39 protein-coding genes, 4 tRNA genes and 1 riboswitch (1 of these 44 only partly in view) are annotated in these 48767 nt (G+C 54.9%); of the genes, 30 read left to right on the plus strand and 13 right to left on the minus strand.

What is annotated here, in order from left to right; genetic code table 11:
• A protein-coding gene (locus tag QF010_RS29175) for an AraC family transcriptional regulator (protein WP_429534473.1) crosses the window boundary here: on the minus strand, positions 1–187 show its beginning. The gene continues 581 nt to the left of window position 1, outside the view; only the first 187 of its 768 coding nucleotides appear in the window; its start codon is at positions 185–187; its stop codon lies off the left edge, out of view.
• 111 nt (positions 188–298) lie between these two features.
• Between QF010_RS29175 and QF010_RS29180 the strand changes: the two genes are divergently transcribed.
• Positions 299–1114, plus strand: coding sequence for a sulfite exporter TauE/SafE family protein (locus QF010_RS29180; RefSeq protein WP_429534474.1), 816 nt, complete (start codon positions 299–301; stop codon positions 1112–1114).
• Between the two features lie 6 nt (positions 1115–1120).
• Here the strand turns inward: QF010_RS29180 and QF010_RS29185 are convergent, their stop codons facing one another.
• The 3 genes from QF010_RS29185 to QF010_RS29195 form a co-directional block, all read right to left on the minus strand.
• Positions 1121–2110 carry a hypothetical protein gene (locus QF010_RS29185; protein WP_429534475.1) on the minus strand — a complete coding sequence of 330 codons (990 nt, stop codon included), beginning with the start codon at positions 2108–2110 and terminating at the stop codon, positions 1121–1123.
• A gap of 291 nt (positions 2111–2401) precedes the next feature.
• Positions 2402–2911 (minus strand): BRO-N domain-containing protein, encoded by a 510-nt coding sequence (locus QF010_RS29190; protein WP_429534476.1) that lies wholly within the window; start codon positions 2909–2911, stop codon positions 2402–2404.
• Positions 2912–3293: 382 nt separating this feature from the next.
• The gene (locus QF010_RS29195; protein ID WP_429534477.1) at positions 3294–3713 is read right to left on the minus strand and encodes a very short patch repair endonuclease; all 420 of its coding nucleotides are present in this window, start codon (positions 3711–3713) and stop codon (positions 3294–3296) included.
• A 27-nt stretch (positions 3714–3740) separates the two neighbouring features.
• Here QF010_RS29195 and QF010_RS29200 point away from each other — a divergent pair, with 27 nt between their 5' ends.
• The 5 genes from QF010_RS29200 to QF010_RS29220 all read left to right on the plus strand — a co-directional run bounded on the left by QF010_RS29200 (position 3741) and on the right by QF010_RS29220 (position 12872).
• Positions 3741–5321, plus strand: coding sequence for a DNA cytosine methyltransferase (locus QF010_RS29200; protein WP_429534478.1), 1581 nt, complete (start codon positions 3741–3743; stop codon positions 5319–5321).
• 361 nt (positions 5322–5682) lie between these two features.
• The gene (locus QF010_RS29205) at positions 5683–7101 is read left to right on the plus strand and encodes an ATP-binding protein (protein ID WP_429534479.1); all 1419 of its coding nucleotides are present in this window, start codon (positions 5683–5685) and stop codon (positions 7099–7101) included.
• Complete coding sequence (locus QF010_RS29210) at positions 7098–9827, plus strand: Z1 domain-containing protein (RefSeq protein WP_429534480.1); 2730 nt, start codon at positions 7098–7100, stop codon at positions 9825–9827. Before QF010_RS29205 ends, QF010_RS29210 begins: the two co-directional genes overlap by 4 nt.
• Positions 9817–10752, plus strand: a complete 936-nt coding sequence (locus QF010_RS29215) for a PD-(D/E)XK motif protein (protein WP_429534481.1) — start codon at positions 9817–9819, stop codon at positions 10750–10752. The genes QF010_RS29210 and QF010_RS29215 overlap by 11 nt, the downstream gene beginning before the upstream one ends.
• Before the next feature lie 35 nt (positions 10753–10787).
• Positions 10788–12872: an AIPR family protein gene (locus QF010_RS29220; protein ID WP_429534482.1), complete on the plus strand. Its 2085-nt coding sequence runs from the start codon at positions 10788–10790 to the stop codon at positions 12870–12872.
• A 134-nt stretch (positions 12873–13006) separates the two neighbouring features.
• On the opposite strand, the gene QF010_RS29225 is transcribed toward QF010_RS29220, so the two are convergent.
• The 3 genes from QF010_RS29225 to QF010_RS29235 form a co-directional block, all read right to left on the minus strand.
• Entirely contained in the window at positions 13007–14257 is a 1251-nt protein-coding gene (locus tag QF010_RS29225; protein ID WP_008034875.1) for a ribonucleotide-diphosphate reductase subunit beta, read from the minus strand.
• Positions 14258–14775: 518 nt separating this feature from the next.
• On the minus strand, positions 14776–15051 hold the full coding sequence (locus QF010_RS29230) for a hypothetical protein (protein WP_033056747.1): 276 nt from the start codon (positions 15049–15051) through the stop codon (positions 14776–14778).
• 188 nt (positions 15052–15239) lie between these two features.
• Positions 15240–15503 (minus strand): DUF2790 domain-containing protein, encoded by a 264-nt coding sequence (locus QF010_RS29235; RefSeq protein ID WP_008145979.1) that lies wholly within the window; start codon positions 15501–15503, stop codon positions 15240–15242.
• Positions 15504–15917: 414 nt separating this feature from the next.
• Here QF010_RS29235 and acs point away from each other — a divergent pair, with 414 nt between their 5' ends.
• The 7 genes from acs (at position 15918) to argR (ending at position 23822) form a co-directional block, all read left to right on the plus strand.
• Positions 15918–17873, plus strand: a complete 1956-nt coding sequence (gene acs / locus QF010_RS29240) for an acetate--CoA ligase (RefSeq protein WP_033056746.1) — start codon at positions 15918–15920, stop codon at positions 17871–17873.
• Between the two features lie 699 nt (positions 17874–18572).
• On the plus strand, positions 18573–19346 hold the full coding sequence (locus QF010_RS29245) for an ABC transporter substrate-binding protein (RefSeq protein ID WP_033056745.1): 774 nt from the start codon (positions 18573–18575) through the stop codon (positions 19344–19346).
• A gap of 91 nt (positions 19347–19437) precedes the next feature.
• Positions 19438–20127 carry an ABC transporter permease gene (locus tag QF010_RS29250; RefSeq protein ID WP_033056744.1) on the plus strand — a complete coding sequence of 230 codons (690 nt, stop codon included), beginning with the start codon at positions 19438–19440 and terminating at the stop codon, positions 20125–20127.
• Entirely contained in the window at positions 20124–20822 is a 699-nt protein-coding gene (locus QF010_RS29255) for an ABC transporter permease (RefSeq protein ID WP_008154328.1), read from the plus strand. The genes QF010_RS29250 and QF010_RS29255 overlap by 4 nt, the downstream gene beginning before the upstream one ends.
• Position 20823: 1 nt before the next feature.
• Positions 20824–21936: a M14 family metallopeptidase gene (locus QF010_RS29260; protein WP_429534483.1), complete on the plus strand. Its 1113-nt coding sequence runs from the start codon at positions 20824–20826 to the stop codon at positions 21934–21936.
• Between the two features lie 27 nt (positions 21937–21963).
• Positions 21964–22728, plus strand: coding sequence for an ABC transporter ATP-binding protein (locus QF010_RS29265; RefSeq protein ID WP_008154324.1), 765 nt, complete (start codon positions 21964–21966; stop codon positions 22726–22728).
• 113 nt (positions 22729–22841) lie between these two features.
• Entirely contained in the window at positions 22842–23822 is a 981-nt protein-coding gene (gene argR / locus QF010_RS29270; RefSeq protein WP_033056741.1) for a transcriptional regulator ArgR, read from the plus strand.
• 32 nt (positions 23823–23854) lie between these two features.
• Here argR and QF010_RS29275 read toward each other — a convergent pair whose 3' ends face one another.
• A complete protein-coding gene (locus QF010_RS29275) occupies positions 23855–28720 on the minus strand; it encodes a dermonecrotic toxin domain-containing protein (protein ID WP_429534484.1) in 4866 nt (1621 codons plus the stop codon).
• A gap of 287 nt (positions 28721–29007) precedes the next feature.
• Here QF010_RS29275 and QF010_RS29280 point away from each other — a divergent pair, with 287 nt between their 5' ends.
• The 7 genes from QF010_RS29280 (at position 29008) to astE (ending at position 36810) form a co-directional block, all read left to right on the plus strand.
• Positions 29008–30228 (plus strand): aspartate aminotransferase family protein, encoded by a 1221-nt coding sequence (locus QF010_RS29280; RefSeq protein ID WP_033056738.1) that lies wholly within the window; start codon positions 29008–29010, stop codon positions 30226–30228.
• 131 nt (positions 30229–30359) lie between these two features.
• Positions 30360–31379, plus strand: coding sequence for an arginine/ornithine succinyltransferase subunit alpha (gene aruF / locus QF010_RS29285; RefSeq protein ID WP_008154316.1), 1020 nt, complete (start codon positions 30360–30362; stop codon positions 31377–31379).
• 95 nt (positions 31380–31474) lie between these two features.
• Positions 31475–32500 carry an arginine N-succinyltransferase gene (astA, locus tag QF010_RS29290; RefSeq protein WP_008154313.1) on the plus strand — a complete coding sequence of 342 codons (1026 nt, stop codon included), beginning with the start codon at positions 31475–31477 and terminating at the stop codon, positions 32498–32500.
• Positions 32497–33966 (plus strand): succinylglutamate-semialdehyde dehydrogenase, encoded by a 1470-nt coding sequence (gene astD, locus QF010_RS29295; RefSeq protein WP_429513102.1) that lies wholly within the window; start codon positions 32497–32499, stop codon positions 33964–33966. The genes astA and astD overlap by 4 nt, the downstream gene beginning before the upstream one ends.
• 166 nt (positions 33967–34132) lie before the next feature.
• Positions 34133–35479: an N-succinylarginine dihydrolase gene (astB, locus tag QF010_RS29300; RefSeq protein WP_033056736.1), complete on the plus strand. Its 1347-nt coding sequence runs from the start codon at positions 34133–34135 to the stop codon at positions 35477–35479.
• Positions 35480–35499: 20 nt separating this feature from the next.
• Positions 35500–35787, plus strand: coding sequence for a hypothetical protein (locus QF010_RS29305; RefSeq protein ID WP_033056735.1), 288 nt, complete (start codon positions 35500–35502; stop codon positions 35785–35787).
• Positions 35788–35799: 12 nt separating this feature from the next.
• A complete protein-coding gene (gene astE / locus QF010_RS29310; protein WP_429534485.1) occupies positions 35800–36810 on the plus strand; it encodes a succinylglutamate desuccinylase in 1011 nt (336 codons plus the stop codon).
• Between the two features lie 123 nt (positions 36811–36933).
• Here astE and QF010_RS29315 read toward each other — a convergent pair whose 3' ends face one another.
• Positions 36934–37443, minus strand: a complete 510-nt coding sequence (locus QF010_RS29315; RefSeq protein ID WP_007943897.1) for a 6,7-dimethyl-8-ribityllumazine synthase — start codon at positions 37441–37443, stop codon at positions 36934–36936.
• A 101-nt stretch (positions 37444–37544) separates the two neighbouring features.
• Positions 37545–37715: riboswitch (FMN riboswitch) on the minus strand.
• Positions 37716–37910: 195 nt separating this feature from the next.
• On the opposite strand from QF010_RS29315, the gene ltaE reads away from it, so the two are divergent.
• From ltaE to QF010_RS29350, 7 genes are all read left to right on the plus strand, one after another.
• Positions 37911–38915: a low-specificity L-threonine aldolase gene (ltaE, locus tag QF010_RS29320; RefSeq protein ID WP_033056179.1), complete on the plus strand. Its 1005-nt coding sequence runs from the start codon at positions 37911–37913 to the stop codon at positions 38913–38915.
• A gap of 146 nt (positions 38916–39061) precedes the next feature.
• Positions 39062–41686, plus strand: a complete 2625-nt coding sequence (alaS, locus tag QF010_RS29325; RefSeq protein ID WP_033056180.1) for an alanine--tRNA ligase — start codon at positions 39062–39064, stop codon at positions 41684–41686.
• Between the two features lie 91 nt (positions 41687–41777).
• A complete protein-coding gene (locus QF010_RS29330) occupies positions 41778–43019 on the plus strand; it encodes an aspartate kinase (protein WP_008154299.1) in 1242 nt (413 codons plus the stop codon).
• A gap of 187 nt (positions 43020–43206) precedes the next feature.
• Positions 43207–43395 (plus strand): carbon storage regulator CsrA, encoded by a 189-nt coding sequence (csrA, locus tag QF010_RS29335; protein WP_002554426.1) that lies wholly within the window; start codon positions 43207–43209, stop codon positions 43393–43395.
• 62 nt (positions 43396–43457) lie between these two features.
• Positions 43458–43548, plus strand: a tRNA-Ser gene (locus QF010_RS29340).
• Positions 43549–43655: 107 nt separating this feature from the next.
• Positions 43656–43732, plus strand: a tRNA-Arg gene (locus QF010_RS29345).
• A 71-nt stretch (positions 43733–43803) separates the two neighbouring features.
• Positions 43804–43880, plus strand: a tRNA-Arg gene (locus QF010_RS29350).
• Positions 43881–43899: 19 nt separating this feature from the next.
• On the opposite strand, the gene QF010_RS29355 is transcribed toward QF010_RS29350, so the two are convergent.
• Positions 43900–44418, minus strand: coding sequence for a cell envelope protein SmpA (locus QF010_RS29355; protein WP_429534486.1), 519 nt, complete (start codon positions 44416–44418; stop codon positions 43900–43902).
• Positions 44419–44737: 319 nt separating this feature from the next.
• Here QF010_RS29355 and mgtE point away from each other — a divergent pair, with 319 nt between their 5' ends.
• Positions 44738–46180, plus strand: a complete 1443-nt coding sequence (gene mgtE / locus QF010_RS29360; RefSeq protein WP_033056182.1) for a magnesium transporter — start codon at positions 44738–44740, stop codon at positions 46178–46180.
• Between the two features lie 100 nt (positions 46181–46280).
• Here the strand turns inward: mgtE and QF010_RS29365 are convergent, their stop codons facing one another.
• Positions 46281–46607 (minus strand): Arc family DNA-binding protein, encoded by a 327-nt coding sequence (locus QF010_RS29365; RefSeq protein WP_003178899.1) that lies wholly within the window; start codon positions 46605–46607, stop codon positions 46281–46283.
• Positions 46608–46993: 386 nt separating this feature from the next.
• Here QF010_RS29365 and phnN point away from each other — a divergent pair, with 386 nt between their 5' ends.
• Positions 46994–47566 carry a phosphonate metabolism protein/1,5-bisphosphokinase (PRPP-forming) PhnN gene (phnN, locus tag QF010_RS29370; RefSeq protein ID WP_033056184.1) on the plus strand — a complete coding sequence of 191 codons (573 nt, stop codon included), beginning with the start codon at positions 46994–46996 and terminating at the stop codon, positions 47564–47566.
• On the opposite strand, the gene QF010_RS29375 is transcribed toward phnN, so the two are convergent.
• Together QF010_RS29375 and QF010_RS29380 are read right to left on the minus strand one after the other, a co-directional pair.
• A complete protein-coding gene (locus QF010_RS29375) occupies positions 47541–47720 on the minus strand; it encodes a PA3371 family protein (protein WP_033056185.1) in 180 nt (59 codons plus the stop codon). The two genes, phnN and QF010_RS29375, sit on opposite strands and share 26 nt — an antisense overlap.
• Positions 47721–47742: 22 nt before the next feature.
• On the minus strand, positions 47743–47976 hold the full coding sequence (locus QF010_RS29380; protein WP_033056186.1) for a hypothetical protein: 234 nt from the start codon (positions 47974–47976) through the stop codon (positions 47743–47745).
• A gap of 292 nt (positions 47977–48268) precedes the next feature.
• On the opposite strand from QF010_RS29380, the gene QF010_RS29385 reads away from it, so the two are divergent.
• A tRNA-Arg gene (locus QF010_RS29385) sits at positions 48269–48345 on the plus strand.
• Positions 48346–48767: the final 422 nt, after the last annotated feature.

Here is a 48767-nt window from a genome sequence, read left to right on the forward strand (position 1 = left end):
CCCGCTGCGGCGGCACCACCCAACTGCCGTCGAGCGTGCTGACCTGCATTACCCCGGTGGCGCCGTACAGCAATTGCGCCCGTCGATGTGTATGACGAGGCAACAAATGGCCGTGGGAATAATCCGTACCGATGGCCACCACCGACCGTGGCGTGTGGTCCAGCAGATCAATCGAAACATTGCGCATCGAGCAGTCCCAGGGGTTGGCGTAAACGCAAACATTATTGGCTGACTTGCTGAAGCAGGCCAAGGCGCATCGCTCTATCGTCGACCGCTCTCAACCAACGGACGACGCGCAATGTTCTATCTCCTGCTGGCACTCTTCGGCTGCATGACCGGCATCACCGCGGTGCTGTTCGGCTTCGGCGGCGGCTTCGTCGTCGTGCCATTGCTGTACCGCATGCTCATGACCAGCCACGGCACAGACGACCCCGTCAGCCAATCGGCGATGCACATTGCTGTGGCAACCTCGACCTGCGTAATGATCGTCAACGCCACGATCGCCACCGGAAAACACCGCCGCGCGGGAAATCTCATTCGTCATTACCTGTGGCCATTGGGCGGGTTTATCGGCGTGGGCGCGGTAGTCGGCGCCGTCGCGGCGATGTGGGCGAGTGGCGAGGTGATTCGCTATACCTTCATCGCCTACCTGGCCGTGACCATCGCGGATTGCCTGTTGCGACGCGGCTTTCTTACAGCATCCGACACCGCCATCCCACGGCGATTGGGAAGGGCAGAAGTGTCTGGCGGCGGTGTAGGAATCGGCACCATCGCCACGTTTCTCGGCGTAGGCGGCAGCGTCATGACCGTGCCGTTATTGCGGCGTTGTGGGTTGAGCATGTCCCAGGCGACGTCCATGGCCAATCCGCTGAGTTTGCCCGTAGCGTTGGCCGGGACGCTGACTTACATGGCCATGGCCGGTTTCACCGAGTTTGATCTGGGGCCGTGGTTTGTTGGTTATGTGGATGTGCTGGCGTTTGCGGTTTTGACGGTGGGGGCGCTGGTGGGGATTCGGTTGGCCACGCCTTGGATTGGGCGGATACCGGATCGAACCCATGCGCGGGTGTATATCGGTTTGCTGGTGCTGGTGATGATCAGCCTGTGCCTGAGTTAATCGCAGTTACTTCGCCTCCAACCCCGGCGCTTCCCGAACAATAAAGTGATCCAGGTTCTCAATATTCGCACTGAACACCCCGAACGTCTGCTCGGGTTTTTTTTTGCTCGGCACCTGCTTCAACTCCGGCGTCACACCGTAAAAGAAGCAATACAACTCTTTCCCGCTCTCACAGGCGTGCTTGATCTCTTCCAGAAACGCTTTGCGCTTGCGGTAGTTGTCGATCAGCTTTTTGCTCAGGTAAACATTGACCGAATAAGGCTTCTTCTTCGCCTCGTCCGCTTGCTTGAACCAGACCTTCTGTTCGAAATCGATACGAAAGCTCTGCGTGTAATCCTTGATCTCCTTGATCTTGCCCCAGTAAATCAGCCCCTTATTGTCTTGCAGATACTCGATCTTCTTGAAGAACGACCCATAAGGCGCCGTGTGCTCGCCAATCTTCAGCGGCATGCGCTTGAGCAGGTCCTTGTCCTCGAAGTTCGACACAAAACACTCCACCGGGTGGGCGAAGACACTGGTCTTGTCCGGCGCTGTTTCATGGCTCGGGTGTTCTGTGTTGCTAGCCGCAGTGGTTGGCTTCGGATCGTCCCGCATCACATCCGCCGCCACCGCAGGGTTCGACGGCTTACGCACATACTCACGCCGAGTCAGCAACAACTCCGACGGGAAATGCTCCTCGCGACTGTCATCCGTTTCCGCACCGTCCGCGTCCACACCTGACGCCGACGCCTTGAGGCTGACATAAGGACAATCCGCCACATGCCGGGTGCTGGGCGTGTTCTTGAAGTGCGGGGTGCGAACGTAATTCACGTTTTTGGCGTTGAACGTCGTCAACACATTCGCCGCATCGAAGGCCGCCCTGCAATTGTCATTGGGGCATTGGAAATGTTCTTTGGCGGAATCGAATTCCATGGTCTCGTCGAAATTCAAATCGCGCACGTCATAGATCGACAGCTTGTCGTCGAGGCTGAGGCAGTAGGCGAGGTCGAATTTCATGGTGGGCTCGGGTCCTTGAGGGGGGAAGGGTATTAATAGCGGGAGGTGGGGTGGGTTGCACTTACTGTTTTCATCACAGTGCAAAAACTGCGGCAATACACCAAACCTGTGGGAGCGAGCCTGCTCGCGATTCCCAACACCCGCTCGGTCTAAATGCCCCGCGCTGACCCAGTGGCAACACAACTCAATGTGGCGAGGGAGCTTGCTCCCGCTGGGCTGCGCAGCAGCCCCAGTTTATTCATCCAAGAAAAATCCGCTGCCTGAAAACTCAAACAGCGGATTTGTGAACAATCAATATCCTCGCAGCAACCGCGAAGTCCTGCGCCACCAGGATTCCTTGCGATTGAACGGATCATCCGATAGCAAGCAGGGCATATCTCGCAGCCGAATCCACGGCTCATCCTGCCAATGCAGCATGCTGAGCGACATCTGCGGCCAACTCAGCACACTCAACGTCGGACGCTCGACCAAACGCACCGGACGGGCATCACGCAACGCAGGCACAACCTGATGCGTCAGCCACTCACGAAGCTGGCGATACTCGGGACAGTAGTGATAGACCAAAAGCGCATACACACCGGACTCACTCACCATCAAGTGTTCGGCGGCCGTGTCATAGGTTTGCACGCACATCATCTGCCGCTGATCAGCATCGAGTTTGCGCAGCATGCGCTCATCAAGATATTTGCCCATCAACCGGCCTAGCTCATGAGCACAGAACCATGCCTGGTTCTCTACCAGAAGCGCATGCAGGTGCGATTTATGGCGGGTAAACAGAGTTGGCAAAAGTGGTTCAGACATGGCGTGCCTCCTGAAGTGGAAGCGCGGGAACGGATCTACAGGTACAGCGATTCACCTTCATCGTGAAGGTTTTGAAGTCAGGCATTTCCTTTACCTCTGGCTGCTTTCTTAGGGCATTCGTTATGGGTGTCGGGAGCTAAGAAACCCACCAGAGACGGGCCGGACATATTCCCCTTTCGGGTCTTGTATTCGCCCACTCCCGACATAACGGGGATTTTCTCGCAGGCGTAGAGAAACCGCAGACGAAAAAAAGCCGCATGACTGTCGGGTGCGGAGGACCGCTCTGGTTGAGGCGTTTCTTAGGCGCCGAATCGAAAGCTTATGGAGCCAAAGCGCTGCGGTCAACCCTCGAAAATTATTAACAAGTCGCTAATTGCAACGTTTACGCCTGAGAGTTTGCAGCGAACGCCTCGCTGATTTTGTGGCGTAATGAGTCGATTTTTTTTGTTTCACACTCCCAGATGATCACCACGTTCCACCCGAGTGCACGGAGCGCGCTCTGAGTTGCCAGATCTCTCTCAACGTTTTTAGCGAATTTGGGCAACCAAAAATCGAGCCTACTTTTCGGTGTATAGGCGTATTTGCAATCTGGATGACGGTGCCAAAAGCATCCATGGACAAATATACAGGTACGAAGCTTCGGCATTACAATGTCCGGTTTTCCAGGTAGGTCTTTTCGATGTATACGAAATCGATAGCCGTGGGCATGCAGATACCTCCGGACCACAATTTCGGGACCAGTATTTTTTCCACGAATGGCGGCCATCATCCTCGATCTGGTCGCGCTATCTACGATATCCACTCAGTTTACCTTTGGCAGAATTAGCATATGAATTTTGATCAACCTTTACAGGTCGTTGATCTCTTCGCTGGGCCAGGAGGGCTTGGTGAAGGTTTTTCCTCCCTAAATGAGGGGCAAAGCTTTGAAGTATTGGTCTCCGCAGAAATGGATCCGTTCGCTCGGTCGACTTTACGACTTCGAGCTTTCTACCGCGCTCTGAAAAAAAATAATCCTGCTGCATTGGACGACTATTACCATTTTTGCGAAACCCCCGGAGTCGAGCACCCATGGACGTCACGCAGTTTCAAAGAGTGGGAAATTGCTGACAAAGAGGCGAGGCAGATCAAGCTAGGGAGTCCCGAGGGGAATGCTGAGCTAGATCGGATACTTGAAGATCGACTAGATACACGTAAGCCTTGGGTTCTAATAGGCGGACCTCCTTGCCAGGCTTATTCAATTGTCGGAAGAGCAAGAAACAAAGGGAATCTGGAATACAAGGCCGAAGACGATCACCGGCACTTTCTATACAGAGAATACTTAAGAATAATTCAAAGAAAAAAACCAGCCATTTTTGTAATGGAAAATGTTAAGGGGATTTTATCGTCAAAAGTTGGGGGTGAACAAATTTTCCCGCAAATTCTTAAGGATCTTGCTGATCCCGATCTTGCGTTAGGAGGAACCGCCAAGTCTGAAAACAGATATAGAATATGTTCGTTGGTGACAGATGATGTATATGAAAGTGGAGATGATCCACTTAAGTTAGATCTCAATAATTTTGTAATACGGGCTGAAAATTACGGTGTGCCGCAAAGTAGGCATCGAGTGATATTGGTTGGAGTATCTGAGCGTTATCTTAAAGGGCTGCATGAGCATAAGTTGACGCCATCCAAAGGCCCTACTGTAGAGCAGATGATCGGTAAGCTACCGCCACTTCGGAGCACGTTGTCGAGAGGACAGGACAGCGCTGACGCCTGGTGCAGACAAGTTATCGATCATCTTGATGAGCTTCGATCTGATTTGGTCGCTTCAGGAAAGAATGATCCTAAGCTCGAAATGAAACTGAAGATTTTTCGAGAATCATTTTCCGGTGGCAGATTAAACAATGGCGGACTACGAGTAAGAAAAAATAACAGCTGGTCTGGTAGAGTCGGTGTCCCGGGGCTTGATAGTTGGTTATCAGACGAGCGGCTCGGTGTATGGCTTAATCACGAGGCTCGCGGACATATGAGTTCCGACCTTCGGCGATATGTTTACGCGGCCGTATTTGGTGAAGCGCATTTAACCTCCCCCAAGGGGCATCAAGAGTTCACTTTGGCGGGCTTGGCACCAGATCATAAAAATTGGGAGACAGGAAAATTTAGCGATAGATTTAGGGTTCAATTAAAAGGCCAAGTTGCCTCAACCATAACCAGTCATATATCCAAGGATGGTCATTATTTTATTCACTATGATCCGAATCAGTGTAGAAGTTTGACTGTACGTGAAGCTGCCCGTATCCAAACATTTCCGGATAATTATTTTTTTCTAGGTAACCGTACTCAACAGTATCATCAAGTCGGTAATGCTGTGCCGCCATTACTTGCTGGAAAAATCGCAAAAATCGTTGAATCGATCATAAAAGGTGCATAGAACGGCTGTAGCTAATCGTCCGACTGGTCTCGCGTTTTTGTCAAAATGCGAGGCCTTTTTTTTGTTTGATTTTCTGAGAATCCATGTGGACGTTTGTCTTTACTTGCGTTGGAAACATTTTTGTGAAAAGAATGATGGCGAAGGCATGGCATTGAAGGGGGCTATCTGCTTCTGAAGGTTCGGAGTATGGAGCTTTTCAGAAGAATTTTCGGACTAAATTTATCTTAAGTCTTTGATTTTTAAGAGCTAGGAGACAAGGAATGTTGGAAAGCGTAGTAGCGTTGCCCAAGTCGAAGGCGGCGGTAACAGTGTTATGAGGGAGATTCAGCATCCCCCACATGCCGCTTCGCTCATGGAGTCGATGCGTTCAATCGGATACACGCTAGAATCTGCACTAGCAGATTTGATTGATAACAGCATTTCGGCGTCAGCTAAAAAAATTAGAATCGAGTTTAGACCGTACGATGACCCGTACGTCGCAATAATAGACGATGGTTTCGGAATGTCTCCAGATATTCTGATAAATGCTATGCGGCACGGTAGTACAAACCCGCTTATTGAGCGTGCAGTTGATGATATGGGACGTTATGGACTTGGGCTGAAAACCTCATCGCTCTCACAATGTCGACGCATGACTGTCCTATCAAAAAAAGATAACCATATTAGTGCCTATTGTTGGGATTTGGATATAGTTGTAGAGCGTGGAGCGTGGGTGATGCTCGAGTTAAACGCTTGCGACTATGAGGAAATACCTCACTTTCGGGATTTAGAAGCACAGACCTCTGGTACGATCGTGCTCTGGCAGAAACTCGATAAACTTGTTGCCGGAGAGGGCACAGCAGAAGCGGCAATTGGTCGCCAGATGACGTATGCTCGTGAACATTTAGCTTTAGTGTTTCACAGATTTTTAACCAAGGAGGGTAATAAGCCGAAGATCGGTATTTATATCAATGGAGCCTCTCTTCCCATCTCTGACCCTTTTTTAAGTGATCATAAGTCTACGCAACCTTTGGATGAAGAAAGCTTCACTGTCGAAGGGCGCAAAGTCAAAGTAAAGCCTTTTATACTGCCGCACTCTAGTAAGTTGTCTAATGCGGAGTTGCAGCAAGCCGGTGGTAGTGAGGGTTTCAGAAACTCTCAAGGTTTTTATATTTATAGGAATCGAAGGTTAATAATTTGGGGTACGTGGTTTAGGTTGGCTAGGAAAGATGAGCTGAGCAAGTTGGCTAGGGTTAGGGTGGATATACCTAATTCATTAGATCACCTTTGGACTCTAGATATAAAAAAATCAGCGGCCCATCCTCCTGAAGCTGTAAGATTAAACTTAAAACGCACCATTGAACGTATTCGCTCCGTCAGTGGGCGGACTATTACATTTCGTGGAAAGAAGGTTGATAACTCCGAATTGTCACCAGGATGGAACGAGGTAATCGATCGTGGTGGAGTTAGATTTGAAATAAATCGCGAACACTCCTTGATTAAAGAATATGCGAGCAATCTCCCTTCAAGTATGTTGTCGGAATTTAATCTTATTTTGAGCGTTGTTGAGAGCTCATTTCCGGCTGAAGCGCTGTACTCAAGAATGGCATCCGATGTAAAACCTGACTTTAATAGTGAGGTCGTGGCTGAGAAACTGAGATTATTAGCGAGTTCATTATTTACGAATATGCCAGAAGAATCGGTCGCACGAAGAAGCCTTCTAAACACACTTCATCTTCTTGAGCCATTTAACCTTCATCCCATTATTACAAAAAAGATAGTTGAGGAGTTTTCCATTTGAACGCTCATTCGAAAAATGTTATATCGAACAATGCAAGGCGCCTCGAACTTGGTGTTATTACGACTTTGACTGTTGATGGTATTCCTACCGAGTCAGAAATACTAGATTTGGCAGGGATGTTGAGGAGGATACCTAATTACTCGGTAACCGATGAGGAGTTTCAAGAAGTTATAAAGCGCCTCCATTTATCTTTAACGTTAGATATGGGGATGGGTAATTGCGTATATGATGAACACAATCCTTGGTTGAGAGCGCGAAAAGCGGAAATCGAACCTTTTTATTGGAGCAGGTATCAAACCGACCTTTTGAAACAGGGGTGGGGTCCTAAGGTTGTGAATTCGCTAGACAAAGTGACAGACGAAATATTAGACCTGATGGGAGACCCGCATGGTCGATCGGGTTGGCCGAGACGAGGCTTGGTCATGGGGGATGTTCAGTCAGGGAAGACGTCAAATTATACTGGGCTCATCTGCAAGGCAGCAGACTCCGGATATAAATTAGTAATATTGCTTACTGGAACACTAGAAAGTCTGCGTCGACAAACTCAGGAGCGTCTTGATGCAGGATTCGTAGGATTGGACAGCTCAGGAGTTGTTAATAATCGCAAACGACATCGAAAAGAAATCGGTGTCGGCTTGATCGACGCTACTCGGTCTGCCGGAGTTTTCACCTCAACCGTGGGTGATTTTAAAGCTGACACAGTAAATCAGTTAGGGTTCAAACTAAAAGACTATAAAGAGCCAGTTCTACTAGTAGTTAAGAAAAATAAACGAATACTTGAGAATCTCGCTACATGGTTAATAAATTTTAACTCAGGTTCCGCTGATAGTATAGATATACCTCTTCTACTGATAGATGACGAGGCAGACAATGCGTCGATTAATACAAACCCCAAAAAGGCGACTGCAATCAATGCGGGGATTAGGGGGCTCCTTAAAGTTTTTCCTCGATCAAGTTATGTTGGATTCACCGCTACCCCCTTTGCAAACGTGTTCATAAATCCTGACACTACCAGTGACATGGAAGGTGATGATCTATTTCCACGGGACTTTATCTATGCTCTTGATGCTCCTACGAATTATGTGGGAGCACGAAGGATTTTTGGTGAAGGTGCTTCTTTAAATTGTCTTGAAGAGATAAATGACGCTGAAGAGTTTTTTCCAAAAGGGCAGAAGTCCGATAGTTTCATATCGGGATTGCCTGGTTCTATGCTTGATGCTCTTCGATGTTTTATAATTGTCAATGCTTTAATGGATCTTCGATCCCAGATGCCAAAGCACCGATCCATGCTTGTCAATGTCAGTCATTTTACACTAATTCAAAATCAAATTAGAGATGCACTAGACCACGAACTGCGAGTAATCCAGGGAGATATTCAAAATTATGCTTCTCTTTCGATCACAGATGCGCTGCGGAATAACTCAATTCGCGAGTTATTTAATACCTTTGAAAAATTCTACTCAAACTTAGGCATTGAATGGTCGGAGTTGCAGCACGCGCTTGCGGCTGCTGCCCTTCCAATACAAGTGTCTGCAGTAAACCAAAAAAGTGGACCTGCTGGCTTGGATTATACGGCTTATAAGGAGCACGGGCTTCGCGTCGTTGCTGTTGGGGGAAATAGCCTTGCGCGCGGATTAACTTTAGAAGGTTTGTGCGTGAGCTACTTCTATCGCGGAACGCAAATGTACGATGCTTTGCTTCAAATGGGTCGTTGGTTTGGTTATCGCGTCGGATATGAAGATCTTTGTAAAATATGGATGTCGAATGAAACTGCAGATTGGTATTCACATATTTCAGACGCTACTGACGAGCTCCGGGACGAAGTAAGGCGCATGCAAGTCTCACGGCTTAAGCCAATAGACTTCGGTTTGCGTGTGAGATCGCACCCGGAATCGCTAATGATCACTGCCAGAAATAAAATGCGTGATTCTGATGAGATTGTCGAAACTATTTCGATAACGCAGGAAAGTCTTGAGTCAGCAAGATTATTGAAAGACGCACATGTCTTGTTGGGTAATTATAAATCATCGCAGGACCTACTTCGTAACCTATTGGCTACTGATATTCCACTTAATAACGCATATGATTTTCCGGTTTGGAATAAAGTCCCCAAACACCTTGTTGTCGGATTTCTCAGGCGATTTGTGAGTCACCCCTTAAGTATAAAATTACAAACCTCTAGTTTGGCAGACTTTATTGAGCGCTCATCAGATTCGAAACTCGCCTATTGGGATGTTGGCATCCCAGGAGGAAAAGGGGCGTCTTTGACGGTCGTACCTGGGTTAGAGTTGAAACAACGCCAGCGCACGGTCTTGCTGGACGACGATACTCGGTCACTATTGGTGAACGGTAAGAAAATGCGCGTCGGCTCGTCATCTGATGAGACGATTGGGTTAACAAAAAATGAAATAAAAAGTGCTGAAGATAAGTTTTGGGCTAATGCTTCAAATGAAAGTAAAATAACTGTGCCGGGAAAAGCTTATACAGAAATACGACCGGCACCCCTCCTTTTAATACACTTCATAGAGTCCTCGATTTCAGGAGAGAAATATATATTACCTCTGGAATGTGAGGCATTGGTAGCAATAGGTTTAAGTTTTCCGGCTCTTAGTGGAGCTACGCACCGTATTTCTTATCGTATTAACTTGGTTGAACTTAGAAATATACTGTCCGGACAGACATCAGGCTCCGACGCAACTGATGAGGACGATGAAGATGTCGATTAAGATTGAGACTCTATGGGATTCTATAAGGTCAGATAAAACGGGTGTTGGGTTTAGGAGATTTGATACTACGCATGTGTTGGATTTTTATGTCGGCATTGATAGTGATGGGCGTAGAGCTCTATTGTTGATTTGCCCATCGGAGCCAGCAGTGCAAAGCGACATGAGAGCTGTGCTAGTAAAGTCTTCGGAGCGAGACGATGGTCGATGGTCACTCTTTTTAATTCTTGAAGACATTAGGCTATTAGAACTGTTTTCTCTGTTTTGTGAAGATCTCATAGAGTCGTCAAGATCCAGTTTTGATTTACTCGAGTCATTTGCGTTTGTAATTGGGCGCTTGGCAAGCTGGAGGCAGCTATTTGAATTAGGAGATCTGGGGCTGCTCTCGGAGAACCAAATTCGCGGCTTGTGCGGTGAATTGTTATATTTACGAACTCTAGTTGAGTCCATTGGTGCATTAGCTGCGGTAGGTGCTTGGGTGGGGCCGAGTCGAGCTGATCAGGACTTCCAAGCTCAGAGCCATGCTTGGGAGATTAAAACCATTAGGCCCGGTTGTGACGTTATAAAAATTTCGTCAGAAACACAGTTGGATACTAAACTTCGTTCGATTGATTTGGTGGTGATAGAACTTGGAAATTGTGCTGTTGCTTCGCAAGGTGCATTTACTTTGAATTCTATGGTTGGTGAAATTCAGAATTTATTGAAACCTAATTATCAAGCAAGATTGCTGTTTGATAATTTATTGTTTAAGGCAGGTTACATTCTGCGCCCTGAATATGATGCGTTGAATTTGGTCGTTCGTAACGTTGCGGTTTTTGGTGTGCACGTAGGGTTTCCTTGTATTACTCCTCGTTGTCTGCCTGTTGGTGTAAGTAAGGTCAAGTACGAACTGAGCTTGACGGAATGTGAGATTTTTAAGATTTCTTGATTTCTTGATTTCTTGATTATTGTTGAGGGGATGTAATGGAACTGATCGATTATCATCGAGATTTAATTGAGACGGTTCGCGCAAGAGCTGAGTCTTCTAAAGATTTTGTGAGGGCCAGTTTTGTTGAAGAATGTGGGGAGATGCTGACAGGGGCAGAGGAATTACTAGGTTTTGAAGTTTGTCGCTTTGAAGGCCTAGCTAAAAGAAGGAAACTTCTTGTTGATGGGTATTCATTCGATGATGCTGATAATTCACTATCTTTAATGGTTTGCGAATTTTTCAATGAGGACGAAATCTCGACATTTAATACGTCAGATGTTCAGAAGACATTTGGCATGCTTCGAGCTTTCTTAGAAGAGTCCCTTGATGGCACATTAACAGATGGTAGTGTGGATGAAAGCCAGCCAGGTTATGGCCTTGCCAGCGACTTGATGGATTGGCATTCGAAAATATCCAAGTATCGATTTTATTTGATTAGTGACGGTTTGTTAAAAACCCGAACCAAAGATTGGTTGGAACAAGATATAAATGGTACTGCTGTGGAGCTGCACATTTGGGATGTAGGTCGTTTCCATTCCGCTTATGTCTCCGCGACTGGTCGTGATGAGTTAACTGTTGACTTTTCAGAGGTGGAGGGTAGGGGGTTACCGTGCCTTGCAGCAGCGCATTCTGAGGGCGAATACAAAGCTTATCTTTGTATGATACCAGGCGATTCTTTAGCTGATATTTATGAAAAGTATGGTAGCAGGCTTTTAGAGGGCAATGTTCGGACGTTTCTGAGTGCCAAAGGTAAGGTCAACTCCGCCATTCAGAACACTATTCGCACTCAACCAGAAATGTTTTTTGCTTTTAATAATGGTATAGCTGCAACAGCCGAAAATATAGTTTTGTGTTCAGAAAGTGGAAGCTTGCGAATACAGAGTGCTACGAATTTACAGATCGTAAACGGCGGCCAAACCACTGCATCTTTAGCGCTTGCGAAGCGGGGCGGGAGCGGTAAAAAAGATGTGGCAGATCTATCTAAAGTAATGGTCCAAATGAAGTTGTCTGTTCTGCCGCCGGAGAGAGCGGGGGTATTAACTCCTGAAATAGCTCGATTTGCCAACAGCCAAAACAAAGTTAGTGATGCGGATTTCTTTTCGAATCATCCCTTTCACGTACGGTTGGAAGATTTTTCACGTAGGTTATTTACATCTCCTGTTGGGGGGGCACAACACGGCACTCATTGGTTTTACGAACGTGCTCGAGGACAGTATGTTAATGAGCAGACTAAACTTACGTCCTCTCAGAAAACTCAGTTCCAATTGCAAAATCCAAGGAGTCAGTTGTTTACCAAAACTGATGTAGCTAAATACGAAAATACATGGAAGGAGCAGCCCCATAAAGTGAGTATGGGGGCGCAGAAAAATTTCATGTTCTTCGCTGATGCTATTTCAAAGTCTTGGGCCAGCGATGGGAGAAACTACACTGAAGAGTATTTTCGTTCTCTAATAGCTTTAGCTATTATTTTTCGTAGTACTGAATCAATTGTAACTCAGCAAGACTGGTATCAGGGGGGGTATCGTGCCAACATTGTAACTTACTCAATAGCGAAACTGCATAATCTAATCGCCGAAGAGCAGCTTGGTAAGCAATTGAATTTGCGTAGTATTTGGGATCGACAGCGTATCGATGAGTTCCTGGTAGACCAGATAGCTATTATCGCAAAGTATGTTTTCCAAGTGCTGACAGATCCTGATCGGCCTAAAGATAACGTTACTGAGTGGGCGAAGATGCAAGCTTGTTGGGAGCAGGTCAGGGATTGCAAGATAACGTTAAGTTCTAGTTTTATCCAAACGCTACAAGATTTGAAAGGTGTTCATGAAGCCTCCGAGAGCTCCAAGGTTACTCAAAAGCTAGATGATGGTATAGAAATCCAGATGTTGGTAGTGGATGTGCCGGGTATGGAATGGACTAGGATGCTTAACTGGGGTGTGAAAAAAGATAAGCTCAGCCCTAAGCAAATCAGTTTGTTGCGTGGCGCTACATTAATCCCCAAGAAATTGCCTACTGAAAAACAGTGCATCGAAATTTGGAAAGTTAGAAACAAGTTAATCGAGCTTGGATATTTAGCACTCTAGTGGGCGCATTTGTGGGGGGCGTTCATAGGTCTTCTGAAACCTGCTTAGGTTTTAAATGCTGCATAGCTGAAGTGACATTTTTCGATATAAATAAAAAGCCCTGTATTCAGGGCTTTTTTTATTTTAATTTTTAATCAATCCCAGCTAAGCGCACCACCAGTCTGATACTCAATAACCCGAGTCTCAAAGAAATTCTTCTCTTTCTTCAAGTCCATAATCTCGCTCATCCAAGGGAACGGGTTAGTCGTCCCTGGATACTCTTCCTTCAACCCAATCTGCGACAGACGACGGTTAGCGATGAACTTCAGGTAGTCCTCCATCATCGCCGCATTCATCCCCAACACCCCACGAGGCATGGTGTCACGCGCGTATTCGATTTCCAGCTGAGTGCCCTGCAGAATCATCTGCGAAGCTTCTTCCTTCATTTCAGCGTCCCACAAGTGTGGGTTTTCGATTTTGATCTGGTTGATCACGTCGATGCCGAAGTTCAGGTGCATGGATTCGTCGCGCAGGATGTATTGGAACTGCTCGGCGACGCCGGTCATTTTGTTGCGGCGGCCCATGGAGAGGATCTGGGTGAAGCCGCAGTAGAAGAAGATGCCTTCCAGAACGCAGTAGTAGGCGATCAGGTTGCGCAGCAACTCTTTGTCGGTTTCGACGGTGCCGGTTTCGAACTTCGGATCGGAGATCGAACGGGTGTATTTGAGGCCCCAGGTGGCTTTCTTCGCGACCGATGGGATCTCGTGGTACATGTTGAAGATCTCGCCTTCATCCATGGCCAACGATTCGATGCAGTACTGGTAGGCGTGAGTGTGGATCGCCTCTTCGAACGCCTGGCGCAGGATGTACTGGCGGCATTCCGGGTTGGTGATCAGGCGGTACACGGCCAGGACCAGGTTGTTGGCAACCAGGGAGTCGGCGGTGGAGAAGAAGCCGAGGTTGCGCATGACGATGCGGCGCTCGTCGTCGGTCAGGCCTTCCGGGTCTTTCCAGAGGGCGATGTCGGCGGTCATGTTGACTTCTTGCGGCATCCAGTGGTTTGCGCAGCCGTCCAGGTACTTTTGCCAGGCCCAGTCGTACTTGAAAGGAACGAGCTGGTTGAGGTCGGCGCGGCAGTTGATCATGCGCTTTTCGTCGACCGCCACACGGGCGGAGGCGCCTTCGAGTTCGGCGAGGCCTTCGGCGATGTCGAGGTTGTCCAGGGCAGCTTTTGCACGGGCGATTGCGGCGGAGTCGGACGCGGTTACAGCGCGGGCTTCTTGAGCCGCGACGCCGCCAGCGGTGTCGAGGCGGTCCATGTTGGCTTCAGTTGCGTGCCCAGCGTTGGCGCCTTTTACAACGGTTTCGCCGCTGTCTTCTTTGTCGAATTCGTCCCAGCTCAGCATGACGTGTCGTCTCCTGCGTGAGGGCCAGATGCCCGTGTGAAAACTGATAGGTTGGTTTTTCACACGACCGTACTGGCCGCGTTGGATAGCGTTTTTTGCAGCGGTACACGCAGGCAAATAAACATAATTTTGTACGGGGTTCCGAGAGCCTCTGAGGGGCGCAGAAATCGGTGAAGACTTCGGCGTGGGCTTCAGACTGGCTGTTATCCCTGTAAGGGAATATTGCAGGCCCGTTTAAGGCGGCATTATAGGGAAATTTTTGCGGTCGTGGTGGGGCGAATCCGCGCATGGAGCGGACGAGAAGGCGGGTTTTTCGGTCGGAGCGAGGGTTTACAGGGCTTTGGCTGGATGTCGCGGGTGCAGATTTTTTTTCATAAATTTTGGCGGGCAATTTTTTTGTTCAAAAAACAGCCAGAAAACCGCCTTTTTCACTACATGTTGTGTTTTGAGTCGGTTTTCGATGGCTCCAGACACAACTAAGCCCGACCGAGGTCGGGCTGTAAAGTCACGCTCGATGATCAGCTGAGGCGAGCTGCACCCACGTGGTCCGCACCATCGGCAGCGACTTTGGCAGCGCCGGTGTGATCAAAACCGTCAGAAGCGAGCTTGGCAGCGCCTGTGTGGTCGGAGCCATCGGAGGCAAAAGACGCCGAACCGGTATGGTCGTAACCGTCAGAAGCGACAGCCGCTTGCGTGGTGTAAGCAGCCGAGCCCGTGCGGTCGTAGCCGTCAGCGGCGAAGGTGTTAGCGGCCAGGACGGAGAGGGTCAGGGCGAGGATCAGTTTGGTTTTCATGGTAGTGGCTCCAGGTTCGTTGGCGTTTTGTGCCTTGGGTGTGGAATTGATACTACGCCAGTTAATTTGATTAAAAAGCGCAAATAAACGCTTAATTCAATCGTATTTATCGATGTATAAGGTTCGGCGCTTCATCTGCCTTAATAGCGGGCGGGTGGGTCGAACCTTGGGGGAGTAAGAGCGGGTGATTAGCCGTTAGAGCAGCCGTTACCCATGACGCTGTAGCGCAGAATGTGGCGTTGGCCTTTGGAGTCGTCGTATTCCATTTTCGCCGGAACAACTTCGCACACATTCGGGATTTCGCTCATGGAGATAACTTTGGCGATGTCCAGGTGAGTGGAGTAAGTGTATTCCTCGACGGCGGGTTGCTGCTGCGCGACATCAGTCGGGACCTCGTCTGCCATGGCGGTTGCGCACAGGCTGCTGAGGGCCAGAACTAATAAAGCTTTCATTTCAGATTTACCTTTTAGAGGTCGAATGGGGTCACGCAACCTTTTTGGGGTTGCGTGTAGAACTTAAGTACTAGGTTTTGGATTAACTGCCTTCGTGGGGGCTGCAACTTGGTTAATCACGTTGCCTTGTTGGCGAGGCTGATTTTAGGCGTGGGGTTTACATTCATATAGGCGTGCTTTTGATAAACACTATTGGCAGATCCTGTAACAATCCTCGAAAAGCGACCTTTGGCTTGCTGATGAAGCCAATGTCATAAATGCCCAAAGCCCCTGAAATCACCGCTCTTGAGCACCTCGACGAGGTATAGCCACATTTTGTAGGGGCTTGTTACTACCATCGTCGAATGGTTCTATAGGCCCGGCCCGGCTACAACTGGGTCATACAAAAACAACTATTCCACCGAGGTAACAAAGATGAGTGCGGCTTCTCTGTATCCCGTTCGTCCCGAGGTTGCGGCCAACACGCTGACTGATGAGGCGACCTACAAGGCCATGTACCAGCAGTCCGTCGTTAACCCGGACGGCTTCTGGCGCGAGCAAGCCAAGCGCCTCGACTGGATCAAGCCTTTCACCACGGTGAAACAGACTTCCTTCGACGATCACCACGTCGACATCAAATGGTTCGCCGACGGCACCCTGAACGTTTCCTACAACTGCCTCGACCGTCATCTGGCCGAGCGCGGCGATCAAGTCGCGATTATTTGGGAAGGGGATGACCCAGCCGAAAGCCGCAACATCACCTATCGCGAGCTGCACGAACAAGTCTGCAAGTTCGCCAACGCCCTGCGCGGCCAGGATGTGCACCGTGGCGACGTGGTGACTATCTATATGCCGATGATTCCCGAAGCCGTGGTCGCCATGCTGGCGTGTACCCGGATCGGCGCGATTCACTCGGTGGTGTTCGGTGGTTTCTCGCCGGAAGCCCTGGCCGGTCGGATCATCGACTGCAAATCCAAAGTGGTGATCACTGCTGACGAAGGTGTTCGTGCCGGCAAGAAGATCCCGCTCAAGTCCAACGTCGACGACGCGCTGACCAACCCGGAAACCAGCAGCATTCAGAAAGTCATCGTGTGCAAGCGCACCGGTGGCGACATCAAGTGGAACCAGCATCGCGATATCTGGTTCGAAGACCTGATGAAAGTAGCGGGCACTGTGTGCGCGCCGAAAGAAATGGGCGCTGAAGAAGCGCTGTTCATTCTTTATACCTCCGGTTCGACCGGCAAGCCTAAAGGCGTGCAGCACACCACCGGTGGTTATCTGTTGTACGCGGCGATGACCCACGAGCGCGTGTTCGACTACCGCCCAGGCGAAGTCTACTGGTGCACCGCCGACGTCGGCTGGGTCACCGGCCACACTTATATCGTTTACGGCCCATTGGCCAACGGCGCGACCACCGTGCTGTTCGAAGGCGTGCCGAACTATCCGGACATCACCCGGGTGGCGAAGATCGTCGACAAGCATAAGGTCAACATCCTCTACACCGCGCCAACCGCGATCCGCGCGATGATGGCGTCGGGCAAAGCCGCCGTTGAAGGCGCTGATGGCAGCAGCTTGCGTCTGTTGGGTTCGGTCGGTGAGCCGATCAACCCGGAAGCGTGGGACTGGTACTACAAGAACGTCGGCCAATCCCGTTGCCCGATCGTCGACACCTGGTGGCAGACCGAAACCGGCGGCAACATGATGAGCCCGCTGCCGGGCGCTCATGGCCTCAAGCCGGGTTCAGCGGCACGTCCGTTCTTCGGTGTGGTGCCGGCCCTGGTGGACAACCTGGGCAACATCCTCGAAGGCGTTGCCGAGGGCAACCTGGTGATTCTCGATTCGTGGCCAGGCCAGGCGCGCACGCTGTATGGCGACCATGACCGCTTCGTCGATACTTACTTCAAGACCTTCCGTGGCATGTACTTCACCGGTGACGGCGCGCGTCGCGATGAAGACGGTTACTACTGGATTACCGGTCGCGTGGATGACGTGCTCAACGTGTCCGGCCACCGCATGGGGACCGCCGAGATTGAAAGCGCGATGGTCGCCCACCCGAAAGTCGCCGAAGCGGCGGTGGTCGGTGTGCCGCACGACATCAAAGGGCAGGGCATTTATGTCTATGTCACGTTGATCGGTGGCGAAGAGCCGAGCGAGCAGCTGCGTCTGGAGCTGAAAAACTGGGTCCGTAAAGAGATTGGTCCGATTGCTTCGCCGGATGTCATCCAATGGGCGCCGGGCCTGCCGAAAACCCGTTCGGGCAAAATCATGCGCCGGATTCTGCGCAAGATTGCTACGGCCGAATACGATGGGTTGGGGGATATCTCCACCCTGGCCGATCCGGGTGTGGTGCAGCATTTGATTGATGAACACAAGATCATGAACGTCGCATAACCGCGGTTCTTGAGTCACCAAAGCCCCGCCAGATGATGAGTCTGGTGGGGCTTTTTGTTGGCTGTTGTTTTTGTTTGGGCAGTTCTGGCCTCATCGCGGGCAAGCCCGCTCCCACAGGTTTTTCGGGGATGACTTAGATTTCATTCACACCACAAATCCCTGTGGGAGCGGGCTTGCCCGCGAAGAGGCCCGATCAGACACCGCATAAACAACGCCCAATAATTATCGGCTTCGCCCGAAGGTCAATTCCCACTGTTACCCACACCCATCCAAGTAACTGAATGTGTAACCGCTCGCTCCCATACGGGGCATTGGGAAACGCAAAGCCCCATTCCCGGGCCTCTCCAGCCCCCGCAAAAAATAAGACACAACGCTGCGCTTGCCGGATTAGAAGGGTTTGCCAATAATAGGCCCGCAATTTGCAGCATAGATCGGTTCACTGTCTTTTGCTCTTGCATGAATTTGCAAGGCTGTCAACGCGCCCAAGCGGCTTTCTCGGTGCTTCTGTAATTAGTTGTCGCATTGAAGAAATATCGGCTTCGGGCCTGTCGTTAGAATGCCGATCACTCGCTCGTTGTTGCTCGCGTTGAAAAAAGCGCGCGATTCCTACAGCGCAGCACCGCTTTGCGGTTCCACTCATTCGCATATTGGGCTGTCGCTCACTCTGCCGTTTTAGCCCTTTACCGATGGAGTCCCAAGATGAAGAAACTCGTGCTGCTTGGCGCCCTGGCACTGTCCGTGCTGTCCCTGCCGACTTTCGCCGATGAAAAGCCTCTGAAAATTGGTATCGAAGCGGCTTACCCTCCATTCGCTTCCAAAGCGCCGGACGGCAGCATCGTTGGTTTCGACTACGACATCGGCAACGCTCTGTGCGAAGAGATGAAGGTCAAGTGCGTCTGGGTCGAGCAAGAGTTCGACGGTCTGATCCCGGCACTCAAAGTGCGCAAGATCGACGCGATCCTGTCGTCCATGTCGATCACTGAAGACCGCAAGAAGTCCGTGGACTTCACCAACAAGTACTACAACACCCCGGCTCGCCTGGTCATGAAGGCCGGCACTCCAGTCAGCGACAGCCTGGCTGAGCTCAAGGGCAAGAACATCGGCGTGCAACGTGGTTCGATCCACGAGCGTTTCGCCCGCGAAGTCCTGGCCCCGCTGGGTGCCGAGATCAAGCCTTACGGTTCGCAAAACGAAATTTACCTCGACGTCGCTGCCGGTCGCCTCGACGGCACCGTGGCAGACGCTACGCTGCTGGATGACGGTTTCCTGAAAACCGACGCTGGCAAAGGTTTCGCCTTCGTTGGCCCGGCCTTCACCGACGTCAAATACTTCGGCGACGGCGTGGGTATCGCAGTTCGCAAGGGTGACGCACTGAAAGACAAGGTCAACACTGCGATCACCGCCATTCGCGAGAACGGCAAGTACAAGCAAATCCAGGACAAATACTTCGCCTTCGATATCTACGGCAAGTAACACGTCCCGGCGACAAGTCCGAAATGGCGCAAGCAACAGGATCTCTGAGGTTTGCGCCATTTTTTCATCCCCCTTTTCGAGGACCTGAATCATGTTGAAAGGCTACGGGGCTGTCATCCTCGATGGCGCATGGCTGACGCTTCAGCTCGCCTTGTCGTCCATGGTCTTGGCCATTGTTCTGGGTCTGATCGGCGTTGCGCTGCGTCTGTCCCCGATTCGCTGGCTGGCCTGGCTGGGCGATCTGTATTCCACGGTGATCCGCGGGATTCCCGACCTGGTGCTGATCCTGCTGATTTTCTACGGTGGTCAGGACCTGCTCAACCGCGTCGCGCCGCTGCTCGGTTTTGACGAGTACATCGATCTCAACCCGTTGGCCGCCGGTATCGGCACCCTGGGCTTCATTTTCGGTGCGTACCTGTCGGAAACCTTCCGTGGAGCCTTCATGGCGATCCCGAAAGGTCAGGCAGAAGCCGGCATGGCGTACGGCATGAGCAGTTTTCAGGTGTTCTTCCGAGTGTTGGTGCCGCAGATGATTCGCCTGGCGATTCCGGGCTTCACCAACAACTGGCTGGTCCTGACCAAGGCCACCGCGCTGATTTCGGTGGTGGGGTTGCAAGACATGATGTTCAAGGCCAAGCAGGCGGCAGATGCCACCCGCGAGCCTTTCACCTTCTTCCTCGCAGTGGCGGCAATGTACCTGGTGATCACCAGCGTCTCGTTGTTGGCATTGCGTCACCTTGAGAAGCGCTACTCGGTAGGCGTAAGGGCGGCTGATCTATGATCTTCGACTACAACGTCATTTGGGAGGCCCTGCCGCTGTACTTCGGCGGCCTGGTGACCACCCTCAAATTGCTCGCGCTGTCGCTGTTTTTCGGCCTGCTGTGCGCCTTGCCGCTGGGCTTGATGCGCGTCTCGAAAAACGCGGCCGTCAACATGAGCGCCTGGCTCTACACCTACGTGATCCGCGGCACACCGATGCTGGTGCAGCTGTTCTTGATCTACTACGGTCTGGCGCAGTTCGAAGCGGTACGTGAAAGCTTCCTCTGGCCGTGGCTGTCCAGCGCGACGTTCTGTGCGTGCCTGGCCTTCGCGATCAACACCAGCGCCTACACCGCTGAAATCATCGCCGGCAGCCTGCGCGCCACGCCGAACGGTGAGATCGAAGCGGCCAAGGCGATGGGTATGTCGCGCTACAAGATGTACAAGCGCATCCTGCTGCCGTCGGCCCTGCGCCGGGCGCTGCCGCAGTACAGCAACGAAGTGATCATGATGTTGCAGACCACCAGTCTGGCGTCCATCGTGACCCTGATCGACATCACCGGTGCCGCACGCACGGTCAACGCGCAGTTCTACCTGCCGTTCGAAGCCTACATCACCGCTGGCGTGTTCTACCTGTGCCTGACGTTCATTCTGGTGCGGATGTTCAAACTGGCCGAGCGCCGCTGGCTGGGCTATCTGGCCCCGCGGAAGCACTGATATGGAACGCATCGATCATTCATTGCCGTGGAGCCACCTGGGCAGCGAACGCCAGATTTCGGTGTTCCGCTTCGGTAGTGGCGAGCGTAAGGCTTACATTCAGGCCAGCCTGCACGCCGATGAATTGCCGGGCATGCGCACGGCTTGGGAGCTGAAAAAGCGCCTGACCGAACTCGAAGCCCAAGGCTTGCTCAACGGTGTGATCGAACTGGTGCCGGTGGCCAATCCACTGGGCCTCAGTCAACTGCTGCAAGGCAATCATCAAGGGCGTTTTGAGGCGGGCAGCGGCAAGAACTTCAACCGGGATTTCTTCGAGCTGAGCGCGCCAGTGGCCGCCGAGCTGGAAGGGCACTTGGGTGATGATCCGCACGCCAATATTCAGCTGATCCGTCAGGCCATGAGCGATGCGTTGGCTGCATTGCCGCCAGCCGCCAGTCAGTTGCAAGGCATGCAGCGCATTTTGCTCAGCCATGCCTGCACCGCTGACGTGGTGCTGGATCTGCATTGCGATGCCGAAGCGGCGCTGCACATGTACGCCTTGCCGCAACACTGGCCGCAATGGTGTTCGTTGGCCGCGCACCTGGACGTGAAGGTGGGGTTGTTGGCGGAAGACTCCGGCGGCAGTTCCTTCGACGAAGCCTGTTCGCTGCCGTGGTTGCGTCTGTCGCGTCTGTTTCCTGATGCGCAGATTCCCTTGTCCTGCCTGGCGACTACCATTGAATTGGGTGGTCAAGCCGATACCGGTCGCGCTGAAGCCTGCGCTTACGCCGAAGGCATTCTGGCGTTCCTCGCCGAACAAGGCTTGATCAGCGGCGAATGGCCAAAGCCTGCGCAGGACGCTTGCGAAGGCATGCCGTTCGAAGGCACCGAATTGCTGTTCGCGCCACACCCTGGCGTGATCAGTTTCTTGCGTAAACCCGGTGAATGGATTGAAGCCGGCGATGAGATTTTCGAAGTGATCGATCCGTTATCGGATCGGGTCAGCACGGTGTGTGCTGGTACGTCCGGGGTGCTGTTTGCCATTGAACGGCTGCGTTATGCCCAACCCGGTTTCTGGCTGGCCAAGGTGGCGGGGCGCGAAGCGCTGCGTCACGGGCGCTTGCTCAACGACTGACTGACTGTTTTTGTGAGAACCGACCGCATGTACAAACTTGAAGTCCAAGACCTGCATAAACGCTATGGCAGTCACGAAGTGCTCAAGGGCGTGTCCCTGAAAGCGGCGGCTGGCGATGTGATCAGCATCATCGGCTCCAGTGGCTCCGGCAAAAGTACCTTCCTGCGTTGCATCAACCTGCTGGAGCAGCCGCACGCGGGCAAGATTCTGCTTAACAATGAAGAGCTGAAACTGGTCGCCAACAAGGACGGCGCGCTGAAGGCGGCCGACCCGAAACAGCTGCAACGCATGCGTTCGCGCCTGTCGATGGTGTTCCAGCATTTCAACCTGTGGTCGCACATGACCGCGCTGGAAAACATCATGGAAGCGCCGGTCCACGTGCTCGGCATGTCCAAGGCCGAAGCCCGCGAAAAGGCCGAGCACTACCTGAACAAGGTCGGTGTGGCTCATCGTAAAGATGCTTACCCGGGCCACATGTCCGGCGGTGAGCAGCAGCGTGTGGCGATTGCCCGTGCGCTGGCGATGGAGCCTGAGGTGATGCTGTTCGACGAACCGACGTCGGCGCTCGACCCGGAGCTGGTTGGCGACGTGCTGAAAGTCATGCAGGCCCTGGCGCTGGAAGGCCGGACCATGGTGGTGGTGACGCACGAAATGGGCTTCGCCCGTGAAGTGTCGAACCAGCTGGTGTTCCTGCACAAAGGTGTCGTCGAAGAAAGCGGCAACCCGCGTGAGGTGCTGGTCAATCCACAGTCCGAACGCTTGCAACAATTCCTCTCGGGCAGCCTGAAGTAATCGCTCCCGTTACGCACCAAATTAGGTCATGCTGCGCACCGCGCGCCAGATGGTCTAATTTGGTTGCAGCCGCTTTCGGCTTCTAACAGTGTTTTCGTTTCGGATTGCCCGCCATGACTGCCCATCGAATTGGTTTCCTGATTTGGCCCAGCACTAAAGCACTGACGCTTGCGCTGGCTGAGGAGGCCTTGCGTGTTGCCCAGCGTGTGCATCCGGACGTTGTCTACGAACTGTCGTTTTTGCAGGCCGAACCGCCGACCGAAGGCGCCTGGCAATTGCCGGGTGAGCCGTGGGCCGGCAAGCTCGAAAACTTCCAGAAACTGTTCCTGCTCGCCGATGAGCCGCCAACCACGCTCGCGCCAGCGCTCAGTAGTTCGCTGAAACAACTGGTGCGTGCCGGTTGCGTGATCGGTGGTTTGTCGGCCGGTGTTTACCCGTTGGCCCAACTGGGTTTGCTCGACGGTTACCGCGCTGCCGTGCATTGGCGCTGGCAGGACGATTTCACCGAACGTTTCCCGAAAGTCATCGCCACCAGTCACCTGTTCGACTGGGATCGCGATCGCCTGACCGCGTGCGGCGGCCTGTCGGTACTCGACTTGTTGCTGGCCGTGCTGGCCCGCGATCACGGCGCCGAACTGGCTGGTGCAGTGTCGGAAGAACTGGTAGTCGAGCGCATCCGCGAAGGCGGCGAGCGCCAACGCATTCCGCTGCAGAACCGTCTCGGTTCCAGCCATCCGAAGCTCACGCAAGCCGTGTTGCTGATGGAAGCCAACATCGAGGAGCCGCTGACCACCGACGAAATCGCCCAGCACGTGTGCGTGTCCCGTCGGCAGCTGGAGCGGATCTTCAAGCAATACCTCAACCGTGTGCCGAGCCAGTACTACCTGGAACTGCGCCTGAACAAGGCCCGGCAAATGTTGATGCAAACCAGCAAGTCGATCATCCAGATCGGCCTGTCATGTGGCTTCTCCTCGGGGCCGCATTTCTCCAGCGCCTACCGCAACTTCTTCGGTGCCACGCCACGGGAAGATCGCAACCAGCGACGCAGTAGCAGCCCGTTCGAATTGTCGTCGGTGCCCTCGGAGCGTGGGTGACTGAGCAACCACGCCACCTGCTGAAGGCTGATTTATTCCTCCATGTCGGAGCCTTCGGAAGTCGAGATGCCCATCTCTCCTCGATTGATCACCTCTTCCACGCCAAAGTCCATGCCCGTCTGTTCGAAGTAGCTGATCAGTCGTAGCAGGCTCTCTTCGGAAAACCGATTACCTCGAAAGCTGATGTTTTCAGCGATTTCCACCGGCAGTTCCAGCACGTCGCCGGGGACTTCGGTGATGGCGTTGTCACTGAGGTCGGCCCAGTCCAGCTCTGTCATTTGCAGCAGGCCGTGCGGTATTTCGCTGATACCGGTGTCATTCAGCCGTACGGTCGCGAGTTCCGTCATCTGACTCAGGTCAGGCGTTTGCCCCAGGGGATTGTGGGCCAGGTCGAGATAATCGAGCTGTTCCATTCCCGCCAGCGCACTTGCCGATTCCGCTGACAGTCTGACGCGGCATTCAGGGATCGACAGTGTGCGCAGTTGACCCATCTTGAACACCGCATCAGGAATATTGCCCAGATTACAGGCGCGAAGCCTGAGGCTTTTGAGTTTGGGGAAAGACTCCAGAAAATGCCCGGCGCGGGTCACTCCGTTGACGCTGAGTAACTGCAGCGATGTCACATGACTGAAGTCGGCGTTCAGGGTAGGCAGGTCGCCGTTGATGTAGGACTCGAAAACGAGGTCATAGGTGGGCTCCAGCGCCTCATTGAAATCATCCAGTTCGCTTTCATGCCGCCAGCACTGCTCCAGTGTCTGTTTGAACTGGTCGCGGTTCATGTGCTCGACAAACTGTTGTTGGGCGGTGAACGGCTCACCCGTCAACGGGTGTTGGGCCGGAAGGTTGGCGGTCCATGCCGCCAAGTCGTTGCTCAGTTGTGCCAACTCCGCTTCAAGGTTTGTCAGCTCGACCCGGCCGTCTGCCAGGGTGCCTGGCAGTTCATAGACAAACTCGCTCGCCTGCTCGACCTCCAGGTTCGGGTACAGCGCCCTGACTCGGTTGATGTCCGCCTCTGGGGCATAGATACCCAAATCGTATGAGCTGTCGAAGTAGTGATGCTTGATCAGTTGTCGGGCGTTATCCGAAAGCGGATTGTGCGTCAGGTGCAGTGCGCGTTTGGTGTACACCGGGCTTTCGAATAATTGCGAGGGCAGTTCACTGATCCTGTTGTGGAGCAGCTTGGCGGTATCAAGTTTAGGGTGGCGAACTACGCTGTCGGGAATATCGGTCAGGCCGGTACGGCTCAAGTCCAGGTGAACAAGCTCAGGCATGGATTCGACACTGGGCAGCATCGTGAACGGGTTCTGGAACAGATCAAGCATCACCAGTTTGTTCAATGAAGACAGCTTCGACCAGCTGGCTGCATCGAACCTGATTGCGCAATCGCTTAACACCAGTGCATCAAGGTCCGTCATTCGAGGAATGGCCTCGGGGAGGGAGGTCAGGGAAAAGCGTTTTAAATCGAGGCGACGCAAACTGTTGAAGCGCTGAAGAAACTCGGGAACGCCCTGCACAGCATGACTGCCTTCAAGGGACAGCAATGACACATGGGGGAAATCGGCCGTCAGCGTGGGTAGATCGCCAAGAATCGGCTCGGCAAATCTGAGTGTGTAGCGCGGCGTGTCATTCGGGCCATCGAAGTCTCGCTCTGATTGTCGACGCCAGCTGCGCTGGATTTCCTGGGCCAGAAGCCTGCGGTTGTGTTGAGCGGCCTGTTGTTCCAGATCGCTCAGAGGGGCCCGGGTTCGCGGGTGAACAGTGGGCGAGTCATTTATCCAGGTGTTCAGGTCCAGATGCAGTCGCGAGAGCTCGCTGGACAGGCGTGAGAGCTCCACGCGCGCGCCATCGGGATGCGCTTGTAACTGGAGAACAACAGACTGGTGTTCTTCCTCGGAAAGGCTGGGGTAAACCTCGCGAACACGGTCGTTGAGAGAGGGCGTCGGGGCGTAACTGCGCCTGTATCCCTCTGTGCCGCCGGGCAAACGCATGGTCGTCGGGTCGTAGAACGGTTTTCGATGGGGATTTTTTGCGAACAGCTTGCGCAGTGCCGGTTGGTTCAATGCATGTTCGGCGATGCGTAGTTTGAGTGACTGAGCATTTGCGATAGATGGGTTCAGCGCGTTGCGCTGTGCTGGCGGCAGCACCTGAAAAAGTCCCTGATAAAAATCACCGGGCACCGATTCGCTGTCTTGGTAAACCTGGTAAGTGCCGTCTTCAGCGCGCACCAGTGTTTTGACGATCGGGGCATCGGACTGGCCAATGCTGTCGCGCACAAATCCGTCATGGGCATAATCCCTCACTTCAATACGCAGCTCGGCGGCAAAACCGGGCAGCGAATTCAGGCTTTGCAAGGCCAGTCGGTGGGTGTCGGTGTTGTCCAGAGCGTCGGAATAAAGACCTTCACAGGCTCTGGTTGCGCGTACGGCCTCCATGGCTTTGAGTGCTGCTTCCTTGAGCCGTTGGGGCGAGCGACCGTTGTGCAACTGGCGTAACTCGGTCCCGGTTGCATTGTTCACCAGCTCTTGCGCGACATCGGTCGGCAATCCATGCACGTCGTCGAGCAGTCGCTGGACCTGCGCGTTGCCGGCTTTCTCCTGCGCGCGATAGCGTGTATCGAACAGCGATTTGTGATGCTTCAGGGCAAGTTCGGCCGTTTGTTTTCTGAAGACTTGTGTTTGGGTTTCCGGTGCCGGCATTGGCGTGTTGGCAGGCCAGTCGTCGTAGGTGGTCAGCAATTGGTGTTGCAGGATCAGATCGGCCTTGCGATAGCGCTCGGGTTGGTTGCTGCCGATCTGTTCGATAAAGGTTTCGATGTCCCGGTTGATCCTGAAGCGCTTGATCGTGTCTGTCAGCAGCGAAGGCGGGCGATAATGTTCGACATGCATTTCGCGCACTGCGTTGTCGTGGTAACCGCTGACCCGCAGGATCTGTTCGCGCTCGGCGTTGGTGAACGACTCGACGCTATGGCCGAGGCGGCGCATGACCTTTTCCCGGTCCCAGTTCAGCGGTTGCTCCAGTTCTGTGTGCCAGGCGCCGTGGTTGTTATGCAGCAGAGGCGGCCGATAGGCATCAGTTCGGTTCGGATGCTCAATCTGAAACGTACCTGGCAAGCGGTCGGGCTTCACGGCAAACAGTTTTCCCTCCAGTGGCAGCAGCGTCTTGCCCTTGTTTTGATAGAGGCCGAGATCATCGGGTTTTGCTCCTTCCGGCAAAATGAGTGCTTGTTCATAAGGCTTGAGATCCGGCTTCCAGTAGCGGGTTTTTCCTTTGGGAGTTGTGACGGGTTTGAGTGGGTCGACAAGCGCAATAGCTTCACGAGAGAGCAGATGGTTAAGGGTACGGGCAGCGATGGCGCCGCCTACCGCAAATGTCCCCACCTGAACCACCGTTTCGACGAACGTCATCAGATGCCCGAACGCTTCTGTTTTCAGCCCTTCAGCCAGGTCCACTATGCCTTCGAAGGTTTCGTCGAGTAACTGATAGGCCATGTAGCCCAGCATCAATTCGCCGAGAAACGGGACGAAAGGCAACGCAACGAACGTCGCGATTTCAAGGAGCGTTGAGGTCACTTTGCTGAAGGCATTCCACAATGCCCATCGCGCGTTGCTGTCCGCAGTGGCAGTGGAGACGGCGAGCGTGCTTGCATCGTTGAGGGTCTTGTTCAGCTGTCGCTGATAGAGATGGTTGAACAGGTCCGCTCTGAACGGAATCGCCGAAAACCGCAAATCAGGCTTGTCGATGGGCGTTTCGCGCCAGCTCGGCAGTGGGTCGCCCTGTCGGTGTTGATGCCAGGTCACGCTCTGGAGGCGACGGTTGAGGTCCGCGAAAAAATGTCCTCTTTCCTTGTGGTCGACGAAACGACTGAAGAACGTTTGATAAGCGGTCGAGCGCAGTTTGCGGGTCAGCTCGGCCATGAACACCAATGTGTTCGGGTACTCCTTGAGAGGATGCTCTGGATCATCGGGAATGTAGGCAATGATCCGTGTTGCCGTGCGTGCGCGCTCCAGGCTCGCCGCGAAAATTACAATGCCGGTCAGCGAGGAGGACATCATTGTCAGGTCGTGACCATACAGCGGCTGCCCATCCAGTCGAGCACCCGAACGCCCTTGCAGAATGCGCAGGATCGAGAGATGGGCATCCGCTGGAATATCCTTTCGGACTTGCGCCATCTGCAGCGCAGATTGGAGTGCTGTTTTGTGTGAGCCGATCACCTTCGATTTCAACACCGCACCGGCCACCGGGTTGGAGATCCCCAGATTGTCTTTGAGGTAAGCGTTGTACCGGGCGCCGATATCCAGTTCCCGGCATAACCGGACAAAGGCCGGGATAGTCAGCTTTTGCTTGACCGCCGGCAGCGTATCGAACTGCCCTGTGGGTGAAGGTTGGGTGATGAACGTCGAGTCTGACTCGTAAGCCCCTGCCGCTGTTTCCGATTCCTGAAAGTTATGCAGGGCGGCGTCGAGCATCGACACGGTCCAGGAGCGCGCGGCGCCAGTCTTGATTCCGAAAAGCGGCACGGTTTGAGGGACGTACAGGCGCAGGAAGGTGGTTTTGACGTCCAGATTCAGGTCAAACCGGGCTTTCAGGGCGTCGCTCAGCAGCGGTTCGGCAAAGGCTTGCGCGCTTTGCAGCTTCGACAGCATTGAGTCCAGACGATTTCGATGGGTCCAGTGTTCCTGAGTGATCTTTTTCAGCGACTGGTGCTGCTGGGGTGTTGCGGTGGCATGCCAGTCCGGCGTCATCAGCGTAGCGGTCTTAAGGGCGCGGTGTGTGCTGGACGATGCTTCTAATACCCAGGCTGGCAGATTGTTGAACAGGTGATGGTAGTGATCGTCCGGCTGCGTAGCGGATTCACTGTCCCCAGTAGAAGAAAGGCGATCATTCTCGTATCGGCTCATGCGCTATTCCCTTAGCGTTTTGGATGAGCCGCCAGCAAAACAGACGATGATCGGTTCCGTGCGGTACATATTTACCGCACCGCTCGACAACCCTGCCTATAACCTGTGCCGGCAGTTTAAACTGCGCCTTTGCGACGCTATATGTCGCATTGCCGTAAACCCGGCTGAAACCGGGGTTTGCGCTATAAGAAGTTGTCGCTTGGCGGCAAGGCCGGGCTGAAAACTGTCCTTACAATCCCCCCATCGCTCGCCAGTTTCAGGCGAGTGTTCCTCATCAGGAGACTCCGATGTCCGTTGAGCACGCTGCGGTACAACGCGCCGATTTCGACCAGGTAATGGTTCCCAACTACGCGCCTGCCGCTTTCATTCCTGTTCGTGGCGCCGGTTCCCGCGTCTGGGACCAGTCTGGCCGCGAGCTGATCGACTTCGCCGGCGGGATTGCCGTTAACGTATTGGGCCATGCGCACCCGGCGCTGGTCGCTGCCTTGACCGAGCAGGCGAACAAGCTGTGGCATGTGTCCAACGTCTTCACCAATGAGCCGGCCTTGCGCCTGGCGCATAAGCTGATCGACGCTACGTTTGCCGATCGCGCGTTCTTCTGCAACTCCGGGGCCGAAGCCAACGAGGCCGCCTTCAAGCTGGCCCGTCGCGTCGGTTTCGATCGTTTTGGCAGCGAGAAGTACGAAATCATCGCCGCGCTCAACAGCTTCCACGGCCGTACCCTGTTCACCGTGAACGTCGGTGGCCAGTCGAAGTATTCCGACGGTTTCGGTCCGAAGATCACCGGTATCACCCACGTGCCGTACAACGATCTGGCCGCGCTGAAAGCCGCCATTTCCGACAAGACTTGCGCTGTGGTTCTGGAGCCGATCCAGGGCGAGAGCGGCGTCATCCCGGCCGAACTCGAATACCTGCAAGGCGCCCGTGAACTGTGCACCGCGCACAACGCGCTGCTGATTTTCGACGAAGTGCAAACCGGTATGGGCCGCAGCGGCAAGCTGTTCGCCTACCAGCATTACGGCGTGACCCCGGACATCCTGACCAGCGCCAAGAGCCTGGGCGGTGGTTTCCCGATCGCCGCAATGCTGACCACCGAAGACCTGGCCAAACACCTGGTTGTCGGCACTCACGGCACCACGTATGGCGGCAACCCGCTGGCGTGCGCTGTCGCTGAAGCTGTGATCGACGTGGTTAATACCCCTGAAGTGCTGGCCGGCGTCAACGCCAAGCACGACAAGTTCAAGGCCCGTCTGGAACAGATCGGTAAGAAGTACGGCTTGTTCACCCAGGTCCGTGGTATGGGCCTGTTGATCGGTTGCGTGCTGAACGATGCCTGGAAAGGCAAGGCCAAGGACATCTTCAACGCCGCTGAAAAAGAAGGCCTGATGATTCTGCAAGCCGGTCCGGACGTGGTTCGTTTTGCGCCAAGCCTGGTGGTTGAAGACGCCGATATCGATGCCGGTCTGGATCGTTTCGAGCGCGCGGCGGCGAAACTGACTCAAGCCTGATTCATGCAGTGCTCCTCAGCGCCTATCGTTATAGATAGGCGCTGACAATTTTCCTGTGCCGGGCCTGCCCGGCATTTTTTTCCCCGAGTTGGCGCAAATCGCCAACCTGAAGTTAAGTAAGGAGTGACACCATGCTGGTGATGCGCCCCGCGCAAATGGCTGATCTGGGCGAGGTACAGCGTCTGGCTGCGGACAGCCCGATTGGTGTCACTTCCTTGCCGGATGACGTTGAACGCCTGAGCGACAAGATCGCAGCAAGCGAAGCCTCGTTCGCCGCCGAAGTCAGCTTCAACGGTGAAGAGAGCTATTTCTTCGTCCTCGAAGACACCGCCACCGGCAAACTGGTGGGCTGCTCGGCCATCGTTGCGTCGGCCGGTTATTCGGAGCCGTTCTACAGCTTCCGAAATGAAACCTTTGTGCACGCCTCTCGCGAGCTGAAGATTCACAACAAGATCCACGTGCTCTCTCAGTGCCACGACCTGACTGGCAATAGTTTGCTGACCAGTTTCTACGTGCTGCCGGAGCTGGTGGGTTCGGCCTGGTCGGAACTCAACTCCCGTGGTCGCTTGCTGTTCGTGGCCAGCCATCCGGAGCGTTTTGCTGATTCGGTGGTGACCGAGATCGTCGGTTACAGCGATGAAAACGGTGATTCGCCGTTCTGGGATGCCATCGGTCGTAATTTCTTCGACCTCAACTACGCCGCTGCCGAGCGTCTGTGCGGTCTGAAGAGCCGGACGTTCCTGGCGGAGTTGATGCCGCATTACCCGATCTATGTGCCGCTGCTGCCGGACTCCGCTCAAGAGGCGATGGGCCAGGTGCACCCACGGGCGCAGATCACCTTCGACATTCTGATGCGCGAAGGCTTCGAGACCGATCACTACATCGATATTTTCGACGGTGGGCCGACCCTGCACGCCCGTGTCTCGGGGATCCGTTCGATCGCCCAGAGCCGTGTAGTCCCGGTGAAAATCGGCGAGCCGGTCAAAGGCGCCGGTCGTCAGTACCTGGTGGCCAACGCCCAGTTGCAGGATTACCGCGCCGTTTTGCTTGAGCTCGATTACGCGCCGGGCAAACCCGTGACCCTGGATCTTGAAGCGGCCGAAGCCCTGGGCGTCGGTGAAGGTGCCAGCGTGCGCCTGGTAGCGGTTTAACACCCGCTGCTACGCCTGGCAAAAATGCTTGGAAAGAATGCCTAAAAAGCAGCGAGTTTCACGGGTGGCGCAAGCGGCCCGTTTGAGGAGATAGCATGATCGTTCGTCCCGTACGCAGCAGCGATTTACCCGCTCTGATCGACCTGGCCCGCAGCACCGGCACTGGCCTGACCACCTTGCCGGCCAACGAAGAGCGTCTGGCCCATCGGGTCGGCTGGGCCGAGAAGACCTTCCGCGGCGAAGCCGGGCGGGGCGATGCGGACTACCTGTTCGTGCTCGAAGACGATGACGGCCGCGTGGTGGGTATCTCCGCTATTGCCGGTGCCGTTGGTCTGCGTGAGCCTTGGTACAACTTCCGGGTTGGCCTGACCGTCAGCGCTTCGCAAGAGTTGAACATCTATCGCGAAATCCCGACGCTGTTCCTGGCCAACGACCTGACCGGCAATTCCGAGCTGTGCTCGCTGTTCCTGCACGCCGACTACCGCACGGGCCTCAACGGCCGCATGCTGGCCAAGGCGCGGATGCTGTTCATCGCCGAGTTCCCGCAGCTGTTTGGCAACAAGATCATCGCCGAGATGCGCGGCATGTCCGATGAAGCAGGGCGTTCGCCGTTCTGGGAAAGCCTGGGCCGTCACTTCTTCAAGATGGAATTCAGCCAGGCTGACTACCTGACCGGCGTGGGCAACAAGGCGTTCATCGCCGAACTGATGCCGAAATTCCCGTTGTACACCTGCTTCCTGTCGGAAGATGCACGCAACGTGATCGGTCAGGTTCATCCAGACACCGAGCCGGCGCTGGCCATGCTCAAAAGCGAAGGCTTCAGCTATCAAGGCTACGTCGACATCTTCGACGCCGGTCCTGCGGTTGAGTGTGAAACCGGCAAGATCCGCGCCGTGCGCGACAGCCAGGCACTGGTGCTGGCCATCGGCACGCCGGGTGACGACGCCACTCCGTTCCTGATTCATAACCGCAAGCGCGAAGACTGCCGGATCACTGCTGCTCCTGCACGTTTCGCCGCCGGTACGCTGGTGGTCGACCCACTGACTGCCAAACGTCTTCAACTCAACGCCGGCGATCAAGTGCGCGCCGTTCCGTTGTCCGCTGCCAGGGAGTCGAAATAATGAATTCGCTATACATCGCAGGTGAATGGCTGGCCGGCCAAGGTGAAGCCTTTCAGTCGCTGAACCCGGTCACCCAACAGGTGCTGTGGGCCGGCGAAGGCGCTACCACTGCTCAGGTTGAATCGGCCGTGCAAGCCGCACGCCAGGCATTCCCGAGCTGGGCCCGACGTACCCTGGAAGAGCGCATCACCGTGCTGGAGGCCTTTGCCGCCGCGCTGAAGAACAACGCTGACGAACTGGCTCGAACCATCGGTGAGGAAACCGGCAAACCTTTGTGGGAAGCGGCGACCGAAGTTACCAGCATGGTCAACAAGATTGCGATTTCGGTGCAGAGCTACCGCGAACGTACTGGCGAGAAGAGCGGCCCGCTGGGCGACGCCACCGCCGTGTTGCGCCACAAGCCACACGGTGTGGTCGCGGTGTTCGGGCCTTACAACTTCCCTGGTCACTTGCCGAACGGTCACATCGTGCCGGCGCTGCTGGCCGGTAACAGTGTGCTGTTCAAACCAAGCGAGCTGACGCCGAAAGTCGCCGAGCTGACGGTTAAATGCTGGATTGAAGCCGGCCTGCCAGCAGGCGTGCTGAACCTGCTGCAAGGCGCCCGCGAAACCGGTATCGCCCTGGCGGCGAACCCTGGCATCGATGGCTTGTTCTTCACCGGCTCCAGCCGCACCGGCAATCACCTGCATCAACAGTTTGCCGGTCGTCCGGACAAGATCCTCGCGCTGGAAATGGGCGGTAACAACCCGCTGGTCGTTGATCAGGTCGCAGACCTCGATGCTGCCGTTTACACCATCATCCAGTCTGCGTTCATTTCCGCCGGCCAGCGTTGCACCTGTGCGCGCCGCTTGCTGGTGCCGCAGGGCGCCTGGGGCGACACACTGCTGACGCGTCTGGTGGCGGTCAGCCGTACGATTGAAGTTGGCGCGTTTGATCAGCAACCAGCACCGTTCATGGGCTCGGTGATTTCTCTCGGCGCTGCGAAAGCACTGATGGATGCGCAGGAACATCTGCTGGGTAACGGCGCAGTAGCATTGCTGGAAATGACTCAACCGCAAGCTCAAGCCGCCTTGCTGACCCCTGGCATTCTGGACGTAACGGCAGTGGTTGATCGCCCTGACGAAGAGCTGTTCGGCCCGCTGCTGCAAGTGATCCGCTACGCTGATTTTGAGGCGGCGATCGCTGAAGCCAACGACACCGACTATGGCCTGGCGGCCGGTCTGCTGTCGGATTCCGAAGCGCGTTATCAGCAGTTCTGGCTGGAAAGCCGTGCAGGTATCGTCAACTGGAACAAGCAGCTGACCGGTGCTGCGAGCAGCGCGCCATTCGGCGGTGTCGGCGCCTCGGGCAATCACCGCGCCAGCGCCTACTACGCGGCAGATTACTGCGCGTACCCGGTTGCTTCGCTGGAAACGCCGAGCCTGACTTTGCCGACCGCTTTGACGCCTGGCGTGAAGATGACGTAACGCCCAATCGCGAGCAGGCTCACTCCTACATGATTTGTGTCTTACATAAAATGTGTGACACCACCGAACCTGTAGGAGCGAGCCTGCTCGCGATGGCCGCGACTCGGTCGCACTGAACAGTTAGTTACTGATGCCTATAACAACAGATTCTCGTGGAGCCTCGCTGATGAAATCCTATGAAGTCAATTTTGACGGTCTAGTGGGGCCGACCCATAACTACGGCGGTTTGTCCTACGGCAACGTCGCGTCCCAGAGCAATAGCCAGCAGTCTTCGAACCCGAAGGAAGCCGCGCTGCAAGGCCTGGCGAAAATGAAATCGCTGATGGAAATGGGCTTTCAACAGGGCGTGCTGGCACCTCAGGAGCGCCCGGACGTGGCAGCCCTGCGTCGTTTGGGTTTCAGCGGCACCGACGCTCAGGTGATCGAGCAGGCGGCTAAAGATGCGATGCCGTTGCTGGTGGCCAGTTGCTCGGCGTCGAGCATGTGGGTGGCCAACGCCGCCACTGTCAGTCCGAGTGCCGACACCGCGGATGGCCGTGTGCATTTCACCGCGGCCAACCTGAACTGCAAATATCACCGCAGCATCGAACACCCGACTACCAGTCGCGTGCTGGGGGCGATGTTCGCTGACCAGAAACACTTCGCTCACCACGCCGCCTTGCCGGCCGTGGCGCAGTTCGGTGATGAAGGCGCCGCCAACCACACCCGTTTCTGCCGTGAATACGGCGAAGCCGGCGTCGAGTTCTTCGTGTTCGGTCGCAGCGCATTCGACACCCGTTACCCGGCACCGCAGAAGTACCCGGCCCGCCAGACCCTCGAAGCCTCCCAGGCGGTCGCCCGCCTGCACGGCTTGAGCGATGACGGGGTGGTTTACGCTCAGCAGAATCCTTCGGTGATCGATCAGGGCGTGTTCCACAACGATGTGATCGCGGTGGGTAATGGCGAGGTGCTGTTCTATCACGAGGACGCGTTCCTCGACACCGAGCAGATGCTGGCCGAATTGCAGAGCAAACTCGCCAAAGTCGGTGGGAAATTTCAGTCGATCTGCGTACCGCGTTCCGCGGTCACCGTGGAAGACGCCGTTCGTTCCTACCTGTTCAATAGCCAACTGCTGTCGCGTCCTGACGGCTCGATGCTGTTGATCGTGCCGGAAGAATGCCGTGGCAACGAACGTGTCTGGCAGTACCTGCAAGGTTTGACCAGCTCCGGCGGCCTGATCCGCGAAGTGAAAGTGTTCGATTTGAAGCAGAGCATGCAGAACGGCGGCGGCCCGGCTTGCCTGCGACTGCGCGTCGCGCTCAACGAAACCGAACTGGCGGCCGTCAACCCAGGGGTTATCATGACGGCACCGTTGTACGGCACGCTGACCGAATGGGTCGACAAGCACTACCGCGACCGCATGACCGAAAACGATCTCGCGGACCCGCAATTGCTGCTTGAGTGCCGGACGGCACTGGATGAACTGACACAAATCCTTAAACTGGGCGCGGTTTATCCATTCCAGATCAATTGAACGTCGAGAGCGTAAAAAACATGAGCGATACCCTGCAGCTGATCCTTGAAGACACCGACGGCACGCAACTGGAAACTTCCTGCACCCGCGTCGCGGTCATGTGGCAAGGCAAAGAGCTGTGGATTCAGCAGGACGGCCGCGGCCAATTGCTGATCGGCGTGGACGTCGAAGAAGGTGACGCTGAGTACGCAAACCTGCTTTTGCGCCCATTGGCGACTAATCTGGTAAGTCTGCAACTGGAAATGGAACCGGCTGAAGTCGGTGACGAAGACCACGTGCACGGCCCGGATTGCGCACACGACCACTAAGGAAACCGCTCTATGCTCGCCCTCGGCAAACTGCTTGAACTGACCCTCGCCGGCCGCGAACCGGCGGAGAAGACTCAACTGACTGTCGAAGGCGTGCGCATGCGCTGGTTGAGCGAAGGTGCGCTGGAAGTCCGGCCACCTGAAGCTCGCGACAACGGCCTGGACCTGCTGCTATCGGCCGGCATCCATGGCAACGAAACAGCCCCGATCGAGTTGCTTGATCGCCTGTTGCATGACATCGCCCGCGGCGACTTGAAGCCGCGTACACGTATTCTGTTTCTGTTCGGTAACCCGGAAGCGATTCGCAAAGGCGAGCGTTTCATCGAGCAGGACGTCAATCGGCTGTTCAACGGCCGTCACGAACAAAGCAGCGGCTCCGAAGCCCTGCGCGCGTGTGAACTGGAGCGGCTGGCGGCGAGTTTCTTCAGCCTGCCGGATCGCAACCGCCTGCACTACGACCTGCACACCGCGATTCGCGGTTCGAAGATCGAGCAGTTCGCTCTGTATCCCTGGAAAGAAGGCCGTCAGCATTCACGCCAGGAACTGGCGCGTCTGCGTGCCGCTGGCATGGAAGCGGTGCTGCTGCAAAACAAGCCGTCCATCGTTTTCAGTTCCTATACCTACGACAAGCTCGGTGCCGAGTCCTTTACCCTCGAGTTGGGCAAGGCGCGGCCATTCGGGCAGAACGATGGGGTCAACGTCGACCTTCTGGAAACTCGCCTCAAACAGATTATCGAAGGCAACGAGCCAGCCCAGACCGAAGAGGCGCTGGACGGTTTGCAGCTGTTTAGCGTGGCGCGAGAAATCATCAAGCACAGCGATAGCTTCCGCTTGAACCTGCCAGCGGACATTGAGAACTTTTCGGAATTGGAAGTGGGTTACCTGCTGGCCGAAGACATCGCCCAGACCCGGTGGATCATTGAGGAGGAGGGTGCGCGGATCATCTTCCCGAACCCCAAGGTCAAGAACGGCCTGCGCGCCGGCATCCTGATTGTGCCTGCCACCGACGAAAACCTTGCCTGAAAAAACGCGGTCCCTTGTAGGAGCGAGGCTTGCCCGCGAAGGCGATTCAACATTCAGCATAACTGCTGATCATGAAATTGCCTTCGCGGGCAAGCCTCGCTCCTACAAGGGTAGGTTTTGTGTTTACACGGCTACCGCACGTGGCTCGCTACGACGCAACGCACGCATCTTGTGCAGCGTATCCGCGCACGTCTTCGCCGCTTCCTGGCCTTTATGCACAAAGTGCTCGAAGAAGAATTTCTGATGTTCTTCGCCGGCATGGAAGTGGTGCGGGGTCAGGACTACCGAGAACACCGGCACTTCGGTTTCCAGCTGAACCTGCATCAGCCCGCTGATCACCGATTGGGCGACGAATTCGTGGCGGTAGATCCCGCCGTCAACCACCAGGCCCGCTGCGACGATGCCGGCATAACGACCGGACTTGGCCAGCAGCTTGGCGTGCAGCGGAATTTCAAAGGCGCCGCCGACTTCGAAGAAATCGATCTCCGATTCCTGATAACCCTGAGCAATCATTTCGGCCACAAAGCCCTTACGGCTCTGATCGACGATTTCCTTGTGCCAGCAGGCCTGGATGAACGCAACGCGCTCGCCCTGATGGTTTTTGCTTTTGCTATCGATTGCGGTGGGTTGCATGTTCTGACTCCTGTTTATGTAAAAACAGGGCATATGAATCGAATGGGATTTAAGGGTACGCACGCTCGCACGAATGCCTGCGGACGGCCCTTTGGCGCCAATCCCGTTCTCTCTTCATCCGGACTATGACCGTCGGCCCCGGGATCACACCGGGTCTGCTGACCTTGCCGCCATCACAGCCATTGCCGTGCCTGTCGCCAAGCGCTCGCGGGCTATGCGCATTGCGCGCAATTACCGCCGGTGGGGAGTTGCACCCCGCCCTGAGAACGTTTTGCCGCCAGAATGTTTGGCGGCGAAGCGTTTTTAACACATATTTCTCACCTGTGCATTGCTGCTATCTGATGATTGCTATCAACTTTTTCGTCGGTTCAGGAAGCCTTTTCCTGCTCGAGGGTTGATTATTGGTCTGCATGACCGCAGTAATTCCTGATTGAAAGGGATTTTCCCTGCTTACCGAGGCCAGATTCATGAGTGTTATCGATCTTCGCAGCGACACCGTCACCCAACCGACCGCAGGGATGCTCGACGCGATGGCCACAGCGGCCACCGGTGACGACGTTTACGGCGAAGATCCGACGGTCAATCGACTGGAAGCCGAGCTTGCAAAGCGGCTGGGTTTTGCTGCAGCGCTGTTTGTTCCGACGGGCACCATGAGCAATCTGCTGGGCTTGATGGCCCACTGCGAACGCGGTGACGAATACATCGTCGGCCAGCAGGCTCACACCTATAAGTACGAAGGTGGCGGCGCGGCCGTGCTGGGTTCGATCCAGCCTCAACCGCTGGAGGTGCAGGCCGACGGCTCGCTGGACCTGGCGCACGTCGCGGCGGCGATCAAACCGGATGACTTCCACTTCGCCCGTACCCGTTTGTTGGCGCTGGAAAACACCATGCAGGGCAAGGTTTTGCCGCTGGAGTATCTGGCGCGGGCTCGAAGCTTCACCCGTGAGCATGGATTGCAGCTGCACCTGGACGGTGCGCGGCTGTACAACGCGGCGGTCAAATTGGGTGTCGATGCCCGGGAAATTACTCAACACTTTGATTCCGTATCGGTCTGCCTGTCCAAAGGCCTGGGCGCACCGATCGGTTCGGTGTTGTGCGGCTCGGTCGAGTTGATCGGCAAGGCACGACGCCTGCGCAAGATGGTCGGCGGCGGCATGCGCCAGGCCGGGATTCTGGCAGCAGCCGGTTTGTACGCGCTGGATAACCATGTTCAGCGTCTGGCGGATGACCACGCCAATGCGCAGTTGCTGGCCGAAGGCTTGCGAGCGGCGGGTTACGAGGTCGAGCCGGTGCAAACCAATATGGTTTATGTGCAGATGGGCGACAAGGCCGAGGCCATCAAGGCGTTTGCCGCCGAACGCGGGATCAAGCTGAGTGCTGCCGGACGTCTGCGTATGGTCACGCACATGGACGTCAGCCGCGCTCAAATCGAGCAGGTCGTCGCGACATTCGTCGAGTTTTCGCGCAACTGATAGCGTTAGCGGTCCAATTGACCGTTTCTATCGTATAAACACGCTGTACCCCGCGCGCAGGGCCGATATAATGCGGCCCTTTGCCGTCGCTTCGTCTGTTGACGTTTCGCACAGGCCTTTGGCCGCAGCCTCCGTGGAAGAACCTAATGAAAAGCGCAGAAATCCGTGAAGCCTTCCTTCGCTTCTTCGAAGAGCAAGGCCACACCCGTGTAGCCTCCAGCTCTTTGATTCCGGGCAACGACCCAACCCTGCTGTTCACTAACGCGGGGATGAACCAGTTCAAGGACTGTTTCCTGGGCCAGGAAAAGCGCGCGTACACCCGCGCAGTCAGCAGCCAGAAATGCGTGCGCGCCGGCGGCAAGCACAACGACCTGGAAAACGTCGGTTATACCGCCCGTCACCACACATTCTTCGAAATGCTGGGTAACTTCAGCTTCGGTGATTACTTCAAGCGCGACGCGATCACCTACGCCTGGAACTTCCTGACGTCCGACAAGTGGCTGAACCTGCCGAAAGAAAAGCTCTGGGTCACCGTCTACGCCAGCGATGACGAGGCCTACGACATCTGGACCAAGGAAATCGGCGTTCCGGCCGAGCGCATGGTTCGAATCGGCGACAACAAGGGCGCGCCGTATGCTTCCGACAACTTCTGGACCATGGGCGATACCGGCCCGTGCGGTCCTTGCACCGAGATTTTCTACGATCACGGCGCCGACATCTGGGGCGGCCCACCGGGCTCGCCGGAAGAAGACGGCGACCGTTACATTGAAATCTGGAACAACGTGTTCATGCAGTTCAATCGCACCGCCGATGGCGTGTTGCACCCGTTGCCAGCGCCGTCGGTCGATACCGGCATGGGCCTGGAGCGGATCAGTGCTGTGCTGCAGCACGTTCACTCGAACTATGAAATCGACCTGTTCCAGAGCCTGCTGAGCGCGTCGGCCAAGGCCATCGGTTGCACCAACGACAATCAGGCGTCCCTGAAAGTTGTCGCCGACCACATTCGCTCCTGCGGTTTCCTGATTGCCGACGGCGTGCTGCCGTCCAACGAAGGTCGCGGCTACGTGCTGCGCCGGATCATTCGTCGCGCCTGCCGTCACGGCAACAAGCTGGGCGCCAAGGGCAGCTTCTTCTACCAGATCGTTGCGGCACTGGCTGCCGAGATGGGCGAAGCCTTCCCTGAGCTGAAATCCCAGCAAGCACACATCGAACGCGTACTGAAAGCTGAAGAAGAGCAGTTCGCCAAGACCCTGGAGCAGGGCCTGAAAATCCTCGAGCAGGATCTGGCCGAGCTCAAAGGCGACGTGGTGCCGGGCGACGTAGTGTTCAAACTCTACGACACCTACGGTTTCCCGATGGACCTGACCGGCGACATCGCTCGCGAACGCAGCCTGACCATCGACGAAGAAGGCTTCGAGCGCGAAATGGAAGCCCAGCGCGTCCGTGCCCGTTCCGCCAGCTCCTTCGGCATGGACTACAACAGCCTGGTCAAGGTTGATGTGGCCACCGAGTTCACCGGTTACAACGCCACCTGCGGTTCGGCGAAAATCGTTGGCCTCTATAAAGATGGCCAGGCGGTCGACGTATTAAGTGAAGGCGACGAGGGTGTGGTCGTACTGAACCAGACGCCGTTCTACGCTGAATCAGGCGGTCAGATCGGTGACTGCGGCTTCCTTCAGGTCGGCAACACGCGCTTTGACGTACGCGATACCACCAAAACCGGTGGTGCCTTCTTGCATCACGGCGTGCTGGACTCGGGCAGCCTGACCATCGGCGCGCCGGTAGAAACTCATGTTGATGCCGAGGTGCGTCACGCGACTTCGTTGAACCACTCGGCGACTCACTTGCTGCACGCGGCATTGCGTCAGGTGCTGGGCGATCATGTTCAGCAGAAAGGTTCGTTGGTCGACAGTCAGCGCCTGCGCTTTGACTTCAGCCACTTCGAAGCCATCAAACCTGAGCAGTTGAAGGCGCTGGAAGACATCGTCAACGCCGAGATTCGCAAGAACTCCGAAGTTGAAACCGAAGAAACCGATATCGAAACCGCCAAGCAGAAGGGCGCCATGGCGCTGTTCGGCGAGAAGTACGGCGACAATGTGCGCGTACTGAGCATGGGCGGTGATTTCTCCGTCGAGCTGTGCGGTGGTATCCACGCCAACCGGACTGGCGACATCGGCCTGCTGAAGATTATCAGCGAAGGCGGTGTGGCTTCCGGCGTGCGTCGTATCGAAGCGGTCACTGGCGCCGCGGCGCTGGCATACTTGAACGCTGCTGAAGAACAACTCAAGGAAGCGGCCAACCTGGTCAAGGGTAGCCGCGACAACCTGATCGACAAGCTGTCGGCTGTGCTGGAGCGCAACCGTCTGCTGGAGAAGCAGCTCGAGCAGTTGCAGGCCAAGGCTGCCAGCGCAGCGGGCGACGATCTGTCGGCTTCTGCCCTGGATGTCAAAGGCGTGAAAGTGTTGGCCGTGCGCTTGGACGGTCAGGACGGCAAGGCGCTGCTGGCGCTGGTCGATCAACTGAAAAACAAACTCGGCCGCGCAGTGATCCTGCTCGGCAGTGTCCATGAGGAAAAGGTCGTTCTGGTTGCAGGCGTAACCAAAGACCTGACTGGCCAACTCAAAGCCGGTGATTTGATGAAGCAAGCCGCTGCTGCAGTGGGCGGGAAGGGCGGTGGTCGTCCAGACATGGCGCAAGGCGGTGGTACTGACGCTGGCGCACTGGATGCGGCATTGGCCCTGACGGTTCCATTTGTAGAGCAGGGTTTATAAGGCAGTGTGTCCGGCCCGCAGTCTAGTGGCGGGCCGCAACGCTGTTTGAGTGATTATTTGGGCGCCCTTCATGGGCAGAGGCGGCTTTGAAATGGCTTTGATCGTACAGAAATTTGGAGGCACCTCGGTCGGCACTGTCGAGAGAATCGAACAGGTCGCCGACAAGGTTAAGAAGTTCCGCGAAGCCGGCGATGACCTGGTGGTTGTGCTGTCTGCAATGAGCGGCGAAACCAACCGTCTGATCGATCTGGCCAAGAAAATCAGTGGCGACGGCCAGCCAGTTCCTCGTGAACTGGACGTGATCGTCTCCACCGGTGAGCAGGTGACGATTGCACTGTTGGCTATGGCGCTGATCAAGCGCGGCGTGCCAGCGGTGTCCTACACCGGCAACCAGGTGCGGATTCTGACGGACAGTGCGCACAATAAAGCGCGTATCTTGCAGATTGATGACCAGAAGATTCGTGGCGACCTGAAGGCCGGTCGTGTGGTTGTTGTCGCCGGGTTCCAGGGCGTCGACGAGCACGGCAACATCACCACCCTTGGTCGTGGCGGTTCCGACACCACCGGCGTGGCGCTGGCGGCAGCCTTGAAGGCTGACGAATGCCAGATCTACACCGATGTCGACGGCGTCTACACCACCGACCCGCGTGTGGTGTCCGTGGCTCAGCGCCTGGACAAGATTACCTTCGAAGAGATGCTGGAAATGGCCAGCCTCGGTTCCAAGGTGTTGCAGATCCGTGCGGTGGAATTCGCCGGCAAGTACAACGTTCCGCTGCGCGTACTGCACAGCTTCAAGGAGGGTCCGGGCACCCTCATTACTATTGATGAAGAGGAAACCATGGAACAGCCGATCATTTCCGGCATCGCTTTCAACCGCGATGAAGCCAAGCTGACCATCCGTGGCGTGCCAGACACCCCGGGCGTTGCATTCAAGATTCTCGGCCCGATCAGTGCCGCGAACATCGAAGTCGACATGATCGTGCAGAACGTTGCGCACGATAACACCACCGACTTCACCTTCACCGTGCACCGCAATGACTTCCAGGCCGCGCAAACCGTGCTGGAAAACACCGCTCGCGAGATCGGTGCCCGTGAAGTCGTTGGCGATATCAAGATTGCCAAGGTGTCGATCGTCGGTGTCGGCATGCGCTCCCACGCAGGCGTGGCCAGCCGCATGTTCGAATCGCTGGCGAAAGAAAGTATCAACATCCAGATGATCTCGACTTCGGAAATCAAAGTCTCCGTAGTGATCGAAGAGAAGTACCTGGAACTGGCTGTGCGCGCTCTGCACACGGCTTTCGAACTGGACGCACCGGCCCGTCAGGGCGAGTGATGCGTTAACCGAAGGGCGCGGTCTGACCGCGCCCTTTTGTTTTTTTGAATGGTGCGACCCGAGGCTGTTCTTTTGCTCGCGCTAGTCAATACTCAGGCATGTAGGGCTGCGATCGTTCCGGTTGTAGGTCGAGTGCCTTTTTTTTGCAGACTGTTGTCCCTGAAATGAAATGCGTGAGGAGAAAGGTATGCTGATTCTGACTCGTCGGTGCGCAGAAAGCCTGATTATTGGTGATGGCGAAATCACCGTGACCGTGCTCGGCGTCAAAGGAAATCAAGTGCGTATCGGTGTCAACGCCCCGAAAGAGGTTGCGGTCCACCGTGAGGAAATTTACCTGCGTATAAAGAAAGAGAAGGACGAAGAACCAAGCCATTAATTTTTATCGTTTTTTATGTTTGCAAACGGGGAAGAAGCTGGTTAATATACGCCCCGTGTTGCGGAGAGCTGGCCGAGTGGCCGAAGGCGCTCCCCTGCTAAGGGAGTACACCTCAAAAGGGTGTCGGGGGTTCGAATCCCCCGTTCTCCGCCATTATTTGCGTAGTACGTTGTAATCTGGCTTCTTCGGTAAGTTGTTGAAATTACTAGAAAAAGTGTTTGACATAGAGATTAGACGGCCTATAATGCGCGGCAACAAATGCACTCGTAGCTCAGCTGGATAGAGTACTCGGCTACGAACCGAGCGGTCACAGGTTCGAATCCTGTCGAGTGCACCATTTAAGAGTCATCTGCAGTAATGTGAATGACTTGGCTTCAACCAGTTGTGATCTGGTATAAAAACACAAATGCACTCGTAGCTCAGCTGGATAGAGTACTCGGCTACGAACCGAGCGGTCACAGGTTCGAATCCTGTCGAGTGCACCAAACAACAAAAAGCCCGCGTTTAACGCGGGTTTTTTGCCGTCTGGGATTTGGCTTTTCCTTTGGTGCATCCTCTCTCATCGAACTCGATGTTCGCGCTACGACCTCGCTTGTTGTCGTAGCGGTAGCTCATGGCCGAATTGCGAATATTGATCTTGTCTGGCTTGCCGAGGGCGCTCTCGACATCCTGCTGACTCATCCCTGCAACAACCCGCTGATTGATGATGGCTTCGCGGCGTTCTTTGGCGCTGATCAGGTCTCCACATTTGTCCTCGGTCTTGCCGACGACAGTCGGATCCCTCCTTTTGATTTTCATACCTGATGTTTCGCGATTCTCGGCCTCCGGCATGAGAGCGATCACGCTGCCCGGTGTGAAGGTGCGGACATCCTGCAGCGAAAGGCTGTCTCCGGCCGTACAGCTCAACGTAGTGAAGGTAATGCGTCCGTCGGCCGCCTCGCAGCGGTGAACGGTCGTGGCAAGCGCCCAGGGCGACGGGCAGAGCAGGGTAATCAATAAAAAATAATAGGCATTCGATGGCATTAAACGTCCTCCATGACGGTCCATCTAAAGGGTAGTCGTTACATTTTTCAGTCGTGGTGTGTTTTCTTTTCAGGATGAGTCGTCGCAGTTTGATGGATCAGGCAGCGCTCAGGTTTGTCTTGCAAGCGCTTGTTTCAGCCACGATTTTTTAACGTTTTAAACCGTCGGGCGGTGTATCATTGCGCCCGTCAGCCCCGCCGGGGCTTGTGGAATACCTCCATGGACTTACCCAGTAGTTACTCAGTACCCCGTTTTTCCAATCATGAATTGACTGATTGATCCTTCCGGCGTGCCCCGCTGCTGGGAGTGGAGTTCGCCTATGTCTGAAGTTGAAGTAAAGAAAACGCAGGAAAGCTTGCAGGACCGCCTCGCTCAAGTTGTTGAGCTGCTGCAGCGTCAGCGGGTGGTCGAAGACCTGACTCATCGCCAGGAAGGTCCGCATCACGACCGGGTCGAGAACCTGGTTCACCGGCAAAACCTCGTCGAGTTGCAACGCAAGCTCGATGATCTGCACTCCGCCGACGTCGCCTATATCCTTGAAGCCTTGCCGCTGGACGATCGTCTGACGCTCTGGCAATTGGTCAAGGCCGATCGCGACGGCGACATTCTGCTCGAAGTATCCGATTCCGTTCGTGAAACGCTGATCGCCGACATGGACGATCACGAGCTCCTGGCTGCTGCCAAGGACATGGACGCCGACGAACTTGCTGACCTGGCCTCCGAGCTGCCGCGAGACGTCGTCCACGAGCTGATGGAAACCCTCGACGGTCAACAGCGTGAGCGCGTCCGCTCTGCGTTGTCCTACGACGAGGAGCAGGTCGGTGCGCTGATGGACTTCGAGATGGTGACGATCCGTGAGGATGTCAGTCTCGAAGTGGTTTTGCGTTACCTGCGCCGGCTCAAGGAGTTGCCCAGCCACACGGACAAACTGTTCGTGGTTGATTACGACGGCGTGCTCAAGGGTGTGCTGCCGATCAAGCGTCTGCTGGTCAACGATCCGGAAAAACAGGTTTCGGACGTCATGGCCAGCGACCCGGTGAGTTTCCATCCGGATGAAGATGCCTATGACGCTGCTCAGGCGTTCGAGCGTTACGACTTGATCTCGGCGCCCGTCGTCGACAAAAACGGCAAGTTGATCGGCCGTCTGACCATCGACGAAATGGTCGACCTAATTCGTGAAGAGAGCGAAAACGAAGTTCTCAACATGGCGGGTCTGCGTGAAGAGGAAGATATTTTTGCGTCTGTCTGGAAGTCCCTGCGTAACCGTTGGGCCTGGCTGGCGGTGAACCTGATTACCGCGTTCATTGCATCCCGGGTGATCGGTCTTTTCGAAGGCTCCATCGAGAAATTGGTGGCGTTGGCGGCACTGATGCCGATTGTGGCAGGTATCGGTGGTAACTCAGGTAACCAGACGATCACCATGATCGTTCGGGCCATGGCGCTGGATCAGGTCAGTACCGGCAATACTTCGCGTCTGATGCGCAAGGAAATCGCGGTAGGTCTGATCAATGGCCTGGTGTGGGGTGGTGTGATCGGCGTCGTCGCCTATCTGCTGTATGGCAGTTGGTCTCTGGGGGTGGTGATGACCGCGGCCATGACGCTCAACTTGTTGCTGGCGGCATTGGCGGGGGTGTTGATTCCCATGACTCTGGCGCGGCTTGGCCGCGATCCTGCGATGGGCGCCAGCGTGATGATCACCGCCATGACGGACAGCGGCGGGTTCTTCATCTTTCTCGGGTTGGCGACAATCTTCCTGCTCTGACTTATCGACATTAGAAACCCGCCAATCGGCGGGTTTTTTTTGCCCGAATTTCAGGCAAAAAAAAGCCAGCGATTAAGCTGGCTTGAACTTTCGGATGAAATCAGGAAGCGTCTGCGGCCATTTCGGCATCATGCGCAATCAGCGAAACAAGTGCGTTCTGCTGACGGTGGGAGAGTTGGCGGAAACGTTGCAGCAGTTCACGTTCGTGTAATGACAGCTCCGGGCTGTCCAGGCGCATGCTCAATTCTTCGCCCAGCGCGCCTTCTTGAATAAGGCTCTGCTCAAGGCGCGCGATGATTTCGGAGTTCATGCTGCGATGATGATTGCGAGCCACCTCGGCAATGCGTTCACGCATTCCGTCTGGCAGACGTACGACGAACTTGTCAGCCGTACGGCTGGAATAAATTGCCTGTTTCAATGGGCGCATATATTTAACCGGTTAGTTCAGGGGAGCGGTTCTCGGGATTGGCCGCAGGATGTCTGATAGGACAAGCGGTCTGGCCAAATGTTCAACCTGAATTGATAAAGGCTCGCATCATGCCTCAAAGTAGCCAGTTCGTTGGCGTCAATTCTGTGACAAATATTGAACTGGATAAAGGCGTTATGCCAGCACCAATTATCAGAAATGCGGACTGGTTTGAAAAGTTTGCGCTGGTCCGTATCTCTGACTGCCTCCTCTTGCCCGACAGGTGATGTCCTGGGGCGGCTGAAGGCGCATGCTGTGTAGATTCGATCAGTGTTCCTTACTGGTACAGGATAGTGGCAATTGGCCGATTTACTAGGGGAAGACGTTCAGTGGGAGGTGATTTCAGGATGGATGGCAGGCTGATTTACTTGATGGGGCCATCTGGGTCCGGCAAGGACAGCCTCATCGAAGCCGCCCGAGAGCCGTTGCAGACGCTCAATTGTGAAGTGGTGCGTCGGGTTATCACGCGGTCGGCCGAATCAGTGGGTGAGGATGCGATTGGCGTTTCCAGGGATGAGTTCGAGCAATACAGAGTCGAGGGCGATTTCGCGCTGTGCTGGAACGCCAATGGCCTGGATTACGGTATTCCGGTCGAAATAGATCAATGGCTCAATGAAGGTCGGCATGTCTTGGTCAACGGCTCTCGTGGCCATCTGGCTGAAGCGCTGCTCCGGTATCCAACGCTGTTGCCGGTTCTTTTGACGGTCAACGATGAAGTCCTGCGAGAGCGCCTGCTGCGTCGTGGTCGCGAGAGTATTACGGAGATTGAAGCAAGGCTGCATCGCAATGGGTTATTCGCGGCAGAGGGTTCAAACGGTGACACGCAGATTTATCGGCTCGACAATTCAGGTGAGCTGTCCACCACAGTTGCCAATTTGCTGGACTTGCTGAGGGTTAACGCAGTACCGGATCGAACTTGATCTTGCGCCCGGCAATCAGCGCCAGCACAAACAACGCACCGAACACGCCGCTGGCGATCGAGGGCAGGGTTAGGATCCTATCCTGGGCCACTGACAGATGAAGAATGCCGCTCAGTAAGGCGAGGATGAAAAACCCTGCGGCTGATTTGGACATGCGGTGCTCCTGATGGGGGGATTCAAAATACCAAACGTTCTGAAGACTGAGCCGGCACCAGAATGCCTTCCTGGCTCACTTCTTGGCTGACAAAGCTGCGTTGATCGCTCATTGCCGCCAGTTGAGGGGCCCGTTGCACCTGAAGGTAATGAGGCATGCGTTGAGCAACCGGCTCAACACCGCTCTCGGGGGAAAAATGAAAGCCCAACAGAATCGCCAGAGCGATCGCGATCGAGAGTAAAAGGGCGCTGTTCATGAGGCTTGCCTCCGTTGTTCTTCGAGAACAGCTGAAGCAGCTCGCATGCCAAGAGTCTAACGGTAGTTAAATCCTTTAAAAACAACGGATTAAGATATTTTGCCGAAGTGCTTGCATTGCATTTTGCAATGATGGCCTTTTGCGGTGATGCAATTTGCACGGTAAACAAAGCCACGCTCCTGCGAGGCATCTGCCTACACTTAAAAAGCCCAACGGACGACATGACAAAAGCAGGCCTGCCCGTTAACATGCACGCCGTCCATCGCACCGCGTTTCTTCATGGTCGATCTGTGTCTCAGTAGCTCAATTGGATAGAGCATCCCCCTCCTAAGGGGAAGGTTGGCAGTTCGAACCTGCCCTGGGACACCACATAACTCAAGGGCCTCTAGAAATTCATGACCCCTCCGATAAACCCTCATGGGCGTAGGGTGGGAGCGAGCGATTCCTTCAGGCATAAAAAAGCCCCGCTCAGATAAATCTGGCGGGGCTTTTTCATAACCGTTCCGTCCATATAAAGGAGAGGAATGGTAAGGAAAAGAATTTTTAGGCAGGGGTTGACCACGTACTTTAATCCTGTATTATTCGCCTCCCGCTAACGAGCATATTGATGCTTGCCTAGTTTAAGTAATTGATTTTGTTGATAAAATCAGAAACTTTTAAGGTTGCTACTTGAGGATGTGTGCTGTAGAATGCGCCCCTCGGTTGAGACGAAAGCTCTTAACCAACCGCTCTTTAACAACTGAATCAAGCAATTCGTGTGGGTGCTTGTGGAGTCAGACTGATAGTCAACA

Source organism: Pseudomonas silensiensis (assembly GCF_050434865.1).
Taxonomy (GTDB): domain Bacteria; phylum Pseudomonadota; class Gammaproteobacteria; order Pseudomonadales; family Pseudomonadaceae; genus Aquipseudomonas; species Aquipseudomonas fluorescens_W.

Bases quoted from the DNA above. Each gene is read 5' to 3' on its own strand.
- QF010_RS29180 (WP_429534474.1), top strand. From the start codon at position 299: ATGTTCTATCTCCTGCTGGCACTCTTCGGCTGCATGACCGGCATCACC.
- QF010_RS29185 (WP_429534475.1), bottom strand. From the start codon at position 2,110: ATGAAATTCGACCTCGCCTACTGCCTCAGCCTCGACGACAAGCTGTCG.
- QF010_RS29190 (WP_429534476.1), bottom strand. From the start codon at position 2,911: ATGTCTGAACCACTTTTGCCAACTCTGTTTACCCGCCATAAATCGCAC.
- QF010_RS29200 (WP_429534478.1), top strand. From the start codon at position 3,741: ATGAATTTTGATCAACCTTTACAGGTCGTTGATCTCTTCGCTGGGCCA.
- QF010_RS29205 (WP_429534479.1), top strand. From the start codon at position 5,683: ATGCGTTCAATCGGATACACGCTAGAATCTGCACTAGCAGATTTGATT.
- QF010_RS29215 (WP_429534481.1), top strand. From the start codon at position 9,817: ATGTCGATTAAGATTGAGACTCTATGGGATTCTATAAGGTCAGATAAA.
- QF010_RS29220 (WP_429534482.1), top strand. From the start codon at position 10,788: ATGGAACTGATCGATTATCATCGAGATTTAATTGAGACGGTTCGCGCA.
- QF010_RS29225 (WP_008034875.1), bottom strand. From the start codon at position 14,257: ATGCTGAGCTGGGACGAATTCGACAAAGAAGACAGCGGCGAAACCGTT.
- QF010_RS29230 (WP_033056747.1), bottom strand. From the start codon at position 15,051: ATGAAAACCAAACTGATCCTCGCCCTGACCCTCTCCGTCCTGGCCGCT.
- QF010_RS29235 (WP_008145979.1), bottom strand. From the start codon at position 15,503: ATGAAAGCTTTATTAGTTCTGGCCCTCAGCAGCCTGTGCGCAACCGCC.
- acs (WP_033056746.1), top strand. From the start codon at position 15,918: ATGAGTGCGGCTTCTCTGTATCCCGTTCGTCCCGAGGTTGCGGCCAAC.
- QF010_RS29245 (WP_033056745.1), top strand. From the start codon at position 18,573: ATGAAGAAACTCGTGCTGCTTGGCGCCCTGGCACTGTCCGTGCTGTCC.
- QF010_RS29250 (WP_033056744.1), top strand. From the start codon at position 19,438: ATGTTGAAAGGCTACGGGGCTGTCATCCTCGATGGCGCATGGCTGACG.
- QF010_RS29255 (WP_008154328.1), top strand. From the start codon at position 20,124: ATGATCTTCGACTACAACGTCATTTGGGAGGCCCTGCCGCTGTACTTC.
- QF010_RS29260 (WP_429534483.1), top strand. From the start codon at position 20,824: ATGGAACGCATCGATCATTCATTGCCGTGGAGCCACCTGGGCAGCGAA.
- QF010_RS29265 (WP_008154324.1), top strand. From the start codon at position 21,964: ATGTACAAACTTGAAGTCCAAGACCTGCATAAACGCTATGGCAGTCAC.
- argR (WP_033056741.1), top strand. From the start codon at position 22,842: ATGACTGCCCATCGAATTGGTTTCCTGATTTGGCCCAGCACTAAAGCA.
- QF010_RS29275 (WP_429534484.1), bottom strand. From the start codon at position 28,720: ATGAGCCGATACGAGAATGATCGCCTTTCTTCTACTGGGGACAGTGAA.
- QF010_RS29280 (WP_033056738.1), top strand. From the start codon at position 29,008: ATGTCCGTTGAGCACGCTGCGGTACAACGCGCCGATTTCGACCAGGTA.
- aruF (WP_008154316.1), top strand. From the start codon at position 30,360: ATGCTGGTGATGCGCCCCGCGCAAATGGCTGATCTGGGCGAGGTACAG.
- astA (WP_008154313.1), top strand. From the start codon at position 31,475: ATGATCGTTCGTCCCGTACGCAGCAGCGATTTACCCGCTCTGATCGAC.
- astB (WP_033056736.1), top strand. From the start codon at position 34,133: ATGAAATCCTATGAAGTCAATTTTGACGGTCTAGTGGGGCCGACCCAT.
- QF010_RS29305 (WP_033056735.1), top strand. From the start codon at position 35,500: ATGAGCGATACCCTGCAGCTGATCCTTGAAGACACCGACGGCACGCAA.
- astE (WP_429534485.1), top strand. From the start codon at position 35,800: ATGCTCGCCCTCGGCAAACTGCTTGAACTGACCCTCGCCGGCCGCGAA.
- QF010_RS29315 (WP_007943897.1), bottom strand. From the start codon at position 37,443: ATGCAACCCACCGCAATCGATAGCAAAAGCAAAAACCATCAGGGCGAG.
- ltaE (WP_033056179.1), top strand. From the start codon at position 37,911: ATGAGTGTTATCGATCTTCGCAGCGACACCGTCACCCAACCGACCGCA.
- alaS (WP_033056180.1), top strand. From the start codon at position 39,062: ATGAAAAGCGCAGAAATCCGTGAAGCCTTCCTTCGCTTCTTCGAAGAG.
- QF010_RS29330 (WP_008154299.1), top strand. From the start codon at position 41,778: ATGGCTTTGATCGTACAGAAATTTGGAGGCACCTCGGTCGGCACTGTC.
- csrA (WP_002554426.1), top strand. From the start codon at position 43,207: ATGCTGATTCTGACTCGTCGGTGCGCAGAAAGCCTGATTATTGGTGAT.
- QF010_RS29355 (WP_429534486.1), bottom strand. From the start codon at position 44,418: ATGCCATCGAATGCCTATTATTTTTTATTGATTACCCTGCTCTGCCCG.
- mgtE (WP_033056182.1), top strand. From the start codon at position 44,738: ATGTCTGAAGTTGAAGTAAAGAAAACGCAGGAAAGCTTGCAGGACCGC.
- QF010_RS29365 (WP_003178899.1), bottom strand. From the start codon at position 46,607: ATGCGCCCATTGAAACAGGCAATTTATTCCAGCCGTACGGCTGACAAG.
- phnN (WP_033056184.1), top strand. From the start codon at position 46,994: ATGGATGGCAGGCTGATTTACTTGATGGGGCCATCTGGGTCCGGCAAG.
- QF010_RS29375 (WP_033056185.1), bottom strand. From the start codon at position 47,720: ATGTCCAAATCAGCCGCAGGGTTTTTCATCCTCGCCTTACTGAGCGGC.
- QF010_RS29380 (WP_033056186.1), bottom strand. From the start codon at position 47,976: ATGAACAGCGCCCTTTTACTCTCGATCGCGATCGCTCTGGCGATTCTG.